This is a genomic window from Nonomuraea sp. NPDC003709 (genome assembly GCF_040610775.1).
Taxonomy (GTDB): domain Bacteria; phylum Actinomycetota; class Actinomycetes; order Streptosporangiales; family Streptosporangiaceae; genus Nonomuraea; species Nonomuraea angiospora_A.
This window is the reverse complement of sequence record NZ_JBEXMW010000004.1, coordinates 631,924-688,575: the sequence shown is the minus strand read 5'-3', so window position 1 is coordinate 688,575 and position 56,652 is coordinate 631,924. Positions and strand designations below refer to the sequence as shown.

Here is a 56,652-nt window from a genome sequence, read left to right as displayed (position 1 = left end):
GGGCCGCACACCCTTGCCACCGTCGCCTTGGTACGGTCTCCCGTCGGCATCCGACCAGCCCAGCGCGAACGCGGCCATCCGGGCGCCCCCCGGATGCAGGACCGAGACAGCCTCGCGGAGAGCCGGTTCGAGCAGACCCCGGCAGCGGGCCACAGCACCGCCGCCCAAGGGATGGCTGAGATTCAAACGGTGCTCCTACCCCGGTACGATCTTGAATCTACATGCACAAGCATGTGATACTCCACCCATCGATTGACATTTGTCAGGAAATGTCCACGGCGTGAGACGGACACGGTACGCGATGGAGGAAGCACTCGTGGCGATGGAGGCCGCCCCGCGCGACAGGCAAACCGCCACCCCCTCCCAAATAACGACAAATCGGACAATTTATTATAAATCACTTTTTCCGCGATAAATGTCCGCCTTGCAGAGATCGCATCCTAGATCCGGGAGCGCAGCCATGCCGCACGCCAAGGAACGTCTGTGACCAAGCCCGAAGTTGTTCCCTTTTACCGGGCCATCCCCCGGCTGGTGAGGAACCCCGCCATCGAACTGGCCCGGATGGGCACCGAGGCCGCCGGGCGGGTCGTCCGGCTCGACCTCGGCCCCTTCCGCCCTTACCTGATTTCGCATCCGGACCACGTCCAGCAGGTGTTCAAGACGGACTGGACCAACTTCGTGCGCGCGGGCATGTTCTGGCAGCCGCTCCAGCGTCTGATCGGTCAGAGCATCATGGGCGAGGGTGAGGCCTGGGCGTCCGCCCGGAAGATCCTCCAGCCGCTCTTCACCGCGCGCTACACGGCCACACTGGCCGAGGACATGGCCGACATCATCGCCGAGCGCATCGTCGAGCTCGACGACTACGCGCTGACGGGCCGCCCGATCGACGTCGAGCACCAGATGACCTCGATCGTCAACCAGGCCGTCATCAACCTGCTGTTCGGCGGCCGGATCACCCGTGACACCGCCGAACGGCTGGCGCCCGAGTTCGCCACGTGCGCCAGCTCGATCGGCTTCCGCATGCTCTTCCCCTCCGCGCCGTACTCGATCAGGGTCCCGGGCGACCGCGCCTTCCTGCGATCCACGAGGAAGATCCACGAGATCATCAACCCCCTCATCGAGCGGGCGCAGCGCGAGGACACCGAGGGCAAGGAGAGCAAGGAGGTCGTCTCGGCGCTGCTCGCGGCCAGGCTCGAGAAGGAGGGCAAGGCCGACCTGCGGCAGATCCGCGACGACCTGGTGAACGTCTACGGCGCCGCTTCGGAGAACACGGCGATGTCGCTGATGTGGCTGTGGGCCGTGCTGGACGACCACCCGGACGTGAACGCCCGGCTGCAGGAGGAGATCGACCGGGTGATAGGCGGCGGCCCGGTGCGGCCGTCGCACGTCGCCGAGATGCCGTATCTCCGCAAGGTCCTGCAGGAGCTCGTGCGGGTCTACCCGAGCGCCTGGGTCGTCCCACGCCAGACCGTGGCGGACACGGAGATCGGCGGCGTCCGGATCAAGGCCGGCTCGCAAGTGCTGGTCAGCCCGTACGCCACCCACCGGCTGGAGGAGTTCTGGCCCCGGCCGACGGAGTTCGACCCCGAGCGCTGGGACAACGAGAAGTCCGAACGCCGGCACCGCTACTCGTTCATCCCCTTCGGCGCGGGGCCGCACGTCTGCCTCGGCCAGCACCTGTTCTATATCGAGGCATCTCTGTTGATCGCCAACCTGTTCACCAGGTACCGGCCGGCGCTGCCCTACCCGCAGAAGCTGACGCCCCTGGTGGGGGGAGCCACCTTGCGGCCCAAGGAGAAGCTCTTCCTCCAGCTGCACCCGGTCGAACGGAATCGTGCGGCGTGAGCATCGGCGAAATGGCGGACAGCACCGCGGCAGCGGAAGAACTCGTCCAGAGCCTCATGCTCAGGCCTTGGGGGCAGGTTTCGCCCTCGGTCTACGAAACCGGCCGGCTGGTCTCGCTCGCCCCCTGGCTGACCGGCCACCTGGAACGCATCGAGTACCTGATCGACACCCAGCGGCAGGACGGCGCCTGGGGTGCACCCGACGGGTACGGCGTGGTGCCGACCTTGAGCGCCACCGAGGGGATCCTCTCCGCTTTGACGCGCGAGGGCCTGGACACGGACCGCGAGCGCCTGGCGGGTGCGGCGGACCGTGGCCTGCGGGTGCTCGCCACCTGGCTGAGCGGCCCGCTCGAGCTGCCCGACATGCCGGCGATCGAGCACATCGTCCCCTCCCTCGTCGACCGCATCAACCAGCACGTCGAGGGCTTACCGGGCCGGGCGCCGATCCCGTTGCCCGAGGCCATGAGCTACGACACGCTCCACGCCGTCAGATCCTGGGTCAAGTCCGGCATGGAGGTGCCGCAGAAGCTGCTCCACGCCCTGGAGATCGCGGCCGACGAGGCCGCCGGAGCGCCCGGCATCCGGCCCACGCCCATCGGCAGTGTCGGCGCCTCGCCCGCGGCGACCGCCGCCTGGCTGGGCGAGGGCGGGGGACCTGACGCGCACGAGCCGGCCCGCGGACATCTGGAGGCGGTGGTCCGGTTGTACGGCGGCCCGGTGCCCGTCGGGCTGCCCATCACTGTGTTCGAGCGAGGCTGGGTGCTGAGCTGGCTGCTCCGGGCGGGCGTGCCCGTCGAGGTGCCGCCGGAGATGGTGGCCGACATCAGAGCGGCCATAGGTCCGGCCGGCACGCCCGCGGGATCCGGGCTGCCCGCCGACGCCGACACGACGTCCGTGGCGCTGTACGCCCTGGCGCTGCTCGGCGCGCCGCACGAACCGGACAGCCTGTGGGGGTTCCGCTCCGGCACCCACTTCTCCACCTGGCCCGGCGAGCAGGGCGTCTCGGTCAGCGTCAATGCGCACGTGCTGGACGCCTTCGGCGAGTACGTCCGCCGCAGGCCCGCCGCCGCACCGCGCTACGACGAGACCATCGCCGAGCTGGCCGCCTGGATCCGGGATTGCCAGGGTCCGGACGGGAACTGGACGGACCGGTGGCACGCGTCGCCGTACTACGCCACCGTCAGCTGCGCGCTGGCGCTCGACGCCTTCGGCGGAGAGGTCTCGCGGGAGGCGGTGCGCGCGGCCGCCGAATGGACGCTGGAGACCCAGCGGCCGGACGGCTCCTGGGGCCGCTGGGAGGGCACGGCCGAGGAGACCGCGTACGCGATGCAGATCCTGCTGCTGACCCGAGGACGCGCGGATCCGCGGCATATCCGTGCGGCGGATCGGGGTCACGAATACCTGTCACGCTCGACCGGCGGCGACCACCCCCCGCTCTGGCACGACAAGGACCTGTACGTCCCCCGCGCCGTGACCCGCGCCGCGGTGATCGCGTCGTCGCACCTCAGCCGGCAGGCCCGGGCGCGGGCGGTCTAGCTCCGATGAGCTCCGGCTCAGACGGTCCAAAAATCACCGCCGTCGAAGTAAAAGCCCCAGGTGATCATCATCTGGCGGCGAAGATCTTCTGCCACGCCCGGACAGGACTGCGCGAGCCGGTCCAGCGCCGGGTCACATGCCTTGCGTTCTTCGGCGATCAGTTCCCGCAGAGCGTGCTCGTCGAGCCCGAGCATCTGTGCGTTCAGGTCCGCCCATTGGCGGTCGCGGTTGACGGTGCGCAGGTCGTTGACCAGGCGCATGACCCGTTGAGTCGCGTTGGCGGCGTCGATGATCGCCGGCAGGTGCTCGCGAGTGGCTTCCGGTTCGCCGGTGCTGATCAAACGGGAGACCCCGACACAGGTGGAGCCGAAGTTCGCCGCATTACCCAGATACTCCTGCACGGTGGGTGCGGCGCCGGTCTGCCGGGCCGCGGTCTTCCAATCCCATTCCCGCGCCATCGCATCGAGCATCGCGGCCAACTCGGTGCGCCACACTGCTCCCAGATGACCGAACGCGGGCGCGTGAGCCAGGTCGTCGCGGATGCGAGCGAGCGGCCGGGCCAGGGGCGTACGCGGGTCGTCGCCGGCGATGACGTCCTTGCATTCCTCGACGATGGCCCGCACCTGGGATCGCTCTGTCGCATCACGGTCGATGGCCGCGTCGAGCGGGAAAATCCAGAACGCCAGCCGGGAGGGACTCCGCAGCACGCCCGGGTCATGGCGCGGGGTGCCATAGACCATCATGTTCGCGATCTGACCCGGGGTGTCGGCGAACTCACCGGTGTCGAAGAGTTCGGGGTAGCACGCGGCGGTGCTGCGAAGGTCACGGGCACATTCCGCCGCGCGGGCGGACAGCGCATCGGACGAAAGCTCGTCAGGGAGGGACGGCGAGGGGCTCATGACGGCTCCTGTCAGGTACTCCCAGCCAAAAGGGATACCAGGGTTGGAAACTGCGCATTGTTCGGAATCGGTTAATGATCACACCGCGACTGAGATGACACAACGCGAGCGGCGCCCACGGCACACTCCGACCCGGCGAGCGGGGGGCCGAGCCCGATCTCCGCGGCGGGGAAGCGGGGTTCCGCCGCCCCGCGTCCCGAGGCACCCGATCGCGGACGACGGGAGCCAGGCCGGGGCATCCGGGCTCGGTCGGCGATGACGGCGGCGTCGCGGGCATCGGTCTTGCCCTCGCCGCGGAGGTGCAGGGGCGCGGCCCAGCCGTGGCGAGCCCGCCAGCCGGTGTGATTGGCCAAGAAGACGGCCTGCGAGGTTGTTACGAATGCCGAAATGACTGCGGGTAGGGCTGGTCACTTGCGGCGTATACCGACACTCACATCTTTGGGTGAAAAATTGACTAATAGGCTGTCAGAACCTGACATCTGTGATTAATGTTTCTTGAGAGGCGGTTTGCGAGTGCGCTAGAGTTCCTTGATCGATACTGTATGTAACCTCGCCGCACGTAAGGTGTCCGGCAGACCAGATATGACTTGCACAGGGTGGGTATGATAATGCGCTTCCGCAAGACGGGGCTGCGGACCAAGATCACGGCTCTGCTGCTCTCCCTGGCGGCCTTGTGGGTCTTCGCTGCGTGGGTCACCCTCCGCGAGGGAGTCAACCTCCTGTGGGTCTCCCAACTCGACTCCGCCATTGCGACCCCCAGCGACCCGGTGCTCTTCGGCCTGCAAAAAGAGCGCCGGCTTTCGGTCGTGAGGCTGAGCGAGAAGACCCCCCAAACCCGCAAAGAGCTCGAAACACAGCGTAAGCAGAACGACCGCGTCATCGCCGCTTTCCAGGAGTCGGTCAACGCCGGGCTGGTCAGCTTGGCGTTGGACGATCAGGGCGAGAAGCGGCTCGCCGACCTGCTCAAGCAGCTCGAATCGGTCAAGGAGATACGCAAGGCCATCGACGCGGGCAAGCTTGACCGCGTACAGGTGATGACCGAGTACAACGACGTCATCGACCCCATCGACCGTCTCTACGGGTCGATGGCGACGCTCGACGACAAGGAAGTCGCCAAGGACGTCCGTACCCTCATCACTCTGAGCCGCGCCAGCGAGCTCCTCACCCGGGAGGACGCGCTGCTTGCCGGCGCGCTCGCCGAGGGGCGGCTGACCCCCGCCGACCAGGCACAGTTCAGCCAGGCCGTGGGCGCCTGGCGGATCGTCGCCGGACAGGCCGCATCCGAACTGCCCGATTCCGAAAGGGCCGCCTACGACAGGCTGGCCAAGAGCCGGCCGTTCGTCCAGCTCCAGGCCATGGAAACGCAGGTCATGGAGCATGACCCGGCCGCTCTGAACCTGCCGTTCACCGGTGACGAGTGGAAGTCGGCGACCGAACGCTTCCTGACCGACTTCAACGGCATGGTGCTCGGCGCGGGCGACCGCATGGTGGACCGGATCGTGCCCGTCGCCGTCAACGTGATCGTCCGGCTGGTCCTGGCCGGTGGTCTCGGGCTCATCGCCGTCATCGCCTCGATCATCCTGTCCATCACCACGGCCCGCGACCTGCTCGCCCAGCTGCAGAAGCTGCGCGACGCCGCGCACGAGCTGTCCGACGACCGGCTGCCCGGCGTCGTCGAGCGCATCGGCCGCGGCGAGGACGTCGACCTGGCCAAGGAGGTGCCCGCGCTGGACTTCGGCGACGACGAGATCGGCCAGGTGGGCCAGGCGTTCAACACCGTGCAGCACACCGCCGTCAGCGTCGCCGCCGAGCAGGCCGAGCTGCGCCGCAGCATCCGCGACATCCTGCTGAGCCTGGCCCGCAGGACGCAGGGCCTGGTCCACCGGCAGCTCACCGTGCTCGACGTCATGGAGCGCCGCGAGACCGACCCCGAGGAGCTGAAGGAGCTCTTCCGGCTCGACCACCTGGCCATCCGCATGCGCCGCAACGCGGAGAACCTGATCGTCCTGTCCGGCTCGGCCCCCGCCCGTACGTGGCGCCGCTCGGTCCCCATGGTGGACGTCGTCCGCGGCGCGCTGGCCGAGGTCGAGGACTACACCCGCGTCACGCTCATGCCCATGGGCGACGTGGTGCTCGTCGGCCGCGCCGTCGGTGACGTCATCCACCTGCTCGCCGAGCTGATCGAGAACGCCGTGTCGTTCTCGCCCCCTTACACGAACGTGCAGGTCAGCGGCCAGCTCGTGGCCAACGGGTACGTGATCGAGATCGAGGACCGGGGCCTGGGCATGAAGCCCGAGGACCTGGACGCCGCGAACGAGCGCATCGCGGACCCGCCCGAGTTCCGCATCACCGGCACCGCCCGGCTGGGCCTGTACGTGGTCAGCCAGCTGGCCAAGCGCCACGAGATCCAGGTGGTGCTCAAGGCGTCGCCGTACGGCGGGACGACGGTCGTGGTCCTGCTGCCGCAGGAGCTCGTACAGCTCGATCCCACGCCCGAACCGCAGGACGGCGGGCGGCGCGAGCGGCTGCCGCGCCGGACGACGGCGGTGGCCGCGGCGGCCACCGGGGCGGCCACCGCGTCGCGGCCGGTCACCGGGGAGAACGTGCGGACGCTCAAGCCCGCACGCCCGATGCCGGTCCCGGCGCCGACGCCGGTCCCCCAGCCTGCCCGCCCGATCACCGCTGTGGAGACACAACCCGAAACGCCAGCCGAACCGGAGCAGAAGTCTGTGACCGAGTTCACGTCGAACGGGCTGCCCCTCCGGGTGCCCCAGGCCAACCTGGCGCCAGCGCTGCGGGACGACACGCCCACGCAGCCCGACTTCGAGGAGGACGATGACGAGCGCTCGCCGGAGGAGATCCGCGCGATGATGGGATCTCTGCAGTCAGGCACCCGTCTTGGCCGCACCGAAGCCGCCAAGATGCTGGATGAGCAGTCTGGAGATGAGGCATGACCCCCACCTCCGGCACCGACCTGAACTGGCTGCTCGACGACCTCGTCGGCCGTGTCAAGGAGGTCGAGCACGCCATCGTGCTGTCGTCCGACGGCTTGCTGATGGCCTCCTCCGCCGCGTTGCAGCGGACCGACGGCGAGCACCTGTCCGCCGTCGCCTCCGGTCTGCAGAGCCTGGCGAAAGGCGTCTCGGACCACATTTCCGGCGGCTCCGTGCGGCAGACGGTCGTGGAGTGGAAGAACCAGTTCCTCATCGTGACCACGGCGGGCGAGCGCGCCTGCCTGGCCGTCCTGTGCGCGCAGAACGCCGACATCGGGCTGGTCGCGTACGAGATGGCGATGATGGTGGCCCGCGTCGGCCAGTACCTCACCTCGGGCGCCCGCAACGCCGAGGCCGTCGCCAGGAGCGACCGGTGAGAGGCGCGGACGAACCGACGGATGAACACTGGGTGGATCCGGAGATCATCCGGCCCTACGTGGTCACCCGTGGCCGTACGCAGCCCGTGCACGGCCGGTTCGACCTGATCTCCATGGCCCTCGCGGTGGGCCCGCCACCGGGCCCCGACGCCGGGCTCGACCCGGAGCACCTGCGCATCATCCAGCTCTGCCGCGAACCGAAGTCGGTCGCCGAGATCGCGGCATACCTCGACCTGCCGGCCGGCACGATCCGGGTGCTGCTCGGCGACCTGTTCGACCGCGAACTCGTCTCTGCCCAGGAACCACAATCCGAGGTGGACATGCACGACATGAAGATGTACAGGGCGGTGCTCGATGGTCTTCGCTCGCTCTGAGCGTCCGCGCCTGCCGACGGCGATCAAGATCCTGATCGCGGGCGGCTTCGGCGCGGGCAAGACGACGATGGTGGGGGCTGTCTCCGAGACCCGGCCGCTGCGCACCGAGGAGGTCCTGACCGACCGCGGGATAGGCGTGGACGACATCTCCTCGGTGGAGGCCAAGCGCACGACCACCGTGGCGATGGACTTCGGCCGGATCACGCTGGGCAACGACTACGTCCTGTACCTGTTCGGCACACCCGGCCAGGAGCGTTTCTGGTTCGTGTGGGACGAGTTGGCGGAGGGGTCGCTGGGGGCCGTCATCCTGGCGGACACGCGGCGCCTGGCCGACTGCTTCCCGTCGGTCGACTATTTCGAGCGGCGCGGGACGCCGTTCGTGGTGGCCGTCAACTGCTTCGAGGGATCGACGTCGTTCGAGCTGGACGAGGTACGGCTGGCGCTCCAGCTCAACCCTTCCGTCCCCATCATCATGTGCGACGCCCGCAAGAAGGACTCGAGCCGCGAGGTCCTGATCGCCCTGGTCAAACACTCGGCCCGGCTCCGCGCCGAACCGGTCGGCAGCTAGCCCCCGGGAGGCGCCCGTTCATCAGGGGCGCCTCCCGGGGTTTTTCAGCGGAAACGGTCCGTCGCGGCGACCACCTCCGCCACCATGTCCCTCCCGCCGTGTCCCTCGCCGCAGACCACGAGCTCGCTGCCCGGCCAGCTCTTGTGGAGCTCCCAAGCGGTCTCGAGCGGCCCGCTCACGTCGAGCCTGCCGTGGATCAGCACCCCCGGGATCCCCTTCAGCAGGTGAGCCTGCTCCACCAGGTCGCCCTTCTCCGGCAGGAAGCAGTCATTGCCCCAGTAGTGGGTCACCAGCCGCGCGAACGTCATCCGGAAGACGGGATCCTGGAAGCGCGGGTTCGGCTGGTACTGCGGGTCGAGGCTCACGTGGGTGTCCTCCCAGTCGCACCAGTCGCGGGCGGCCTTCTCACAGGTGCCCGGGTCGGCCAGGAGCCTGGCGTAGGCCGCGGCCAGGTTCCCGTCACGGTCCTGTTCCGGCACTGCGTCGCGGAAGCGCTCCCACTCCTGGGGGAAGACCCGTCCCACGTCCCGGGTGATCCACTCGATCTCCTTGCGGCGGCTCGCGGTGACCGCCATCAGGATCACCTCGCTCACCCGTTCCGGGTGCCGCTGCGCGTAGGCCAGGCTCAGGGTCGAGCCCCACGAGGCCCCGACCAGCTGCCACTTCTCGATGCCCAGGTGCGCCCGCAGGAGCTCCATGTCGGCGATGAGGTGCTGAGTGGTGTTGACCGACAGGTCGGTCTCCGGCAGCCCGGCGTTCGGCGTGCTGCGCCCGCACCCCCGCTGGTGGAACAGGACGATCCGGTACACCTCGGGGTCGTGGAAGCGCCGCCAGTTGGCCGAGAACTCGCCCCCGGGACCGCCGTGCACGACCAACGCCGGCTTGCCCGCCGGGTTGCCGCTCACCTCCCAGTAGACCTGGTTGCGGTCGCCCACGTCGAGCATGCCCTGGTCGTACGCTTCGATCGGAGAATACATAGGCGCCAAGGTAACGCCCGCCGGGCTTGGGGACGGCGTCGTGACCGTCCTCAAGGCGCTTCGTAGCGCAGGTTGAGCACGCCGGTCTCGAACGTCTCGGACGTGACCAGCTTCAGCGCGTGGGTCGGGCCGTCCTCGAACAGCCGCTGCCCATGACCGACGGCGATCGGGTGGACGAGCAGGTTGAGCTCGTCGAGCAGCCCGTTGGCCAGCAGCCACCGCACGGTCGTCGCGGAGCCGGACATCTGGATGTCGCCGTCGACCTGCTCCTTGAGCTCGCGCAGCCTGGCGGCGACGTCACCGTTGACGACGGTGGTGTTCTCCCAGTCCGCCTTCTCCAGGGTGCTCGACACGACGTACTTGGGAAGGGCGTTGAAGGTCGCGGCGATCTCCTTGTCGGCCTCCGCCGAGGTCCAGTACGCGGACCACTCGTCGTACAGCTTGCGGCCCATCAGCATCGCCGCCGCGCTCTGCATGCCCGCCTCGACGACGGCGCCCATCTCGTCGTTCCAGTACGGGAAGTGCCACTGGTCGGGCGACTCGACCACGCCGTCGAGGGAGATGAAGAAGCTCGAAATGATCTTAGCCATGGTTCCGTTCCTTGCGTCTTGGAGGAGTTCGCCCCGTTCGGCGTGCTCAGAGCATAGGCAGCGAGGAACGCGCGCATCTTGTACAGAAGCGACAGCGCCTCCGCCGGATCCCCGCTGGCACCATGGATCCCGTGACCATCGAGCTTGTGGAGCACTACACGAAGGCGACCTCCGAGAGCACACGCCTCACGAGATCGCCGCACGGCATGTTGGAGTACCGGCGTACGCAAGAGCTGCTGAGGCGCACGTTGACGCGGCCGCCGGCGCGCATCCTCGACGTCGGCGGCGGCACGGGGATACACGCGCAGTGGCTGGCCGCGGACGGCTACGACGTGCACCTGGTCGATCCGGTGCCCGCTCACGTCGAAGCCGCGGCGGCCCTGCCCGGCGTCACCGCGGAGCTGGGCGACGCCCGTGAGCTCCGTGCCCCGGATCAGAGCGCGGACGTCGTCCTGCTGTTCGGCCCGCTCTACCACTTGACCGAAGCGGCCGACCGCTCCCAGGCGCTCGCCGAAGCCCGGCGGGTGCTGCGTCCGGGAGGCCTCGTGGTGGCCGCCGCCATCAGCCGCTACCTGTCGCTCCTGGAGACCGGCACGACAGGACGGCTCACCACGGAGATGGCGCCCGCGGTGAGGCAGGTCATCACCACCGGGGACTACGACGGGCACGTGGGCTTCATGCCCACCCATTTCCACACCGCGGACGAGCTGAGAGCCGAACTGGAGAGCACGGGGCTGAAGGACGTGCACGTGTACGGAGTCGAAGGGCCTGCCTGGCCTGCTCTGGACGTCGCCGGGGAACGCGAATTCGATCAGCTTGTGGACGCGGCGCTCCAGTGCGCCCGCATCGCCGAGCAGGACCCTCTGATGATCAACGTCAGTGCCCACCTTCTCGCCGTGGCCGCCGTACCGCCGCGCTGATCAGCCCAAGGGTCTCTTCCGGGCCAGCAGCACTTCGAGGCGCACCGGTTCGAGGAACCGGCCGGTCGGGTCGGCTTCGAGCAGGGCGTCGGCGATCGCCCGCTCGAAGGCGGGCCGCCGATCGCCGAGCAGCCGCCGCAGCGGCAGCGACGTCGAATACAGGTAGCCGATGATCCGCTCCGCCGTCCATGACCGCTCGAACTCATGGACCTCCCGGGCGACGTGGGGAAACGGCGAATCAGCCAGCACCGCCCCATGCGGCCTGGCCGGCGTCCCGGCACCTGTCTCGGGGAGCGGGCCCAGGAACCGGTGCTGCACCTCTTCGATGGCGTGCTGCCAGGCGGTGATCGGCCGCGCCAGGCAACCGTCATTGGCGATCACCACACCGCCGTCGTCCTCCACCATGCCGGCCAGCGCCTCCAGCACCCGCTCCCGCTCCATCCAGTGGAACGAGCGCCCCATGGTCACCAGCCGGAACCGTCCCAGCCCACCCGGCAGGTCCGCCGAGCCACCGCGTACCCAGGTCACGTTGCCGACCTCGCCCGCGAGCGCCTGGCGGGCGGCTTCGGCGAGCATGTCCGGCTCAGGGTCGACGCCGACCGCCTCCGCGACGTGCCCGGCGAGCGGGATGGTCAGCTGGCCGGTGCCGCAGCCCAGGTCGAGCAGACGTCCGGAGCCGTCGAGCCCGAAAGCGCGGATCAGATCGTCGAAGAACACCCTCGGATAACCCGGACGAAACCGTGCATAGAACCGACCCGTCCCAGCGAACAGCCCTGCGGGATCATCCGAAGTTGTTGGTCTGTTCGTTGTGGTCACCGATCTGCACGCCCTTCCCCTCCTGGATGTGCACCACGGCCCCGGAGCCGGGCGACGTCCGCGCCTCGCGCTCACCGTTCCCGGGTGCCTGCCGCTGCCTGATCCAGCCGGTGACGGCGAGCGTGAGGGCGGCCAGCTCGCAGAACGCGGCGATCACCCCGGCCGGCCCCGCCGCCTTGTCCATCCCGGCCACCGCGACGTACGCGCCCAGCCCCGCCGCGACCACCGCCCCGGCCGCCACGGCGGTCCACATCAGCACCCGCCACTTCATATCTCGCATCATTCGCCCGGACCATGATCGATGCCTATACGGGGCTGGTTGTTAAGACCTTTCCGATACGTGGTGGCCAGGGTTATCGCCTTGACGGCGGGCGGCGCGCGAGAGAAATGTGGAGCAGGCCAGGGGGGCGAGTCGGCGTGGGCGCGTACAGGGGACATTCCAGGAGACCGGCGGCACGCTCGGAGGAGCGGGGCCAGCCGGCGGCTCAGTCGCTGTCCGCGCAGGCCCGGCCGGACCCGGCGCCGCTCGGCGCGTCGGCGAACGAGCAGGCGGCACGACGCCTCGAGGAGCGGCGCAAGCAGATCGCCGCGGAGCTCGACCGGCTCACGGCGGCCGTGCGCGGGCTGGAGGAGCGCGCGCCGTCGCCGAGCCGGTCCGCTCGGGCGCGGAAGCTCCTGACCGAGATCAAGAGCCTGGAGGCGGAGCTGCGGCGGCAGCCCGCGCGGCACCCGTTGGCGGCCGTCCTCCTGCAGGAGGACACGCCTTCGGAGAAGGCGTCGCGCCTGAGAAGACGGGTGGAGACGGTCATCGCCCAGGTGCCGGGCTCGCGGCCGGAGCGTGAGGGGCAGCCGGTACGAGGCGGGACCACGCTAGCGAAGAGCGCCGAGTCACCGGCCGCGGCGGAGACCGAGCTACCGAAGGGCGCCGCGTCGCCGGCCGCGGCGGAGACCGTGCTGACCGTCGGGCGGCAGTCCGCGGACGGCGTCACCGTCAAGGAGACCTTGCTGGGCGAGCGGACCCGCAGGGTGGACATCAGCGGCTCCTGCGGCGTGGTGGTCGGTTCGGGCAACCGGCAGCACAACCACTTCCACTACCAGCTCGCCGACCGCCCGGTCTCCCTGGCGAAGGTCCTCACCGCGACGCCCGCCCACGAACGCGCCCTGGCCAACCTCGTCGAGAACCCCGCCAGCGCCCGCGCCAACCGCGCCATGCGCTCCCTCCTCGGCAAGGAGGCGGCCAGGGTCATGGCCAGCGACGACGCCGTCACCGCGAGGTCGGTGCCGAAGCGCGTCCGCCTGTCGGGAGTCCTCGGCCCCGGCGGCGAGATCGTGGTACGCGGCTCCGCGGGCGTCGTGGTCGGCCGGGGCAACGTCCAGAACAACCACTTCCACTACCGCCTCGAACGCCCCGACGCGCTGCTCGCACGAGCCCTGGCCGAGAACGAGGGCGCCATGCGGGCGATCGGCCAGATGTATCGAGACCCGGCGGGCCGGATGACCGACCGGGACCTGGGCGCGATGTTGACGCGGCTCGTCACGGCGAAGAGAACGGCGGCCGACGTCGTCCAGGGCCACGGCGGCCGGACCGAGCGCGTACCGGACGGCCGCGGCGTCATGATCGGCTCGGACAACGTCCGGATCGACGAGGTCCACTCCCCCGGCCGTTCCGGATGGCGCGTGATCCTCAGGAGCGCGGCCGATCAGAACGTCCCGGCCAAGGCCGTCACCAGGCCGTCGGTCGACAGCGAATCGGGGCAAAGCCGCCACTCGTCCTCGTCGCGCAACCTCAGCAGGGACAGGTGGTAGCCGTCGCGTAACACGCCGACCGCGAGCTGCGCCCGGCGTACGCCGAAGCTCTTGCCGCGCCGCCGCCTGCCGAGGCGGGTCACGACGGTCACCTCGGTCACCAGTACGCATCCGTGCACGTCGTCCGGCCAGGTCACCTTGGCCAGCTCCGTCCCGAGGTCGCCCGGGCCGAGCTGGGTGAGGGGGATGGCCAGGAGGGCGTCCGGCGGCACCTCCGCCAGCGGGTCCAGGGGGTAGGCGACCCCGAGGTAGGTGTCGCGGTCGGTCAGGGCGTACATGCGGTGTGCCCCGTCCCATCCCTCACCGGCGGCGTCGCGCCCGGCCGCGATCACCGCGGCCGTCAGCGCGTCGCGACCAGCCACGAAGGCATCATCCCCCTCGGGGGACGAGAGGGAAAGCGCGGCCCGTTTCGAGCACCACGCCCGCCGCCTACCGGCGCTCCTTCGGCCGCCGTGATCACCATAAGGGGCCGGTGGGCAGCCCCTGACGACGTCCGATCCGCGCGATGGAGGAGCGGGCTCGGCGGGTCAGCGCAGGGTGGCGGTGAAGGTGCGGCCGTGGGAGTGGCGGGTCGTCGCCTGGACGAGGGTGCCGCCCGGCACGCGCCGTACCGTCACCCCCTCGTCGGCCGCCTCCAGCCTGAGGGGCGCGCCGGTCAGGACGACGTTGACGCGGTCGCGTTTCATCGTGGGGTCCGAGAGGGCGACGACCGTGCGCTCGCCGGACTTGACGATGACCGAGGCGGGGCCGTCGACGATCAGGTGCCCGGCGTGGCGGGGGCCGTCGGAGAAGACGTTGGCGGCGACGATCCCGAGCGCCTTGTGCCTGACGGCCTGCACGTGCCGGTCGTTGGCCAGGACGGTCAGCGGGCCGTCCGCGTAGCGGCGCAGGCGGGCCTCGGTCGCGTTCGGGACCAGGGCGTAGGCGAGGGCGGGGACGTCGCCGGTGGCGGGGTGGGCGATCGAGGCGGTGAAGACGTTCTTGGTCACGCCGGTGTCGGGGTTGGACGTGCGCACGACTCGGCGGCTGCGGGTCACCGTCTCCAGCCCGGCCGCGACGGTCTGCCGGGTGAGGAAGGCGTACCCGATCGCGGTGGCGCGGGTGCCGTTGGCGTAGCGCAGCCAGCGCGGCGGCGTGGTGTCGCCCGGCTGCCAGGCCCGGCCGCCCCAGCTCTCGCCGGTGAGCGCGACCGCGTCGCCCGGGGCGGCGATGCGGCTGTCCACGGTGGTCACCGCGGCCCGGCCGCCCTCACCGGAGACGCCCGCGGCCAGCACCACGATCTCGTCGTCGAGCATGAACCAGGACTTGGTCGCGCGGGCGTTGCGGTAGGCGACGAAGTCGTCGGGCAGGATGCCCGCCTGTTTGGCGGTGTAGGCGGCGTCGTCGGACTGGACCATCCCGGCCGCACCGTACGCGCCGAGCGTCGCGCCGCCGGAGAAGACGTTCCCGGCCTTGGGGAAGTACACGTAGGTGTTCTGGGACTCCGAGGAGGAGGTGAAGTTCAGCGGGTGGCCCGGGTTCTCGTACCAGAGCCGGCCGTACAACTCGGGCACCGTGCGCCGCTCCTCCACCGGCGCGGTGATCCCGGCCAGCCGGTACGGCGAGACGGCCGTGTAGTAGTCGACGCCGAACACCTCGCGCTGGTCCTCCCCCGCGAGGTAGAGGTAGTACGCGCCGTCACCCTGGAACCAGGGCATGAGGTTCTCGCCGCTCATGTACTCGTATTTGCTGATCCGCTCGGAGCTGCGCGCCAGGGCGAAGGCGTAGCCGGGCCGTCGGTGGACGGTCCTGTCCATGGAGTTGAACGCCACGCAGCGCGCGGACGGATTGAGGTCGGCGGCCGGGATGGCGGAGTCGGCGCGGATGGCCGCGTACCGGGCGACGCTGACCGGGGAGACGAAGGCGGCCGTGTCGGCGGCCGGCAGGAACCTGACGTACTTCTTCAGCGCGAGGGCCTCGGCGCCCTCGACGTGGTCGGCCAGGTCGGCGACGGCCTCCACGACCACCCCGACGTCGGCGTAGCCGGTGGTGGTGCGCGAGGCCGCCCGCCCCTTGACGATCTCCATCATCCAGCCCTCGAAGATCAGCGGGGCGAAGCCGTCGGCGACCCAGCGGTACACCACGCCGGCCAGGTCCTCGGAGGTGCCGCCGCTCGTGGCGCCCTCCAGGGTCTTGAGGGTCTGGACGACGCGGGTGAGCAGGGCTTTCCCGTAGGAACCGGTGTAGGCGACCGAGTGGTGCTGGATGAAGGAGCCGTCGCGGTAGTAGCCGTCGGTGTTGCCGTGCTGGAGGTTGTAGGGGTCGATCGTGGCGAAGACGGTGGCCTGGTCGGAGATGGCCTTGCCGACGCGGGCGTCGTCGCCGGTGAGCGCGCCCTGCACGATCCGGTTGGCGGTGATGTCGGCCAGGTTCGCCCCGGTGTGGAAGCGCGAGTCGAGGTCGACGTCGCCGTTCTTGCCGTTGCGCAGGTAGGCGTCCATCGAGGCGATGTACGTCGCCGTCAGGTCGGGCCGGTCCTCCCGTACGCGGTCAGCCAGCAGGGCCAGGGTCCTGCTCACGTGGGTGGAGATGCCGATCTCCCAGTTGTGCCAGTTGCCGTAGTAGCCCGCCGACTGGTCGCCGTAGTAGCGCTCGTGCAACCACTGCAGGCCGTCGAGGACCCGCCGCTGGACGGCGGTGTCACCGTCGAGCTGCCCGGCCGGCGTGCGGGTCGCGAGCGCGATCTCGAACAGGTACTGGTACGCCAGCCGCAGGTTGGCGTCGTCGGTGCCGAGCCTCAGTCCGGAGAACAGCTCCCCGGTGCCTGCCTGGTCCATGGCGGTCAGCCGCTGCCGGGCGGTCGCGGTGATCGACGCGAGCTTGCCGGCGACCTCGGGCCGGGCGTTGACCTCCGGGGTACCCGCGAAGATCGCCACGGTGTTGGCGAGCAGCCGCGCGTGGTCGATCCCCGCGGCGGCGCGTACGGGGCCGGCCGCGGCGAGCAGACCGGCGGCGGGGAGCAGGGAGAGAACCTGGCGGCGGGACATGTGCGGCACGGCGAGCTCCAGGCCGTTGGGGGGATATGCCGGGCTCACCATACATGATCCCTTTCGCCGGGCCAGGGAGGCGAAATCCATGCTCCCAGCCCGGCGGCACGTCAGGGCTGAGCGACACCGAGGTTGACCGGCAGCGACAGCGGGCCGATCGTGAAGAACGACGGGGAGTACGGGATGTCGTCGGGGTCGATCGCGAGGCTGAGCCCCGGCAGCCGCCGGTACAGCGTGGCGAGCGCCAGCCGGCTCTCCAGCCGGGCCAGGGGCGCCCCGATGCAGTAGCGCGGGCCGTGGCCGAAGCCGAGGTTCCCGGTCTGCTCGCGGGTGATGTCGAACGCGTTCGCGCTCTCCCCGTACTCCACCGGATCGACGCCGCTCGCCTGGTAGACCACGCCCACGGCCTGGCCCTTGGGGATGTGCACCCCGGCGACGGTCACGTCCTCCGCCGTGAAACGGAAGCTGGTCATCATCACCGAGTGGCGGTAGCGCACGGTCTCCTCGACCACGTCGGCCCACCGCTCCTCCGCCTTGGCCAGCGCGAGCTGATCGGGATTCCGGGCCAGCGCCACGACGGCGTACCCGAGCAGGTGGACGGTGGTCTCGTGGCCGGCGACGAGCATGATCCACAGTACGCCGACCAGTTCGTCGGTGGTGAGCTTGTCACCCTCGTCGCGCGCCTGGACCAGGCCGGAGGTGAGGTCGTCGCCCGGTTCCCGCTGCTTGCGCTCCACCAGTTCGTGCAGGAAGGCCTGGAGGTCGTTCTGCGTCGCGAACGCCACCTCCGGCGGGGTGGTGTGGGCGAGCAGCGTGGAGGTCCAGTTCCGCAGGCGGAGCCGGTCCTCGGCGGGGATGCCGAACAACTCGCAGATCACCCACATCGGCAGCGCCTCGGTGAAGGCGGGCACCAGGTCGACGCCGTCGCCGGCGGCCACCACCTCGTCGAGCAGCTCATCGATGATCTGCTGGATCCGCGGCTCCAGGGCCTGCACCCGGGACGGCGTGAACGCGCTGCTGATCAGACCGCGCAGGCGCCTGTGGTCGCCGCCGTCCATGGTGGACAGGTGACCGCCCTGGATGATGGCGCGCAGCGGCCAGTCCTCGGGGATCGATCCGTCGTGCAGGGCGGGCCAGTGCCGGGGATCCCTGAGGAAGGTCCTGTTGTCGCCGGCGAGGATCTCCCGTACGGCCTTGTGGGTCAGGGCCAGGTAGGCGGGCACACCCCCTGGGAACTCCACCTCGACCACGGGAGCGATCTCCCGGAACCGGATGCAGGTGTCGAGCGGGTTCTCGTCCACGGCGGGGAACGAGGGGAGGTTCGTTGTCATTTGCCGCCCTTGGGGAGTAAGTCGGTAAGTGACCAGCCGTCCCATCAAATATCCGCAGTGATCAAGAAACAACAGGGGCCGGTGTTCAGTGACGTGATGGTTACCTTGCGTTCGACCGTGCTGGTCGGGGGTTCAGACCGACGGGTTCTCGGCCGCCCAGCGGGCGCGGGTGGCGCGGGTGAGGGGCTGGCGAGGTCCCGGGAGGTGGCCAGGGTCTCGGGAGGGCCGTTGCGGCGACTGCGGAGCGCGAGGCGCGCGGCGTGGCCACGTCACGGGCGCCGGCGGAGTCGCCCAGGTGGCCCATCATCGCCGCCCTCCCGGCGGTATGGCCGACGCAAGGGCACAGGCATTAACGGCAGACGAGAACTGTCAATAGTCCTTGACCGGCTCCGGCCATAAGCCTAGCGTCCCCAACAGTCGAACGGGGAAAAGACTCGACCAGGGGAGGCCGCGGCGTGTCCAGACGAAAAAAATCCAGAATTCCCGGATCAGCGGCGGCCCTCACCCTCGGAATGATCCTTTTTTCCGCATGCCCGGCCGAGGCCATGGCGGCTCCTTCTCCGGAGCCCGGTCTGCAGGAAACGCAGTCGACCCAGAAACGGCTCACCCCCAGAAATTCGGCCCGGCAGCCGGAAGGCTGCTGGGTCAGGTCGGAGAACCCGGAACGCGTCACCGGCAGAACCCAGATCGCGGCAGAGGGATACAATCAATGCCTCTCGGCGGAGCCGAAACTGTACGTCAACGCGAGACTGATCCGCCATAGATTCTGGGGCTGGCAGCGACTGAAGGACGACCCGACGGAGGTCAGGGGGCGGGCGTCGGCCTTCTCCAGCTCCGTCTGGAACTGCGCGAGTTCGGGCACGTACAACTACCAGACGGAGACGGAGCACAAGATCTGGTGGCGGGACGGCACGACGGGCAGTGACCGGACCAGCAGCAATGTGATCAGGATAACGTGTTGAAAGCGGCTCCCCGCCTGAGGGGTCCGCGTCCTCCATCTCTGGTGGCGCTGGTCGCCATATCGACATTGGCGGTGGTGCTGTGCGGCGGCTCGAGCGCCCGGATCGACTCCGGACGAAAAATGAATGAGCGAATTCGTACGATCGGCGTGCAGTTCAGTCTGGACGAGTTCAGCAATGACCCGGACGGCGCAATTCACCGGCAGCGGTCCCGGATATTGATGGACATCGAGGCGGCCGGAGCGGCGGTCATCGAATTTGCCGCCGCCCAGATCGACGAGAACGGCCGGCTCATCAGCTGGTCCAGATGGCGGGCCGGGCAGCAGCAAATGCTCCGCTGGGACGCGTCGTCGAGGCGGATCAACAGATTGCCGCTGCCCGCCTCGCCGAACGTCACGGCCGTTCTGGCGGACGCCTTCGGCCCGACGGGCGATCCCGTGGAGCACGGTTATCGAAAGGTCGATGACCACTCCTACGAAATCGAAGAAGGGCTCGGCGTCTTTCGTCTCAGTTTTCCCGACGACCTCGACCGGCGTACTTTCGAGGCCGTCGACCCGGTCGACGGGCAGGTGAAGAGCCGCATCGGCGCGATCCGGCTCGGGGACGGCCCGGTGATCACGCCGGAGGTCCTGGAGATGATGGCCGCGGTCCCCACCGACGCCCGTACCAAATTTCTCCGCCCCGGAGGCGGCTGAGGTCAGGCAGCTGAGGTCAGGCGGGTGAGGTCAGGCGGGTGAGGTCAGGCCGAGGGACGTGATCAGGTCGATCATCTCGTCGCGGTAGATCGCGGCCGGATCGCGCGTGAGCGTGCGCAGGTGGCCGTAGATCTCCAGCGCGACCAGGCCGTGCATGCGACCCCACACCCGTAGCGTGAGCGCCACCGCGTCCGGCGGCAGGTCCGGGAACGTGGCCCGGATGTCCGCCGCCAGGCCGGGGTCGAAGTCGGACCAGGTGTAGGAGCCCGGGCCCGGCCCGGTCCAGGCCGCCGCGACCAGGCCCGTGAGCCCCCGGCATGCCCGGTGCTCGGCCTCGTTCGCCGGGCTGTCCTCCGGGGGCTGGTAGCCGGGGACCGGGTCGCCGTAGATGAGACGGAAGCCCTGCGGGTTGGCCAGGGCCCACTCGCGTACGGTCTGCGCCCAGGCCAGGACGCGGCCGCCCGGGTCGGCGGCGGGAACGGCGTCGCGGGCGGCCTCCGCCCTGTCCACCAGGGCCGTGTAGAGGTCGGCGATGAGCGTGGTGACCAGGTCGTCGCGGGTGGCGAAATAGCTGTAGATCGCGCCGGCCGTCATGCCCATGTCGCGGGCGATGGCGCGCAGCGAGATGGCGTCGGGGCCGCCGGCCGCCATGAGCTTGAGCGCGATCTCCTTGATCTCCGCCGTGGTCTCCGCGCGCAGCCGCTCGCGCCTGGTCATCGTCGTCTGATCACCCACGCTTGACAGTCTACAGCGTTGGGCTACTGTTCCCCGTGTACGAATTGAACGGCGTGTAGAAAGTTCGCGCCGTGTAAAAAGAGGGGATTCCCGAGTGACGTTTGCCACCTCTCGTGCGCCGACCGACGTGGGCCGTTCCGGGCCCAGGCTGGCGCTCCTGGCGTTCACCCAGCTCATCGTGGCTCTCGACTACAACATCGTTTACGTGGCGCTGCCCGACATCGGGACGGCGCTGGGCTTCAGCGCGCGATCCGTGCAGTGGGTGGTGAGCGCGTACGCCATCGGGCTCGGCGGGCTGCTGCTGCTCGGCGGCCGGGCCGTGGACAAGCTCGGCGCCCGGCGCACGTTCATGCTCGGACTGGCGCTGTACGGCGTGGCCTCCCTGGCCGGCGGGCTGGCCCCCGGCTCCGGCGTGCTGATCGCCGCCCGCGCCGTCCAGGGCGTCGGCGGGGCGCTGCTCACCCCGGCCACGCTCGCGCTGATCTACCGGGGGTTCGAGGAGGGGCCCGCGCGCAACCGGGCGCTGGGCGCCTGGGGCATGGCCGGCAGCGCCGGACTGGCCGCCGGGTCGCTGCTGGGCGGCGTGCTCACCAGTGCCCTGGGCTGGGAGTGGGTGTTCTTCGTGAACGTCCCCCTGGCCGTCGGCGCCGTCCTCGCCGCGCCCCGGCTGCTCCCCTCCGACGGCCGTCCCGCGTCCGGAGTGCGCGGGTTCGACGTGCCGGGCGCGCTGCTGGCGACGGCGGGGTCGACGCTGGTGGTGTTCGGCCTGGCGAGCGGGCCGGAGGCCGGATGGGGGTCGGTGCGCGGCGCCGGGTCGCTGGTCGCGGGCCTGGCGCTGCTGGGGCTGCTGGTCCTGGTCGAGGCGCGTGGCCGGGATCCGCTGATCCCGCTGCGGCTGGTCCGGCGGCGCGGCCCGGCCACCACGATGGTGGTGATCGCCGTGTTCCAGGGCACGCTGGGCGGCGCCTACTACGTGCTCACCACGTACCTGCAGCCGGTCCTCGGCTACAGCGCCCTGGAGGCGGGGCTGACGTTCCTGCCGCTCACCCTCGTCTGCATGGCCGCCGCGCTGAAGGCCGCCCCGGTGATGCTCGGCAGGTGGGGGATCCGTACGACGCTCAGCGTCGGCATGCTCGGCGCCGCAGCCGGGATCGCCCTGCTGACCGCGGGCATGCCCGCGGGCGGCGGCTTCTGGACGCTGATGCCGGGCAGCCTCGTCTGGGGATTCTTCGGCGGCGTGGCCTTCGTCGCCCTGTTCGCGGCGGCCGGCGCCGGGGTGGCGCCGGAGGCGCAGGGCGTCGCGTCGGGCCTGGCCAGCACCGCCAAGGAGGTCGGCGGCGCGATGGGGCTGGCCGTCTTCGTCGCCGTCGCCACCGCCTCCTCCTCCGATCTGCTGGGCGGGCTGCACGCGGCCGGCTGGGCCGCCGCGGCCGCCACCGCCCTGGGCGGCCTCGCCGCCCAGGCACTCGAACCGAACCGAACCACGGAAGGAATCACGTCATGATCGACGACCTCATCGGCAGGTACCTGGACGTCTGGAACGAGCGCGACGCCGCTGCCCGGGACCTCCTGATCAAGACCGTGCTCACCGACGACTCCGTCTACTCCGACCCCGACTACGCCGGGCTGCGCGGGCACGCGGAGCTGTCCGAGGCGATCGGCCGGGCCCAGGAGAACTTCGGCGACCTGGTGTTCACCCTCGGCACGCTGGTCGGCGCCCATCACGACACGGCGCTGTTCACCTGGCGGCTCGGCGCGCCGGGCTCGGAGACGCCGGTGGCCACCGGCTACGACGTCGTGGAGTTCGCGGGCGACCGCATCAGCCGCGTGGTCGGTTTCTTCGAATGAGCCTCCTTGTCAGGCTGGATTGACAGCGACTCGCCTGTCAGTCTAGCTTGACAAGCATGCGAACTCTCACACCTCCGGGCCCCGCCCCCATCGCGGGGCCCGGCGACCCGACGCCCAGCCGGCTGCTGCTGTGCGGGGTGGTCGCCGGGCCGCTGTTCGTCATCGCGTTCCTCGTCGAGGGCGCCCTCCGCGCCCACTACGACCCGCTGCGCCACCCGGTCAGCTCGCTCGCGCTCGGGCCGGGCGGCTGGGTGCAGGCCGTCAACTTCGTCGTGGCCGGCCTCTTGATGCTCGCCTTCGCCGCCGGGCTGCGGCGGGCGCTCCACAAGGTCTGGGGCCCGGCCCTGGTGGGGGTCTGGGGCGCCGGCCTGATCGGCGCCGGGGTGTTCACCACCGACCCGGTGAGCGGCTACCCGCAGGGCACCCCCGACCTGCTGACCGAGCACGGCAGCACGCACGCGGCGCTGCACGACTACCTCTCGCTGGCGGGATTCGCAGCGCTGATCGCGGCCTGCCTGGTCTTCGCGGTCGGGTTCGCGCGGGACCGGAAGCTCGGGTGGGCGGCGTACTCGGCCGCCAGCGGGGCCGGGTTCACGGTCGCGATGGCGCTGGCCACGATCGCCTTCAGCCAGAACCCGGCACTGGTCGCCCACGGCGGGCTCTTCCAGCGCGTCGCGGTGACCATCGGCTGGGCCTGGCTGACCCTGCTGGCGCTCTGGCTGCTCAGGCGGCGACCCGCCGGGCCGCGAACACCAGCAGGACGACCGCGGCGACCGTCATGATCGCATTGCTGGTCAGGTCGGCCGCCGGGCTCGCGGGCACGATCACCTTCCACGGGAACGAGTGCCACGCGTACGTGAGCATGGCCCCCGCCGCGAGCGCCAGCCGGTGCGCGTCCGACCAGCCGGAGCCGTGCGACCAGCGTCTCACCAGGACGCCGACCCCGGCGAACAACGCCAGATAGAGCAGCACGCTCAGCCACGCCGGGACCGGCAGCCCGGCCAGCCAGGGCGACAGGCCGGTGGGGTCGCACGCGTAGAGGAGCACGAAGAACGCGCCGGCCGCCAGGGCGAACACGAACACCACCCACGGGCCCGGCGCCCGCCCCGCGACGGAGGGGGCGGTGCGGCGCAGGCGCAGGCCGAGCACGATGGGCGCGACGACCAGCACACCGGCCCCGGCGTACTGGATCGGGGTGGCGAACCAGCCGCCGAGCGCGCCCGTGACGAAGGCTCCGAGGCCGAAGTAGATCGCGAAGAACACCGCCACGGCCCAGAAGCCGCGCTTCTGCAGCCACGGCTCGGTGCGGCGCGGACCGGCCAGCGTCTCCATGACCGCGATCGGGACGCTGATGCTCCAGACGGTGTGCACCCCCACCATGAACATCAACCAGGGCACCCCGGTCCCCAGCGCGGGAACGTAGCCGTAGTCGAGGATGCGCACCCCGTACCAGGCCTGGTTCCACAACGTCTGGGTGAGGAACGCCTCCTCGAACATCCCGTACGCCAGCCCGAACGCCAGCATGGCCGGCCAGCCGCGCCCGGTCCGCCGGACCGCCTCGCGGATGAGCAGGGCGCCGGTCCCGTAGAGGGGAACGGTGCCGACCAGCACCCCGACATTGGTGATCGCCATGTTCCCCATCAGGAACTCGGCGGTCAGCGGCGCCAGGAAGAACAGCCCGATCGCGGGCGCCACGCGAGCGAGTAAGGGCATCTGGTGAGTCGTTGTCACGACCTCCAGATAACACCACTTCGAGTAAAGTTACAACTGATGTAAAGATATTCGTGATGTAATCACCTGCCGGGCGCACGTGCTTGACGACGGCCGTGGCCCGGCGGATCTTTGCAGGTAGGAGGTCGCCCATGACCGAGAACGAGCTGCTGTCCGAGCGGGTGGCCGGCGGGATCCTGCCGCGGGTGCTGACCACCTTCGACATGGTGGCGATCTTCGTATCGATCGTCCTGTTCATCACGAACGCCGCCGTCATCCAGTCCGCGGGCCCGGCCGCGTTCGGGTGGTGGATCATCGCGTTCGCGCTGTTCCTCGTCCCGTGCGCGATCGTCACGGGCCAGCTCGGCGCCATGTTCCCCGGCGAGGGCTCCATCTACCTCTGGACGACCAAGGCGTTCGGGCCGTTCTGGGGATTCTTCGCCGGGTTCTGCGCCTGGTGGCCGGGCGTGCTGGTGATGGTGGCGACCGGGACGCTGACGATCTCGTTCCTCGGCTACGTCTTCCCCGCGCTCGGGGAGCTGTCCGTGGCGGCACAGGGCGGGCTGATCGTGGCGATCCTGCTGCTCGCGGCCGTGCTGGCGGTCCTGCGCTTCCGGTTGACGCAGAACGTGGTGAACGTCGTCTTCCTGGCGTACGGGCTGGCGATCCTGCTGATGTTCGCGGCCGGGATCGCGCACCTGGCCCAGGGGCACCCGGCGGCCACGAACCCGTGGGACTTCGCGGCCTGGAGCCCGTCGGCCGAGCACGGACTCAACTTCGCGAGCTGGAGCTTCTTCGGCCTGGCCGTGCTGGCGCTGCTGGGCGTCGAGGTGCCGCTGAACATGGGGGTGGAGATCAGGCAGGAGCGGGCCGTGACCCGGTACCTGCTGTGGGGGTCGCTGGCCGTCATGGTCGCCTACCTGGTCGCCACCTGGGGCGTGATGGTGTCGGTGCCCGCCGGGGAGGCGGCGGACATCACCGCCGTGGCCGAGGCCGTGGGGATCGGGCTGGGCGACTGGGCGGGCAAGCTGGTCGCGCTCGTGCTGGCGGCCATGTTCTTCATCATCACCGTCGTCTACAACTACTCCTTCGCCCGGCTGATCTTCGTGTCCGGGCTGGACCGGCGGCTGCCGAAGGCGGTCAGCCACGTCAACGCGCAGAAGGTGCCGGACGTGGCGGTCTGGATCCAGACCGTGCTGGCCGGGGTCTTCACGGTGGCGGCGTTCGTGGTGGTGCCCTTCGCCTCGGCGAACACTGCCACTGGGCCCGCCGACGCGCAGACCGAGGTCTACAACGTCCTGCAGGCCGCGGTCACCGTGATCTGGTGCCTGTCGATCGTGGTGCTGTTCGTGGACGTGCTGATCATCCTGCGGCGCTACCGCGAGCAGTTCGAGGCGCGGCGGCTGGCCTCGCCCGCGGTGTTCTGGGTGGCCTCCGTCGTGGGGGCGCTGGCCTCGCTCGTGGGCGTGGTGGCCACGCTCTCCGGGTCGTGGACGCCGCTGATCTCCAACGACGCCGGCAAGGTCACGCTGTTCGGCGCCGAGATCGCGTACGGGATGTGGTTCTGGCTGGTCGGCGGGATCGCGCTGGCGTCGCTGCTGGTGGGCGCCCTGCTGTACCTGGTCGGGCGCCGGGTGCCCGCCTGAGGCCGGGCGGCACGGCGAAGGGCCCGGCCTCCTGGGAGGCCGGGCCCTCGGGTGCAGGCGCCTTCGGAGGGGAGGGTGAGGCGCCTTCAGGGGGAACGTCAGTGCTCGGTCGCCTTCTCCGCGCCGACGCCGGTGAGGGAGCGGACCTCCATCTCGGCGTACTTCGCCGCGTTGTACTCCTTGCTGAGGATCGTGCCGAGCCACCCGCACAGGAAGCCGATCGGGATCGACAGGATGCCGGGGTTGCTCAGCGGGAACCAGTGGAAGTCCACGCCGACGATCAGCGCGGTCGGCTTGACGCCGGCCGGGGGCGCCGGCGCCGAGACCACCGGCGAGAAGATGACCAGGATCAGGGCCGAGACCAGGCCGCCGTAGATGGCCGAGACCGCGCCCGTCGTGTTGAACCGCTTCCAGAACAGGCTGTAGAGGATCGCGGGCAGGTTGGCCGAGGCCGCGACGGCGAAGGCCAGGGCGACCAGGAAGGCCACGTTCTGGCCCTGGGCCAGGATGCCCAGGCCGATCGCGATGGCACCGATGACCAGGGCGGAGATGCGCGCCACCACGACCTCCTGGCGCTCGCTGGCCTGGCCGCGCTTGAAGACGTGCGCGTACAGGTCGTGCGAGAAGCTGGAGGAGGAGGCCAGCGTGAGGCCCGCCACGACGGCGAGGATCGTGGCGAAGGCGACGGCGCCGATGAGCGCCAGCAGGATCGTGCCGCCGACCGAGCCGAAGATCTCCTGGCCGATGCGTTCGGCCAGCATCGGCGCGGCCGTGTTGCCCGCCGCGTCACCGGCGACGATCGCGGTCTTGCCGACCAGGGCCGCGGCGCCGAAGCCGAGGACGAGGGTCAGCAGGTAGAACACGCCGATGATGCCGATGCCCCACAGGACCGACTTGCGGGCGTCCTTGGCGGTGGGGACGGTGTAGAAGCGGATGAGGATGTGCGGCAGGCCCGCGGTGCCGAGCACCAGCGCCAGGCCAAGGCTGATGAGGTCGATCTTGCCGGCCAGCCCCTGGGCCTCGGTGCCGTACTTCAGCCCGGGGATCAGGAAGTTGCCCGGGTTCGCCTTGGGGCCGCTGGTGGTGGCGGCCTGGCCGAGCAGGGCCGACAGGTTGAAGCCGAACTTGCCCAGCACCAGCACCGTCACCAGCGCCGCGCCGCTCATCAGCAGCACGGCCTTGACGATCTGCACCCAGGTGGTGCCCTTCATGCCGCCGAAGACCACGTAGACGATCATCAGCGCGCCCACGCCGACGATGGTCCACGCCTTGCCCGCCGGGGAGGTGATGCCGAGCAGCAGGCCGACCAGCGCGCCCGCGCCGACCATCTGGGCCAGCAGGTAGAAGATGCTGACCACGATGGTGGACACGCCCGCCGCCGTGCGCACGGGACGCGGGCTCATCCGGAAGGCCAGCACGTCGGCCATGGTGAACTTGCCCGAGTTCCGCATCAGCTCGGCGACCAGCAGCAGCGCGACCAGCCACGCCACCAGGAACCCGATCGAGTAGAGGAACCCGTCGTAGCCGGACAGCGCGATGATGCCGGCGATGCCGAGGAAGGAGGCGGCCGACATGTAGTCGCCGCCGATGGCCAGCCCGTTCTGCACGCCGGTGAACGACCGCCCGCCGGCGTAGTAGTCGGCGGCCGTCTTGGTCTGCCGGCTCGCCCAGAACGTGATCCCCAGCGTGGCGGCGACGAAGGTGAGGAAGAGGATCATCCCCAGGGTGTGGGAGCTCACTTGGTCTTCTCCTCAACCTCGTGGCGGAGCTTGTCGGCGATCGGGTCGAGCTTCTTCTCGGCGTGCCTGGCGTACGCCCACGCGATGAGGAACGTGGAGACGAACTGGAGCAAACCGAAGACGAGGCCGACGTTGATCTCACCGAGCAGCTTGATCCCCATGAAGCCGCGCGCCCAGCCGGACAGCACCACGTAGAGCAGGTACCACGCGAGGAACGCCACGGTCATCGGGAACGTCCAGGCGCGGAATCGCCGTTTCAGATCCTGGAACTCACTGCTCTCCTGAACTTCCTCATAGACCGACGCGTCATGTTCTTTAGTAGTCACGAGACCTCCACTGTGATGCGGATCACGCCCAACGTAAGAGCGCAACCTACCCGTCGTGGAGGCCCCTGGTGACGTTGTTCGACGAGTCGCTGGGGTCCGGCGATTAGTTGGGGATGGCTTGCGGTGAAAGGTCTGTTACGCGCGACGAGCGGTTGACCGCTCGTTTCATCGGGGCGCTTCCACGGAGAGCGCGAACAGGTGGAGCTGGGGCCGGGTGAGCGCGGGCAGGGTGAGCGAGCGCAGCTCCCTGGCCGGGTCGAGCGCCGCCTGCACCTCGAACAACCCGACCCGCAGCGAGTTGGCGCCCGTGCGGCCGTGGCGGTGGGTGCAGCGGAGCACCTCGGAGGCCCCCGCCCCGGGCTGGCCACCCCAGTCGGGCAGGACGAACGGCACCTGGGCGGTGGTCCCGTCGGCGTACGCGGCGGTCAGCGTGGAGGTGACGGCCCCGGAACTGGCCGCGCCCAGCAGCCGGACCTTGGCGTACTTCCCGGACGGCACGGTGATCGTCTGTCCCTGGCCGGCGACGTTGTTCCCGGCCCCGGCCCCGTACCCGGGGAAGACGAAGCTCAGGCCCTCGTGAACGAGCGGCCCGGCGGGCGGCAGCTCCTCGGCCGGATAGGTGTAGCCGGACCCGTCGAAGTCGCCGTCCGCCATCGCCTCGTGCGTGGAGACGCCGTCGTTGTCGAAGTACGGCGACAGGTCCACCGGCGTGGCGGGCCCGGGAGGCGGGATCGGCGGCAGCCCCCAGGCGTCCCCCGGCTTGCTCACCGGCACAGGTCCGATGACCGGGTCGGGCCGCGCGCCCGTGTGGACGAGCACCTCGCTCCCCTTGCCCAGGGCGATCTCCACGACGCCCTCCCCCAGGTCCTTCACCCGAGCGGGACGGCCGTCGGACAGCACGGCGGTGACCGGCCCGTCGAGCCCGTGCCTGAGCCTGAGCGGCGCCCCCGCCACGCTCCTGATGCGGATGAACGAGGTGCGGCCGCCCTTGCGCACGGCCGAGACCAGGAACGCGCCCTGCGTCCGGAAGTCGTGGATCGTGACGTCCGCCCACGAGGCGGGCACGGCCGGGAAGACGCGGACGATCCCGCCCCAGCTCTGGCAGAGCATGTCGTGGAGGGACTGGGCGGCCGACAGCGGCGTCTCGATGACCGGCCCGGCCTCGGCGTAGTGGGTGTTGGCCGTGCACGGGTAGCGGGCGGCCGGGTCGAAGAACCGGTCCAGATAGGACAGCGCGGTGTCGCCCCGGCCCATCATGGCGTAGAGCGAGGCCGCGCCGGTGTAGCTGTAGCCGCGGTGCGCGCCCGTCAGCGACTGCCAGTGGGCGACCGACTTCTCGATCAGCTCGCGCTGCTCCGGCTGGTCCCAGTTGACCAGGTAGAGGGGGTAGATCATGAGGAGGTGGGAGTAGTGGCGGTGCGACTGCGCGTACGGCGTGCTCGCGCCGATCATGAAGCCGTCGGCGTCGGCCGGGTAGTCCACGAGCGTGTCCAGCACCTCCCGCCACTTCGCCGCGAGCGGGTCGTCGATCCCGAGCCGCTCGGCCGACTCGATCAGGGTCCGGCAGCCCCACCGGATCAGCGCCAGGTCGTAGTTGGTGTCCTGGGGCGGGGTGACCGGGTATTCCGGTGAGAGCGTGCTGGGCAGGTGCAACCTGCCGTCCGCGCCGGCGGCCAGGAAGTGCAGGTAGTAGTTGATCGCCCGCCGCAGCAGCGGGAAGACCGTGTCACTCAGCAGCTTGTCGTCCATGGTGTGCCGGTAGGTCAGCCAGACGTTGTGCAGCGCCCACGTGAGGTCGCCCACCTCGGCGCCCGTGCCGGGCGTGCCGACGCTCCGGTTGCAGAACATGTCGGAGCTGCGTCCCAGCCCGGCCGAGTCGGCGCGGTAGGCGGCCGGCACGTTGGCGACGAGCTGGTCGCGGTTGCGGTCGAGCGTGCTGGTGAGCGAGTCGAGCTCCAGGTGGTTGGAGCCGTGGATGAGCCAGTACTCGAGCTGCACGTTGAGGTTCCACCACACCGCCGGCCACGGGGTGGACTCCAGCCAGGGGCCGGTGGTGGCCATGACCGGGCCGCCCGTCCGGCTGGCGGCGGCGACCTTGTAGAGCTGGATCCAGTAGAAGCTCTGCAGCCGCTGGTCGGGCAGGGAGACGAAGCTCTTGCCGTAGAAGTCGTGCCACCAATTACGGTGCCGCTTCCGCGTGATCCCGTACGGCGGCGCGTTCCGGATCCTGGCGAGCGCGCTCTCCTGGGCCTCGGTCGCGGACGGGAAGCTGTGGCCCACGGTGACCAGGAGCGTCCCGTCCTTGACGCGGTAGGCGGTGGCGGTCTGGCCGCCCCCGGTGAGCGGCTGGAGCACCTGCTCGACGTCGCCCGCGGTCGCGGTGGTCCAGGGCGGGTTGGGCGTGTAGCCGCTGGGCGGGGCCTCGGAGACGGATCGGGGGCTGACGGCGTCCTCGGGGTGGAAGGTCCAGCGGACCTGCTCCTCGCCGCCGGCCTCCGCCTTGGCGACGAGGACTTCGTCGTGGATGAACGCGGAGAAGGACAGCTTGCCCTTGTCCGTGGTGACGGTGCCGGTGACCTCGGCGTCCCACAGGCTGAGCCGCAGGTCGACGGCAGTGATCGTGCCGACCGGGTCGAGGGTGACGTGGCCGACGGGCAGGCGGCAGGTGCCCCAGCCGCTGCCGAACTGGGGCCGGTGGTCCTGGACGCGGCCGTGCTGGACGGTGAAGCGGATCTTGTTCTGGCCGGGCTCCTGGTAGACCATGCTGCCCAGCAGGCCGTCGCCGAGGAACGGGCCCTCGGACCAGGTCCTGGGCATCCTGCCCCAGAGCAGGTCCTGGCCCTTCATGAACTCGGCCCAGGGCACGCGCTGCCGGAGCTGCCAGCCCCGGGCCGCCCCGGTGGGCTCGGTGGGCGCGGCGGGCGCGGTGGGCTCGGCGGGCTCGGTTTCCGCGAGCGCCGGGGCGGCGGGGACGAGGGCGAAACCTAAGCCGCCGAGCACGGCACGGCGGGTCGGGTCGTGAGATGGGGGTGTCATGCGGGACCTCACAGACGAGACATCGGGTCTTTCGCCTGTATGACACGCAAGATGACCTTAGTCAAGGGTAGTCAACCGAAATTCATCGGATGCATCACCCCTTAACGGCGCCCGCGGTGAGCCCTTCGACGATGTAGCGGCGGATGGCGGCGAACAGGACGAGGGTCGGCAGCACCGAGATCACGGTGGCCGCGGCCATGGAACCCCAGTCGATGTCGTACTGGGTGATGAAGGAGTTCATGGCGACCGGGATGGTCTTGGCGTCCTCGCTGTCGATGAACGTGATCGCCAGGAACAGCTCGTTCCAGCACTGCACGAACGCGAAGATGAACGTGGCCGCGATGCCCGGCAGCATGACCGGGATGACCACCCGCACCATGGCCACCAGCCGCGAGGCGCCGTCCACCTGCGCGGCCTCCTCCAGCGCGACCGGCACCCGCTCGTAGAAGCCGCGCATGATGATCGTGGCGAACGGCACCAGCATGGCCACGTACACCAGCATCAGCCCGGCGAGCCGGTTGAGCAGGTCGAGGTCGGACATCAGCAGGTAGAGCGGGCCCAGCGCGATGAACAGCGGGATCATCTGCGTCACCAGGAACGCCAGCATCAGCGCGCCCCGGCCGGGGAAGGCGAAGCGGGCGAGGGTGTAGCCGCCCAGCACGCCGATCGCGGTCACCACACCGGCCGCGACGAGCGAGACGAGCAGGCTGTTCAGCAGGTACGCGCCGAAGTCCGCGAACGAGAACAGCTCCTCGTAGTGCTCGAACGTCAGGTTGCCCGGCCAGTACCTGAGCGGCATCGAGAAGATCTCGGACTTGGGCTTGAGCGAGGTGACGACGATCCAGTAGAGGGGGAAGAGGGTGATCAGCAGCCAGGCGCCCAGCACGACGACCTTCGCCGCGGTCTTCAACACGGTCGCGACACGTCTCATCTGGATTTCTCGAATCTCGTCGCGTTCAGGTAGAAGACGCTGAAGGACAGCAGCAGGCCCAGGATGAGCAGGCCCACCGCGCCCGCCCGGCCGTAGTCGCCGCCGATGACCTGCTGGATGAGGAAGGTCGTGATGATGTCGGTGCCGCCGGCCGGGCCGCCGCCGGTCATCGAGTAGATGAGGTCGGGGAAGTTGAGGATCCAGATGATCCGCAGCAGCACGATGAGAGCGAGCGTGGGCCGGATGTGCGGCAGCGTCACGTGCCAGAACTGCCGCAGCCGCGACGCGCCGTCCACGGCCGCCGCCTCGTACAGCTCCTTCGGCACCGACTGCAGGGCGGCCATGATCATGATGGCGAAGAACGTGACGCCGTACCAGATGTTCGCCACGATCACCGACGTCATCGCCCACCCGGGGGTGGCCAGGAAGCCGATGCGCTGGTCGATGAGGCCGGTCTTGAGCAGCAGGTCGTTGATCACGCCGAACTGCCCGTTGAACATCCACCGCCACAGCAGCCCGATCAGGAACCCCGACATGGCCCACGGGAAGAACACCCACGCCTGGTAGAGGCCCCGGCCGCGGAAGTGCCGGCGCAGCAGCAGCGCCAGCCCGAAGCCGAGGAAGAACTGGAAGAACAGCGAGACGACCACCCACGTGCCGGTGTTCCGCAGCGCCGTCCAGAACCGGTCCTCGGCCAGGACGGCCCGGAAGTTCTCCAGGCCGACAAAGGGCGTCGAGGTGATGTCGAACAGGTTGTAGCGCTGGAAGGCGATGACCGTGCCGCGGATCATCGGGTAGTACGTGAACAGGGTCACGAAGACCACGCCGGGCAGCAGGCACAGAGCGATGAACCTGGCCCGGCGGGCGGTGAAGAGCCTCATGAGACCTTCTTGGCCTGGTCCGTCCAGAAGGCGTCCCACGACTTGAGCACCTCGGCCGTGGTCTTATTGCCGGTGATCAGGGCCTGGACGTCACGGTCGGAGTCGACGAGGAACTGGCTCCAGCCCGGGTAGTCGACGGGCCTGATCGTGATCACCTGCTTGGGGTCCTGCTGGGCCTGCAGGTACGCCTTCCACGCGCCCTGCGAGAACTGCGGGTCGCTCTGGGCCTGCTTGGAGATCGGGATGAGCGAGTTGCCCTTGGCGAAGGCGATGCTCTGCTTGGCCTCCGAGAGGAACTGGACCAGCTTGACCGCCTCCTTCGGGTGCGTGGTGAAGGAGGTGGCGCCCCATCCGGCGTAGCCGACGGGCTGGAAGGCGTATCCGGACGGGCCCTTGGGGATGGGGGCCGTCGACCAGGCCGACATGCCGCTCTCCTGGACGGTCTTGATCACTTCGGGGTCCTGGATGAGCATGCCGGTGACGCCCGAGGTGAACCCCTGGACCATCTCCGGGTAGCCCCAGGAGACGGAGTCGGGCGGCGACGCCTCCTTGAAGATCTTCACGTAGAGATCCATGGCCTGGGCGGCCTCGGGGGTGGAGAAGATCGTCCGCTTGTCCTTGAGATAGAACGATTTTTCGGGATTCAGGGCTTCGCCGTTGTACGCGCTGACCATCATGACCGCGTAGTCGGCCCCGCCCTTGCCGCCCCGGAACGAGTAGCCGAACCGATCGCCCGAGGTCATCTTCTTGCCGGCCTCGTAGAGCTCCTGCCAGGTGGCCGGCGGCTGCGTCATGCCCCGGTCCGTACGGTAGAAGATCGTGCGCTCGTAGAAGCCGTACGGGATCAGGTACGCCTTGCCGCCGACCTCGACGGCCTTCTTCTGGGCCAGCTCGGTCAGGTCCGACCAGCCGGGCCACTCCGTGGTGGGCAGCTCGGCCAGCCAGCCGTTGTTGGAGAAGGACTTGGCCGTGTGATCGCGTACTTCCAGCACGTCCAGGTCCTTCTTCGTCTGCAGGATCTGGGTGATCTTCTGGTCGGCGCTGTCGAGCGGCGGCGAGATCAGCTCCACCTTGATGCCCGGGTTGGCCTTCTCGAAGTCCTTCAGCAGCGTTTTGATGAGCTTCGTGCGTTCGGGACTGGTCAGGCTCTCGATCATGCGGAGCCGTACCTCGCCGGGGGACGACGAGCCGGAGCCGCAGCCCGCGAGCAAGAGCGTGGCGGCGACCGCGGCCGCCAGGAGGGGGGTTCTCATGCTGAGCCTCCAGCTTCAGACAGCGCTGTCAGTCACGCGCTGTCAGTCACGCTAGGCGACCGACCCCCTCCAGCGCTAGACCGAGGTCCTTGATCAACGTGTCCGCGGGCTCCAGGCCGACCGAGAGCCGCACGAGGCCGACGGGGATGCCCATGGTGGCCCGCACGCTCTCCTCGGTGGACAGGGCGGGGGCGTTCACCAGGCTCTCAAAACCACCCCAAGACACACCAATCCTGAAATGTCGCAACTTGTCGAGGAAGAGTCCGACCTCCTGGCGCGATTCCGTGTCCAGCACGAGGCTGAACAGGCTGGAGAACCCCGACATCTGCCGCTTCGCGAGGTCGTACCCCGGATGGGACGGCAGCCCGGGGTGGTTCACCGCCCGCACGGCCGGATGCCCCGTCAGGAACTCGGCCACGGCCAGCCCCCGCTCCTGGTGCGCGGCCATCCGCACGGGCAGCGTGCGCAGCCCCTTGATCACCTTGGCCGCGTCGTGCGGCGACATGGCGGCCCCGTACAGCTGGTACTCGGTCAGCGCCAGCGGCCTGATCAGCCGGGACGGGCCCACCACGACGCCGCCCACGAGGTCGCTGTGCCCGCCGATGTACTTCGACAGCGAGTGCACGACGAGATCGACGCCCATGGTCAGCGGCTTCTGGAAGATCGGCGTGGACCAGGTGTTGTCCATCACGCTCACCAGCCCGCGCTCCCGCGCCCACGCGGTGACTTCGGCGATGTCGACCACGGCGTAGGCCATGTAGGAGGGGGACTCGAAGTAGAGTAGACGGGTGCTCGCCCTGATAGCGCTGTCACACCCCGCGAGGTCGTTCACGTGCGTATGCGTGACCCCGAACTTCTCCAGGTAGCGCAGGAACTGGGTGGTCGGCCCGTACACTGCGCCCAGCACCAGCACGTGATCCCCGGCCTTGACGAGCGAGGAGATGGTCGCCGAGATGGCCCCCATTCCCGACCCGAAACACTTGGCACGCTCTCCCCGCTCGAGCGCGGCGAGCTTACGCTGAGCGAGATCGACCGTCGGGTTGGTCCCCCGCCAGTAGACGTACCTCTCGTCCTCGTTCCTGATCGCCTCGCCGAGCTCCTGCGCGCTCCCGAACGTGAACAGCGAGTTCTCGAACACCGGTGGGTTGACCGCGCCCAACGCCCAGGGCTCGTCCTCGCCCAACCGGCCACAGATCCATTCGTCATCCATGGGGGCAGACTATGACAGCCAGGGATCTGGGTGACCGGGCGGCCTCCCGGGGTGAAACCACTCGCAAGCCGACCATGGCCGACGTGGCCCGCCACGCGGGCGTGAGCCTCAAGACCGTCTCCCGCGTGGTCAACCAGGAGCCGCACGTCCGGGCCTCGCTGCAGGAGCGCGTGCAGGCGGCCATCAGCGCGCTCGGCTACCGCCGCAACGAGGCCGCCGCCCGCCTGGCCAGGGGCGCGACCATGCTGACGCTCGGGCTGGTGATGGAGAACATCTCCAACGAGTTCTACTCCCGCCTGGCCGCCGCCGTGGAGTCCGCAGCGGCCCAATACGAGGCGCTGGTGGTGTTCGGCTCGTACGAGGAGAGCGCCGACAAGGAGCGCATGCTCATCGAGTCCATGTACGCCCGGGGCGTGGACGCCCTGATCGTCGTCCCCTCGGCGGCCGATCACTCGTGGCTGGCCGAGCACGCCTCGCTCACCACGGTGTTCGTGGACCGCGTGCCCCCGGGCCTGGAGTCGGCGGACGTGGTGCTGCTGGACGACGTGCGGGGCGGCCGGGCCGCGACCGAGCACCTGCTGGCCCGCGGCCACCGCCGGATCGCGCTGGTCTCGGACGACGAGGGCATCAGCTCGGTGCACGACCGCGCGACCGGCTACCGCGCGGCCCTGCGCGCGGCCGGGCTGACGGCCGACGACGCGCTGACGGTCCGCGGGCTCTTCGACCCGTGGCGGGTCTCCCACGAGGTGAGCCGCCTCCTGGACCTGCCCGACCCGCCGACGGCCTTCTTCGCCACCAACAACCGCGCCGCGATCGGCATCCTGCAGGCGCTGCGGGAACGTCCGGAGCGGCCCGCGTACGTGAGCTTCGACGACTTCGCCCTGGCCGACGTGTTCAACCCCGGGGTGACGGTGGTCCGCTACGACACGGCCCGCCTGGCCCGCAGCGCGGTGGACCTCCTGCTGAACCCGTCGCCGTCGCCCCGCCGCGTCAAGGTCCCGGTCGAGCTGGTCGCCAGAGGCTCGGGAGAGCTGCCGCCCTCCTGAACACCATGCGTGAGCGGCGTTCGTCTCGCTAGGGTCGAGTTGTGCCTCTTCCCGCCGCCGACCTCGCCCGGCTTCTTCGCAACCGGCCGGAGCTGGCCGCCGTCCCCTCCGCCGAGGCGCTCGAACGCCTGCTCGCGGCGCCGGAGCTGGCCGTGCCCGCCCTGCTCGCGCTCGACGCCGACTGCCACCTCGTCAGCCAGGCGCTGCAGATCCTGGGCGGCGAGGCCGGCCGGGCGGCGCTGGCCGAGCTGCTCCACGACCCCGGCGACCGGCTCGGCGAGACGATCGAGACCCTGGCCGCGTGGGGCCTCGTGACCCTCGACGGGGGCGGCGACGGGGGCACGGTGCGGTCCCCGCACCCGCAGGGGCTGTGGGCGAACCCGTTCGGGCTGGGCCGGCCGTTGCGCGAGCTGACCGCCGAGGATCTGAAGTCCCTGGTCAAGGGGCTGGGCGGCAGGCCCAAGGGCCGCAAGTCGGAGGTGCTCGCCCAGGCGGCGGAGATCGTGCGCGACGGCCGGGCCGTCCGCTCCCGCGCCGCCGCGTTGCCGCGCGAGGCGGTGGCGCTGCTGGAGTCGATGGCGGACGGGCAGCCGGTCTTCCAGCACGCCGTCTGGTACGGCACCGTCGATGCGGACCATCCGGTCACGCGCCTGGCCGAGGCCGGGTTCGTGGTGCGGGACGGCTGGGAGTACGAGATGCCCATGGAGGTCGCGCTCGCGCTGCGCGGCGACGGCTGGAAGCCGGAGCTCACGGGCCAGCCGGACGTGCCGTCGGTGGAGCTCACCGGGCCCGCGGACGGGCTCGCCGCCGCGCTGGCCGCCGTTGACCAGGTGGAGGCGCTGATCGAGCTGACGGGAACGCAGCCCATCGCCGAGCTGAAGGCGGGCGGGGTGGGCGCGCGGGAGCTGAAGCGGGTGGCCAAGGCGCTGGACGTTCCCGAGCAGGCGGTCGTGCTCTGGCTCGACCTCGCCTTCGGCACCGACCTGATCGCCTCCGAGGCCGGCGAGAGACTGGCCGGCACCACGCTGGCCGACGAGTGGCTGGGCCTGGATCCGGCCTCGCGGTGGCAGGCCCTGGTGGAGTCCTGGCTGGCGATGCCGCAGGCGGCCACGTTCAGGGTGACGGGCTGCTGCGAGGAGCACATGACGCCGCAGGCGCCGCCGTACCAGTTCGAGAGCGGGGCCGGCGAGATCCGGCGGGCCGCGCTGCGCGTGCTCCGGACGCTGTCTCCCGGGCGGGGGTCGAGCCCTGAGGGGTTGCTCCCGGCCGTGGGCTGGCGGACACGGGCGGTCAAGGAGTTCGCGCCGGCCGCCGCCGAGTTCGTGACCGCCGCCCTGCGCGAGGGCGAGCTGCTCGGGATGGTCCAGGAGGGTGCGCTGACCGAGCTCGGCCGCGCCCACCTCGACGGCGCCGGCGTGGCCGGCCGCTTCCCCACGCCGACCCACACCGTGACCCTGCAGAACGACCTGACCGCGATCGTGTCAGGGGTGCCCGCGCCGCAGCTGACCGCGTTCCTGAACGGCTGCGCCGACCTGGAGTCACGCGACCGGGCCAGCGTGTGGCGCTTCTCGCACAAGAGCGTGCGCCGGGCGCTGGACGCGGGGACGACGGCCGACGGCCTGCTCGACGAGCTGGCCCGCGTCGCCGCCAAGGCCGTCCCCCAGCCGCTGCGTTACCTCGTCACCGACGTCGCCCGCCGGCACGGCGCCGTCCGCGTCACCTCCGCCGCCTCCGTGGTGACCGCGGAGGACCCGGCGCTCATCACCGAGCTGTGCGGGACCAGGGCTCTGCGCAAGCTGGCGCTGCGCGCCATCGCCCCCACGGTCGCCCTCAGCGCCCTGCCTCCCGACGAGACCCTCCAGCTGCTGCGGCAGGGCGGCCACGCCCCGGTCGCCGTGGCCCCGGACGGCACCATCAAGGCGGAGCCGCCCCAGCGCCGCCGCCTGCCCGTGGAGCCCGACCCGGCCTGGGACGCCACCGCGATCCTCCAGGGCGGCGAGCCCGGCACGCCCGCCGAGGCCCTGTCCGTGGCCTCCGTCACCGGCGAGCCGATCGTCATCGTCTGGCAGCGGCGTGAGCACTACATGGAGGACATCGAGCTGACCCGCGGCACGGTGTCCGGCTACTGCCACGACTGCGGCGCCGAACACACCTTCCAGCGGGCCCGGATCAAGGAGGCTCATCTGCCCTGATCACCGGCGGGATCACCGGTGGGGTCACGACGAGCGGGGGCGCCAGTCGCCGCGGTCGAGGTCGAGGTCCTCCGGGGTGTGCAGCCTGACCATGGTCCTGGCGACCCCGGGCGGCACGCGGTGCGGGGTCAGGAAGGACACCGACACCATCACCGCGAACGCGATCGGCACCGTCCACGCCGCCGGCTGGCCCAGCAGGGCGCCGGCGGGCCCGTCGTACGGACCGGCGACGATCGTGACGAGCACGGCCGCGCACGCGAGCCCGCCGCCCACGAACAGCCCGGCCAGCGCCCCCGTGGTCGACAGGCGGCGCCACCAGATGCCCAGCACGAGCAGCGGGCAGAACGACGAGGCCGCCACCGCGAACGCCAGCCCCACCACGTCCGCCACCGGCAGCGCCCGCGCCCACAGCGCCAGGGCCAGCGGCACCGCGACCGCCATCAGCGTGGCGATCCTGAACGAGCGCACGCTGCCCTTGAGCAGGTCCTGCGCGATCACCCCCGCCACGGACACGGTCAGCCCCGACGACGTGGACAGGAACGCGGCGAACGCCCCCGCCGTCACCAGCGCCGTCAGCAGTTCGCCCAGCGTGCCGCCGACCATCCGCGCGGGCAGCGTCAGCACGACCGTGTCGGTGCGGACCAGGTCGGGCGCGTAGAGGCGGCCGAGCCAGCCGTACACGGCGGGCATCAGGTAGAAGGCCCCGAGCAGCGACAGCACCACCAGCGTCGTGCGGCGGGCGGCCCGGCCGTCCGGGTTGGTGTAGAAGCGCACGAGCACGTGCGGCAGCCCCATGGTGCCCAGGAACGTGGCCAGGATCAGCGAGTACGTCGAGTACAGCCCGTACTCCTTGCCCCCGGCCAGCGGCACCTGCCAGGTGGCCGCGTCCTGCGGGCCGACCGCGGGCGCGCCGTCGGCCTTCCACGCCATCAGCAGGAACACCAGCGGCAGGGCCAGCGCCGTCAGCTTGAGCCAGTACTGGAACGCCTGCACGAACGTGATCGACCGCATGCCGCCGGACAGCACGTTCACCGCCACGACGACCGCGACCAGCAGGCCGCCCACCCACACGGGCGCGCCGGTGATCTCCCGCAGCACCAGGCCCGCGCTCTGGAACTGCGGCATCAGGTAGAACCAGCCGATCAGCACGACGAGCACGCTCGCGGTGCGGCGCACGGCCATCGACTCCAGCCTGGCCTCGGCGAAGTCCGGCAGCGTGTACGCCCCCGAGCGCCGCAGCGGCGCCGACACCAGCACGAGCAGCACCAGGTAGCCGCCGGTCCAGCCGACGGGCAGCCAGAGCATGTCCACGCCGAACGACAGGATGAGCCCGGCGATGCCCAGGAACGAGGCCGCCGACAGGTACTCGCCGCCGATGGCCGAGGCGTTCCAGAGCGGGCTGACGGTGCGGGAGGCGACGTAGAAGTCGGAGGTGGTGCGGGAGACCCTGATCCCGAACGCCCCGATCAGCACGGCCGCCACCACCACGATCAGCACCGCGGTGAGGCTCATCGGCGTTTGACCAGTTCGGCGAAGTGGCGCTCGTTGCGCTCGGCCTGGCGCACGTACAGCCAGGCGCCGATGACGAAGGCGGGGTAGATGAGCCCGGCGAGCACCGCCCACGGGAGCGGGACGCCGAGCAGGTGGACCGAGCGCAGCTCGGGGATGAGCAGGAACAGCAGCGGCAGCCCGCCGACCACGCACGCCAGCACCGTGCAGACGAACAGCGCCAGCCGGACCTGGGTGCGCAGGAACGAGCGCATGTAGACCTCGCCGAGCCTGGTCTGCTCGTCGATCTCCCGGGTGGCCGGGTAGCGGGGCCGGCGCGCGGCGGCCGTACGCGGGCTCATCACGGCCACCCGCCGCAGGGTCTCGCGCCGGGACGCCTCGGCGCGGGGCAGCGGGGCCCGGCGCCCGGGACGCGGTTCAGGGCTCATCACGACCTCGCCTTTCTGGCTCTGCGCACCAGCAGGTCGCGCAGCTCGCGCGTGTGGCGGCGGCTGACCGGCAGTTCGGTGTCCCCCACCCGCACCGTGCACTTGCCCGAGTCGATGTGCAACTCCTCGATGTGCTTGACGGCCACCAGATGGCTCCGGTGCACGCGGACGAACCCGGCCGAGGCCCACCGCTCCTCCAGGGTGGCCAGTGGGATGCGCACCAGATGGCTGCCCGTCGCCGTGTGCAGCCGCGCGTAGTCCCCGTGCGCCTCGACGTAGATCACGTCGGCGCTGGACACGAACCGCGTCACCCCGCCCAGTTCGACCGGGATCGTGTCGGTCTCCCCCGCCTCCGCGGGCACGTCGGCCGAGACCGCCACCCGCCGGATCGCCTCCGCCAGCCGCTCCGGGCGTACCGGTTTGAGCAGGTAGTCCTCGGCCTTGATCTCGAACGCGTCCACGGCGTGCTCCTCGTACGCCGTCACGAACACCACCCGGGGCGGGTTCGCGAACTGCGACAGCAGCCGCCCCAGCACCACGCCGTCGAGCCCGCGCATCCGGATGTCGAGGAAGACCGCGTCGATCGGCCGGCCGTCGGCGATGGCGCGGTCGAGCAGCCGCAGCGCCGCCGCGCCGTCCCTGGCGGTGGCCACCTCGCCGATGCGGGGGTCGGCACGCAGCAGGTACGACAGGTCTTCGAGGGCAGGCAGCTCGTCATCGACCGCGAGGACCCGTAGTTGTGCCATAGACAGTGATAAAACCGACAAGAAAGATCGAGGTCAACGGGCAGAGACACCTGGGTGATATTTCGGCAACCTGATGTTGACCTTGGTGCCCGCTCCCTGGGCGGTCTCGACCACGAGGCCGTACTCGTCGCCGTAGACCTGGCGCAGCCGTTCGTCCACGTTCGCCAGCCCGACGCCGCCCGTGGGGGCGATGTCACCTGCGAGGATGCGGCGCAGCCGGTCGGGGTCCATGCCGAGCCCGTCGTCCTCGACGCTGATGCGGCACTCCGCCCCGGCGTCCTCGGCGATGATCGTGATGCGGCCGACGCCGTTGCGGCTCTCCAGGCCGTGCCTGACGGCGTTCTCGACGAGCGGCTGCAGGCACAGGAACGGCACCGCTACCGGCAGCACCTCGGGCGCGATCCGGAGCGTCACCTGGAGCTGGTCGCCGAACCTGGCCCGCTCCAGGATCAGGTAGCGGTCGATCGAGCGCAGCTCCTCGGCGAGCGTGGTGAACTCGCCGTGCCGGCGGAAGGAGTAGCGGGTGAAGTCGGCGAACTCCAGCAGCAGCTCCCTGGCCCGCTCCGGGTCGGTGCGGACGAAGGAGGCGATCGTGGTGAGCGAGTTGTAGATGAAGTGCGGGGAGATCTGCGCCCGCAGCGCGCGTACCTCGGCCTCCATGAGCAGCGTGCGCGAGCGGTCCAGCTCGGCCAGCTCGAGCTGCGAGTCCACCCACCCGGCCACCTCCTGCGCGGCCCTGACCAGGCCGGCGGAGGCGTCCTGCCCGTAGGCGGCCAGGGCGCCCACGACCCGGTCGTCGGTGGTGAGCGGCACCACCACGGCCTGGCGGATCGGGCATTCGAGCAGCTCGCAGTCGATGGTCAGCACCTGGGTGCGGCCGTCCTTCAAGGTGGCCGCCGCGTGCTCGAACGCCTGGTCGGCGTGGTGCTCGCCGGCGCCGTCGTAGACGAGCAGCCGCTCACCGTCGGTGATGGCCAGCGCGGCCGAGCCGAGCAGTGCGCGCAGGTGCCGCGAGGCCCGCTCGGCGCCGTCGGCGGTCAGCCCGGCCCGCAGCGGCGGCCCGGCCAGCGAGGCGGTGTGCAGGGTCTCGAACGTGGCCCGCTCCGCCGGGCTGGTGCCCAGCTCGCGACGGCCCCGCATGACCCGCCAGAGCACGATCGCGGGCACGCTCACGAGCACCGCGACCACGGCGACGCCCACCACGTACTCCACGCCGCCAGAGCCTAGCTTCGCTCACAGAGCCTTCGCTATCAGGTCCGCGTACGACTCCGCCTCCTCGGTGGAGTCGTACGTGGTGCGCGGCCAGAAGAAGCCGCGCAGCCCGTCCTTCCTGTTGCGCGGCACGATGTGCACGTGCAGGTGGGGCACGCTCTGGCTGACGCGGTTATTCATGGCCACGAACGTGCCGGCGACCTGCAGCCCCTCCTCCACCGCCCGGGCCACGGCCTGCACCCGCTCGAAGAACGGCCCCACGTCGGTCAGGTCGGCGAGCGTCTCCACGTGGATCCTCGGCACCACCAGCACGTGCCCCTTGAAGACCGGCCGGACGTCCAGGAACGAGACCGCGACCTCGTCGGAGTGGACCATGGTCGCCGGTCGCTCACCCGCGATGATCTCGCAGAACAGGTCAGTGCTCACCGCCCGACCCTATCCGCCTCATCCGCGGGCCCGCCCCGCCCGCTCGGCGAAGGCCGTCCAGCTCGTCACGTTGGGCGCCGACCACTCGGCGGGGGCGTGCAGGAAGTGCTCGCCCACCCGCTCGCGCAGCCGCTGCGGCACCTCGGCCACCTTGGCGCCCCGGCAGTGGTAGACCAGCCCGCCCGCGCGCTGCCCCATCGCCATCCACGGCAGCCACGGCGAGACCCGGCACCACGAGAACACGCACGGCACGTCCGGCACGCCCGAGTCCAGGTCCTTGGCCGAGGCGAAGAACTGGAACAGCTCCATCGCCCGGTAGGTGTCGTTCGCCGAGTTGTCGGGGTAGTCGGCGACCTTCAGGGGCGAGGGGTAGGCCAGGCGGATGTCGATGTTGTAGACCACCTGGTCGCCCAGGCGGGTCGTCGGCACCGGGTAGGCGCCGAGCCGCTGGTTGACCGGGTCGTTGAAGACGTGCTGCACCTCGACCGTCCGCTCCGTGAGCGGGTTGTCCCAGGTGTCGAGCACCTCCCTCGTCTTCGGGTCGAGGTAGAGGGCGGCCTCCCTGGTCAGCAGCTGCCAGCCGCCGTCGGCCTCGACCGCCCTGGCCACGTTCAGCCCCTCGAACCCGAACAGGTGGTGCGGCCCGCCGTCGTCCTGCCAGCCGTACACGTCGCCGGTCCAATAGGAGATGGTCTCCGCGCCGTCGGAGGAGGCGCGCACCCGGATGAAATCCATGATCCCCACAGTAACCGGGCCGCGCTCTACTTGACCGATACGGTGAAGACGGCCTCGCCCGACTGCTGCCTGCTCTGCTCGTCCGGTGGCGTCGTGGCCTGGCCGCACCGCCAGCAGTCGTACAGTTTGATCTCCGTCGTGCCCGGGCGCTTGCTGTTGAAGACGAAGTAGGTCGTGCCCCCGGCGCCGACCCCGCCGCCCTCGGTCTTGTGCTCCTCGCTGATGAACGAGGCGACCTTCGGGTCCGGCACGGCGACCAGCTTCCAGTCGTCGCCCACCGACGGGTTGTCGGCGACGGCCAGCGAGAAGCGCTGGCCGGGGCGCAGCTCGACGGGCACGGTGGTGCCCTTGGCGCCCTTGACCACCGTGCCGAAGTCGCTCACCGCTGAGCCTCCGCCGCACCCGGCCGCCAGCAGGGCGAGCGTGGCGGCGGCGATCGTTCGACGCATCACCACGGCAGGGTATCTGCCGGTGCGGGCGCCGGCCGTACCCGTCCCCTTCTACCGGTGCGTGTGGCGGTTGCGCCGCTGCATCATGCGGCGGACGACGAAGGCGATCACGGCGCCGGCCGCGGCGACGAGCAGCATGGGCCGCTTGCGCGCCTGCCCGGCGGCGTCCTTCACCTGGTGCGGCGTGCCCTCGCGAACCTTGCCCGCCACCTCGGACGCCTTCTCCTTGACGGATCCGGCCATGCCCGCGGCCCTGTCCTTGGCGGTCTCGGCCACATGGGCGGCCCTGGCCTTGACGTCGGCCTTGGCCGCCAGCGCCCCGACGGTCTCGCCCAGCTCCCTGCGGGTTTCCTCGATCTCTTTGCGCACGTTGCCCTCCTCGTGGTGACCTGTCCCGCGTGCCATCTCACGCGTGTGGTGCGTCCTGCTGTGGTGGTGATGACGCGGCGACTCCGCCTCGGCCCACTCCCGTTCCAGGGCCTGGGCACGCTCATCGTCGTAAGGGGGTTCGGGGGCGAATGTCTCGTGTGCCGTCCGCTCCTCCTCCACCCGCCGGGCGTTCTCGGCCGCGCCCGGCCTGGTCGGCGGTACGTTGATGGACTCCCGTTCGGTCGGCGTGCCCACGGTCTGCCTCCGGGCGCCGACGTTTCCGGCATATTGCTCGCTGTATCCGGGGTCGATCTCGCTCATCGCCGCGCCCTCTCCTTGACCATGTCGATGTCGGCCCTGACGCTCGCGAGGGTCTCCGACGGGACCGGCGACCCGGCGCGTCGCACCTGTCCCTTACCGACCAGGCCGAGCAGCGCGGCGATGACGAAGAGCAGGCCCGCCACGATGGCGGCGGCCGCCCACGCCGGCAGGACCAGGGCCAGCAGCAGAATGACGGTGGTCACGAGTGCGGCGCCGCCGAAGAACGCGGCCATTCCCGCCGCGCCGAACAGCCCCGCGCCGAAGCCCGCGCGCTTGCCTTTTTCCGCCAGCTCCATCTTCGCCAGGCGGAATTCGTCCCTCACGAGCCTGGAGAACTGCTCGGAGAGGTCGTTGACCAGCTTGTGGGTGTCGTTCACAACGCTCGCCTCCTCCGCTGAGGAAGGCGACTACCCAAACAAACGGCCTTCTATCATGCGCTTTTACCGCTTGGCGACCTTGAGCAGAAATCCGAGGGCCGACAGCACCGGGTCTTTCTGCACTTCGCACCAATTGTCCGGCTGCTTGGGCTTGCTCCACGGAGAGGGGAGCTCGCACGAGGGAGCCTGCGGCTTGGGCCGCTCACACCACGATCCGGGAGGGTTCATACCAATATGCTACAACTTCAGGTGGGGCTTATATAAGCCTTTCCTCACCTCTTGCGCAGATGAGGTGGATGAGCGCCGCCACCCTCCGGTAGGGGTCGGTCCGGCCCGCGCGTTCCTCCACCGCCAGAATTTCGTCAATTTCCTCGGGGACGGGCGCTCCGTCCGGCGCGGCGTCGCAGAACACCCGCACGCCGTACCACTGCGGCACCTCCAGCCCCTGTACGGCCAGCCGCCGCGTGAGCTCGTCGAGCCGGTCGGCCCTGGCGGGGACGCCGAGCCGGTTGACGTAACCGGTGCCCTCGAACGCCTGCAGCGCCCCCGCCCAGTCGCCCATGAGCCCGTTGCGCATGGCGAGGGCGTCGCCGTTGCGCACGAGGAGCGAGAGCCGGCCGCCTGGCGCGAGGAGGCGGGCGAGGTCGGCGAGCAGCGGGTCGGGGTCGTCGAAGTACATCAGCACGCCGTGGCACAGGACGATGTCGAAACTCCCCGGCCCGAACAGCTCCCGCAGCCGCCCGGCCTCGGCCTGGACCGTCCGGATGCTCATGCCCGGCTGGATCCCGGCCTCCAGGAGGCGGAGGAGGTCGCGGGAGGCGTCGAGGGCGGTGACGTGGTGGCCCCTGGCGGCCATCCTGAGCGCCTGCGTACCCTGGCCGGAGCCCACGTCGAGGATGCGGCAGGGGGTCTTGGGGAGGTGCGCGGCGAGCTGGCGGGTGACGAGGTCCTGCCGGACGACGTCCCGCAGCGCCCCCAGCCGGGACGCCCACCTGCCCTCTGCCCCTGAGAACCTCATGTGCAGGATCCTAGGCGGACCCGATCTTCCCCTCCGCGCGGGCCCCCGGCCGCAGGCGCGGCGGCGGGGAGGCGCCGACGCGGTAGCCTGCCGGGGTGCTGGTACACGGGGTCTGGGCGGCCGGCGGGCTCGCCTTCTGGGCGGAGATCGCCGAGGCCGGCGACGCGTCCTCCGGGGCCGCCCCGCGCCGGCCGCAGCGCCGTCCGACGGGGCCCGCGCCCCACCCGTTCGCCTCCCCCGCGTCCGGCCTCGCCGCCGCGCTCGGCCTCGACGACCCGCCGTCACGGACGCTGGAGCTGCTCCTGCCGGGCTCGGCCAAGGAGCCGCTGCCCTCGCCGGAGACCGGCCGGCTCGCGGAGACGGCCCGGCCGCGGCTGCGCCTCTGGCAGGTGCCCGCCGTGGTGCCGCCCGTCTCGGAGGCCCTGCACGTGCTGGACGGGCACACCGGCACCGCGACCATGCGCCACTGGGCCGCCGTGGCGGCCTTCGCCCGCGACCTCGTACGCCGGGGCCGCGTCATCCCGCAGCTCGTCCCCTCCCCTGCGGCCGGCGGCCCTGAGCCCGAGGGCTTCCCCGAGGACTCGATGGCCATGTGGGCCGTGCCGGAGGCCGACGCGCGGGCCGTGTGGCGGCCGGTGGTGACCGGGGCCGACGCCGGCTACTTCCGGGAGCTGGCGCTGGCCATGCCGCCCGCGTGCCGTACCTCCCAGGTCGAGCGGCCGTCCGCCGGCGTCCTGCTCGACGCCCTTGAGACGTTCGCCGACGCCCTCGTCCGCCAGACCCTCACCGAGCCTCTGGTCGCCCGGCCCAGGACCCTTCACGAACGCTGGCTGGCCGCCCTGACCGGCGCCGCGCCGCAGTGCCCCGACGTGCCCGGGCTGCGCGAGGAGCTGGAGCGGTGGCACGAGAGCGTCGCGTCGGCCGAGGGCGCGACCCGGGTGTGCTTCCGGCTGCTGGAGCCCGCCGACACCGAGGACTGGCGGGTCGAGCTGGCGCTGCAGGCCGCCGACGACCCCAGCCTGTACGTCCCCGCGGCCCACGTCTGGACCGGCGAGACGGTGACGGGGCTGCCCGGCAGGCCCGAACGCGACCTGCTGGCCGGGCTGGGCCGGGCCGTCCGGCTCTACCCGGAGCTCGACCGCGCCCTGCGCGGGCCCACGCCGAGCGAGCTGGCGCTGGACACGGCCGGCGCGTTCGGGTTCCTGCGGCAGGCCGCGCCCCTGCTGCAGGCGGCCGGGTTCGGGGTGCAGCTGCCCCGCTGGGCCGGGCGTACGAGGCTGGGGCTGAAGCTGACCACCAGGGCCAAGGCGCAGACGGCGGCCACCGGGCAGGGGTTCGGCATGCGGGAGCTGGTCGACTTCCGCATCGACCTGGCGGTGGGCGACGAGACGATCAGCGAGGCGGAGCTGGCCGAGCTGGCCCGGCTGAAGGTGCCGCTGGTCCGGGTGCGCGGCCAGTGGGTGGAGCTGGACGACCGGCAGCTCAAGGCCGCGCTCAGGGCCGTGGAGGGCGCCCGTACGGGGGAGGCGAGCGCCGCCGACCTCCTGCGTCACGTGGTGCAGGAGGACGACGCCGAGCTGCCGCTGCTGGAGATCGACGCCGACGGCGTGCTCGGCGACCTGCTGTCCGGCCAGGCCGAGCGGCGGCTGACGCCCATCGCGACCCCCGCGGGGCTGGACGCCACGCTCAGGCCCTACCAGGAGCGCGGCCTGGCATGGCTCAGCTTCCTGTCGGAGCTGGGCCTCGGCGGCGTCCTGGCCGACGACATGGGGCTGGGCAAGACGATCACCACGCTGGCCCTGCTCGTCCACGAGCGGGCCGGCGCGCCCACGCTGCTCGTCTGCCCGATGTCCCTGGTCGGCAACTGGCAGCGGGAGGCCGCCAGGTTCGCGCCCGGCCTGCGCGTCTACGTGCACCACGGCAGCGGGCGCGACGCGGCGCTGATCCCCGGCGCCGATCTGGTGATCACCACGTACGGCACCGCCCAGCGCGACCTCGAGACGCTCAAGCGGCACGAGTGGCGCAGGGTCGTGTGCGACGAGGCGCAGGCGATCAAGAACAGCGGCACGCTCCAGGCCCAGGCCGTGCGCTCGATCCCCGCCGGCGGCCGGCTCGCCCTCACGGGCACCCCGGTCGAGAACCACCTGGCCGAGCTCTGGTCGATCATGGAGTTCGCCAACCCGGGGCTGCTGGGGCCGCGCTCGCGGTTCAGGACCCGCTTCCAGGAGCCCATCGAGGCCCAGCAGGACGAGCAGGCCGCGCGGGCGCTGAAGCGGGCGACGGGGCCGTTCATCCTGCGCCGCGTCAAGACCGACAAGTCGATCATCTCGGACCTGCCGGAGAAGCTGGAGGTCAAGGAGTGGTGCCCGCTCACCACGGAGCAGGCCACGCTCTACCGGGCGGTCGTGGACGACATGCTGGCCAAGATCGACGACAGCGAGGGCATCGAGCGGCGCGGCCTGGTCCTGGCCACCATGGCCAAGCTGAAGCAGGTCTGCAACCACCCGGCCCACCTGCTCAAGGACGGCTCCCGCCTGGCAGGCCGGTCCGGCAAGCTCACCCGGCTGGAGCAGCTGTCCGAAGAAATCCTGGCCGAAGGCGAAAAGGCCCTGCTTTTCACGCAATATGCCGAGTTCGGCACCATGCTGCAGCCGTACCTCGCCCAGCGGCTCGACACCACGGTCCTGTGGCTGCACGGCGGCCTGCCGAAGAAGACGCGCGACCGCCTGGTCGACCGGTTCCAGAACGACGAGGAGCCGATGCTGTTCGTGCTGTCGCTCAAGGCGGCCGGGGTCGGGCTCAACCTGACCGCCGCCAACCACGTCGTCCACGTGGACCGCTGGTGGAACCCGGCCGTCGAGGACCAGGCCACCGACCGGGCGTTCCGCATCGGGCAGCGCAAGAACGTGCAGGTGCGCAAGCTCATCTGCGCGGGCACCCTCGAAGAGCGCGTCGACCAGATGATCGAGCGCAAGAAGGCCCTGGCCGAGCGGGTGGTCGGCACGGGGGAGGACTGGCTGACGGACCTGTCGACGGAGGAGCTGCGCGAGGTGTTCAGGCTCACGGCGGAGGGGGTGGGCGGATAGTGCCGGACTGGTTCCAGGCCACCAGGCCGATCAAGGTCGAGGGCGGCATCAGGGCCCGCACCCAGCGCGGGACCATCGGCTCCACGTGGTGGTCCAGGCGTTTCATCGACATCCTGGATCGCGTCTGCGACAGGGGCCGGCTCTCGCGGGGCCGCGCCTACGCGCGCCAGGGCCAGGTCCTGTCGATCGACCTGTCCCCCGGCGAGGTCAGGGCCGCCGTCCAGGGCTCGCGGCGGGAGCCGTACGCGATCGTGGTCAGGATCGAGGCGTACGACGAGCGGCGCTGGGCCGTCATCGAGGAGGCGATCGCCGAGCAGGCCGTCCACCGGGCCAAGCTGCTGGCGGGAGAGATGCCGCCGGAGATCGAGGAGCTGTTCGCGGCGCTCGGGATCGACCTGTTCCCGCGCGATCTCGACATGGACTGCTCGTGCCCCGACTGGGGGTTCCCGTGCAAGCACCTGTCGGCGGTGCTCTACCTGCTGGCCGAGTCGTTCGACGACGACCCGTTCCTGGTGCTGGCCTGGCGCGGCCGGACCCGGGAGCAGCTGCTCGGCTCGCTGGCGGAGGACGCGCCCAGGCTGGGGGTGCGGGACGTGCCGTTCGCCGACCGGCTGGCCGACTTCTACGCGCCCGGCGCCACGGCGCACCGGCCGGAGCGCCGCCCCGCGGCCGCCGCTCCGGATCTGCTCCTGCGCGTCTTCCCGCCGCCCGCCGACCTGGCCCGCGCGCTCACCCCGGCGTACCGGCGGCTCGCCGGCTCCTGAGGCTCCGGGTGGTCAGCGGTCCTCGAAGGAGGAGGGCACCATCACGCGCACGCCGTTGGGGACCACGCGCAGCCGGATCGGGGTGCGCAGCCGTACCTCGCCGTCCACGTCGGCCGCCATCGGCGGGTCGGTCTCCAGCAGCATCTCCCGCCCCACCACGAACGGCCCGCCGGCCATGCTGCGCCACCGTCCGGTGGTCGCCCTGATCAGCGTCTCGCCGAGCAGGCGCAGCTTCTTGCCCGAGCCGAGCTGGTAGGCCACCAGCATGCCGTTGTCGATGCTGATGTCCTTGGCCACCTGCCAGCCGCCGTGGAAGCGGCCGTTGGCGATGTTGAGCTGGTGGGTGAGCAGCTCGTGGCGCTGCCCCTCGACCGTGATGTACGCGCGGAACGGCGTGTGCCCCGGCAGGATCGTCAGAGCGGTCAGCGGGTAGGCCGGGCGCCCCACGATGCGCTTGAGCCACGGCTTGACCTTGCCCGCCACCTCGACGGACACCCCGAAGCTGGCCAGGTTGGCGAACGGCCGGTCGTCGGCCATCCCCAGGTCGATGTCGGCCACCTTGCCCTCGGCGAACACCCTGATCGCCCCCGCCAGGTCGAGCGGCAGGCCGAGGCTGCGGGCGAAGTTGTTGGTGGTGCCCAGCGGGAGCACCCCGAGCGCCACGTCGCGGTGGGCCACATGGCGCACGGCCGAGGAGAGCGTGCCGTCGCCGCCGCCCACGACGAGCAGGTCGGGCTCGGTGGCCAGGGCCGCGTCGAGCAGCTCGCGCAGCCGCTTGGGGTTGTAGACCGACAGCTCCACCAGCGGCTCGAAGCCGAGGTTGTGGATCTGCTCGATCACCTCGAAATAGTGGCGGCGGCCGCGGCGCGAGCGAGTGTTCACCACCACTGCCACCTTGCGATCTCTCCGGATCGCCTCGGTGTGCTCGTCTTTGGTGCGCAATTCGCTCATGGTCACCAATGGTAGGCGCAGACCGCGCTGCCTATGTTCGGCCGCCGGCACGCGGAAGGCCGCCGGGACACCCCGGCGGCCTTCTTGATCGTTACTTCTTCGGCGGGACGACCTGGACGATGGCGCCCAGGTTGCCCGGAAGCGGGCTCACCAGCTTGAACTGCACGCCGAGCGCCTTGCCCTCGTCACCGGGGTTGCCGGTGCCGAGCACCGAGCCGGCGGCCACCTGGCCGTACAGCTCCGTGGCGGGGGTGCCGTCCGGGTGCACCACGCGACTGCTGTACGTCTGGTCACCCTTCGACGGCACAACCGCCGAGGCGTCGAAGTCACGGTAGTAGAGACCACTGCCGATCAGCTCGAGGCCCGGGTACCAGGTCTTCGCGTCGGTGAAGGCCGGGACGCCCTTCTGCGCGGGCAGGTCCGTGCAGTACGCGCTGAACGGCTCGCCCTCCGCCTCCAGGCACTCCTTGAACGGGTACGTCTTGCCGAACCCGAACGCGGCGTTGGACGACTGGACGCGTCCCTGGAGGTTCTTCTGCAGCGTCGGGTCCTTCTCGGCCGCGGTCCCGGTGCGGCGCAGCGGGTCGAAGTGCGAGTCCACGACCAGCAGGCTGCCCTTGGGACCGAGGCTCGGCGGGAGCCGCAGGGTGTCGCCGACGTTGTTGTTGATGAACGTCGAGTCGCGGTACCACACCAGCAGGCCCGGCGCGTTGTACTTCAGCTTCTGCACCTTCCACGCCCCGTCGCGGGAGTAGTCGGTGTCGTAGGCGTACTGCAGGCCCTTGTCGAAGCCGTCGAAGTTGCGCCACTCGGCCAGGTAGAACCGGGAGATCTCGCGACTGCCGTTGTTGCGGGTCCAGCCGGTGCCGCTGGTGTTGGTGAACGTGCCGCCGACGGCCTTCCACCCGTTGTCGCCGTTCTCGACGTCGTCGCTCCACACGGCCGTGCCGCCGTTGGTGAGCTGGAAGTCGTCGGCGTGCCAGCCGCGCTCCTGGAAGGCGGCGTCGGTGTTGTACGTCATCCGCAGCTTGATCGTCTTGCCGGCGAACGGCGTCAGGTTGACGTAGTCGTGCCGCCAGCCGCCGCTGTCACCGGTGAGGCCGTACTTCTTCTCGCCGAAGGCGTGCAGGTTGTTGTTCGGGTCCGGATAGTCGTCGGGCGTGCTGACCTCGGCGCCGGCCTCGTCGAAGACCTTCTGCTGGGCCCAGGTCTGGCCGCCGTCGGTCGAGACCTCGACGAAGCCGAAGTCCCAGTCCTGCTCGATCACGTAGTTGTTCCACATCCACAACTTGAGATCGGTGCCGGCGGGGACGGGCAGGTCGCGGGTCACCGTGAGGTTGGCCCAGTCCTGGTCGAGGCCGCTCCACCAGGCGTTCGAGCCGCTGTGGGGGTCGATCATCTTGAGCGGCGTGGAGGCCAGGTTGACCCGGACGCCGTCCTCGGTGAGCTTGGGCGTGCGCGAGGACTGTCCGACCGTGACGATCTTGGAGGCGTCGCCCGGGTTGAACGTCTTCGGGTTCGCCCAGCCGAGCACCCACTTGTCCCACAGACCCATGTGGGACGGCATCGACTGGAAGATCGGGCCGGAGTGGGAGCCGCTGGACATCAGGTCCCAGAAGTCCACGGCCGAGCTGGCCTGGCCCGAGGTGTCGTACAGGTCGGGCAGGCCCAGGTCGTGGCCGTACTCGTGGGCGAAGACGCCGACGCCGGAGTCCTCGGGCTGCACGATGTAGTTGGAGATCTTCTTGTCGGTGCCGGGGATCTTGTAGCCGCCGGCGACCGCGCTGGAGTGGGCCCAGATCGCGTACGTGCCCTCGGCGCCGCCGTCGGACGACTTGTCCTTGCCGGCGTGCACCAGCACCAGGTGGTCGATCACGCCGTCGGGCTCGTTGAAGTTGCCGTCACCGTCGGCGTCGGCGACGTCCTCGACGTCGTAGTCCGCCCACGGGAAGCTCGGCTGGGCCTTGACCAGGCTCTCCACCACGTCGATCGGCAGCTGCTGGGCGCCGCGCGGGTTGTCGGGGTGGCCGGACATGTCCTGCGGAGGAGCGCCGCAGGCCGCGGCGCCGTACCAGGCCTCGGAGTGCGGGACCTTGATCCAGCCGGCCGCCGAGCCGGTGACGGAGTAGGCGCCCTTGGACATCTCCTCGTACATCTTCTTCATCGTGTAGCCGGAGATGTCGATGCCGGGCTTGCCGTCGCGCGGGTCCTTCAGGTCGGGGCGGACGCGCTCGGTGATGCCCTTGTCGGTGTAGAGCATCTTGTTGAAGTGCTCGGGGCTGAAGTCCTTGACCCAGAAGGAGTTGTTGTCCTTGTGCGGCAGCGTGGCCGGGTTGGGGATCTTGTTGTGGAGGGGCCCGCTCTTGAGCGTGCCGGGCGGCTCCACCACGCAGTCGTTCGCGTCGCTGTCGGTCGTGCGCGGCCGGTTGAAGCCCGAGAAGTCGTCGTTGGCCTGCTCGTTGAACTCGACGAGGATCGTCAGGAGCTTGGCCGTGCGGGTCTGCTTGGAGTTCTTGAAAATCCATTCAGCGGGATTACGGCCGGTCCTGATGGCCTCGTTCTCGCGGGCGGCGAGAATGCGGCCGGCGGCCGGATTTCCACTGGTGAACTTGCGGTCGAACTTCTGTGCCGGACTGAGCGAGCGCTGGTTCTTGTCGTTGACCGACGGCTCCTGCGGGTCCTTCTCGACCGCCGGAGGAGCGTAGTTGATGTAGTAGTCCGCGGCGGTGGGCTCGTAGTTCGCGACGGACGCCGCCTGAGCCGTGGGCGCGGACAGGGCGGCGCCGAGAAGGGCGACCGCCGGCAATGCTGCTAATAAGCGCTTCGTGCTGGGCACCAGGAACCCTCTCTGCCCGGGGTCGCCGGGCGCATGGCCATAGGGGTGTGCAATGCCGGACGTTAGAGGGTGCTTCAACGAATAGTAAAGTACGTCGTTGAAATGTGATCAAAGGGGGACATTTAGCGCACCGTTGGCATAAGGAATCAGAACAATATGAGCCAGGCCACGATCCCGCCCGCGACGGCGCCGCCATAACAGATCACCGCGATGACCAGGTCGAACCTGGCGATGCCGAGCACCTCCTCACTGGTGAACCTGATCCGGTGCGCGGCGTGGAAGAGGCACAGCACGGCGACCCCGAGCAGCGCGAGCCGTACCGGCACGGGGTCGAGCAGCGCGCGCAGCTGCTCGGGGGCGGGCCAGTCGACCACGCCGAGCGGCATGAGCACCCCGAAGAGCAGCACGAGCACCGGCAGCACGAGCGCCGCCACCACTCCCCCGCCGCTGAAGAGCAGCCACAGGTACGGCTCCAGGGTGCGTCTCATGGCGACCTCAGGATGAAGTAGGCGATCAGGAGGGAGATCGCCACCCACGCCGAGTGGTTGCCGCCCTGGATCATCCAGGCGGGCACCCGCCAGCCATCCAGGCGGACGACCGTGGCCTTGGGGGCGAGGTTGAGGAACGTGATCGTGTGGAAGACGGTCGCGGCCAGCGCTAGCACGTTGATCGCGATCATCCACGGCCGGGCGGCCAGCTCGGCGAACTCCTGGAGGGCGCCGCCGCGCACCGCGTCGGCGAACATCAGCACGAAGACGATCGACCAGGCCACGAAGACGCTGGTCAGCTCGCGCAGCACGAACACCGCGCAGTGGCGGGTGCGGACGAACCAGAGGTTGTCGCGCGGCGGGCGGTAGGCGGTCGTCATCGCCTGCTCCACGGCAGGACCGAACGCAGGGCGGCGGTCAGCTTGTAGCGCTGGATGGCCTCGGCCGGGTCCACGTGCTTGGGGCAGACCCGCGTGCACTCGCCGACGAACGTGCACCCCCAGACGGCGTCCTCCTGGTTGAGCACGTCGAACCGGTCGCCCATGTCGCGCGAGTCCAGGTTGTAGCGCTGGGCGAGCGCGATGGCGGCCGGGCCGAGGAAGTCGGGGTCGAGCACGTAGACGGGGCAGGCCGAGTAGCAGAGCAGGCAGTTGATGCACATGCTGTACTGCTTGTACGCCTCCAGCTGCTCGGGCGTCTGGGCGTACTCGGCGGTCAGCGGCAGCTCTTCGCCCTCCCTGATCAGCCAGGGCCGCACGGACGACAGCTTGGCCAGGAACCCGTCGATGTCCACGACCAGGTCCCTGATGACCGGGAAGCCCTTCAGCGGCTCGATCCTGATCGGGCCCGCGCCGAACTCGGTGAGGAAGGTGCCGCAGGTCAGCCTGGGCTCGCCGTTGACGGTCATGCCGCACGAGCCGCACACGCCCATCCGGCACGACCAGCGGTACGACAGGCTGCCGTCGAGCTGGTCCTTGATGTGGTTGAGGCCGTCGAGGACCGCCCAGTCGGCCATGAGCGGCACGTCGTACCCCTGGAACACCGGCTCCTCGTCCTCGCCGGGCCGGTACCGGGCCACCTCGACCCTGATCGTCGCCGTCCCATCAGTCACGTCCGTACACCCTTTCTCCCGGAGGCCAGCGGGTGATCGTCACGGGGAGCAGCCCGACGGACGGGGTGCCGTCGGGTGCGCGGTGCACCAGGGAGTGCGCGAGGTAGGCGGCGTCGTCCCTGGCCGGGAAGTCGGTGCGCTGGTGCGCGCCGCGCGACTCCTGCCGGTTCAGCGCGCAGGCCACGATGGTCTGCGCGACCTCCAGCATGGTGTGCAGCTCCTGAAGGTTGATCAGCTCGGTGTTGAACGCGGTGCTCGTGTCGTCGATGCGGACCTCCTCGGCGCGCTCGCGCAGCTCCGCGAGCGTGTCGACGGCCTTGGTGAGCACGTCGCCCGTGCGGTAGATGCCGGCGGCCCCTTCCAGGGTGTGCTGCATCTCCTCGCGCAGGTCGGCGATCCGCTCACCGGTGCTGCTGCCCTCGCGGACGCGTTCCAACCGGCGCCGCTCGTCGGCCCCCTGGCTCCGCACGGCGGCCGGCTCGCCGTCCCGGTGCGACCTGGCGAACTCGGCGGCGGCGATCCCGGCCCGGCGGCCGAAGACCAGGCACTCGGGCAGCGAGTTGGAGCCGAGCCGGTTGGCGCCGTTGATGCTCACGCAGGCGGTCTCCCCGGCCGCGAACAGCCCGGCGACGGGGGTGGCGCCGTCGATGTCGGTGTGGACGCCGCCCATCATGTAGTGCACGACCGGGCGCACCGGGATGAGGTCGGTGGCCGGGTCGAGGTTCTGGTAGCTGCGGCACAGCTCGCGCACGAACGGGATGCGGGCGTCGATCTTGCCCTCGCCCAGGTGGCGCAGGTCCAGGTAGACGACCGGGCCGTACGGGGTGTCCACCGTGCGGCCCTTCTGCTGCTCGTGCACGAACGCCTGGGAGAGGCGGTCGCGCGGGCCCAGCTCCATGCTGCGCAGCTTCGGCGTGGGCGTGGGCTTGCCGAGGTCGTAGTCCTGCAGGTAGCGGTAGCCGTCCTTGTTGATCAGCCAGCCGCCCTCGGCCCTGGCCGCCTCGGTGATGAGGATGCCGGTGAACGGCAGGCCCGTGGGGTGGTACTGGACGAACTCCATGTCCTTCAGCGGCGCTCCCGCCCGGTAGGCCAGGGCCATGCCGTCGCCGGTCTTGATGGCGGCGTTCGTGGTGAAGGGGAAGACGCGGCCGCAGCCGCCGGTGGCCAGGATGACGGTCCTGGCGGCGATGGTCTCGATGCGGCCGGTCCTGATCTCGACGGCCACGACGCCGTGGACGCGGCCGTCGTCGACGACGAGCTTGGTGACGTACCACTCGTCGTACCGCAACACGTCCTGATATTTCAGGGTTGTTTGGAACAAGGTGTGCAAGAGGTGGAAGCCCGTTTTGTCGGCCGCGTACCAGGTGCGCATCTTCTTCATGCCGCCGAACGGGCGGACCGCCACGCGCCCGTCGCTCTCCCGGCTCCAGGGGCAGCCCCAGTGCTCGAGCTGGATCAGCTCCTCGGGCGCCTCGGCCACGAACGCCTCGACGGCGTCCTGGTCGCACAGCCAGTCACCGCCGGAGATCGTGTCGTAGCAGTGCTCGTCGAGCGTGTCGCCG

At 70.4% G+C, this 56,652-nt stretch carries 53 protein-coding genes (2 of these 53 cut by a window edge); 18 read left to right on the top strand and 35 right to left on the bottom strand.

Features of this window, described 5'->3' with window-relative positions; translation table 11 throughout:
* On the bottom strand, positions 1-186 hold the beginning of the coding sequence (locus ABZX61_RS15910; RefSeq protein ID WP_355195017.1) for a polyprenyl synthetase family protein. It extends 825 nt beyond the left edge of the window; only the first 186 of its 1,011 coding nucleotides appear in the window; the start codon lies at positions 184-186; the stop codon falls past the left edge of the window.
* Positions 187-483: 297 nt separating this feature from the next.
* On the opposite strand from ABZX61_RS15910, the gene ABZX61_RS15905 reads away from it, so the two are divergent.
* Together ABZX61_RS15905 and ABZX61_RS15900 are read left to right on the top strand one after the other, a co-directional pair.
* Positions 484-1,845: a cytochrome P450 gene (locus ABZX61_RS15905; protein WP_355195015.1), complete on the top strand. Its 1,362-nt coding sequence runs from the start codon at positions 484-486 to the stop codon at positions 1,843-1,845.
* A gap of 11 nt (positions 1,846-1,856) precedes the next feature.
* On the top strand, positions 1,857-3,380 hold the full coding sequence (locus ABZX61_RS15900) for a prenyltransferase/squalene oxidase repeat-containing protein (protein ID WP_355195013.1): 1,524 nt from the start codon (positions 1,857-1,859) through the stop codon (positions 3,378-3,380).
* 17 nt (positions 3,381-3,397) lie between these two features.
* Here ABZX61_RS15900 and ABZX61_RS15895 read toward each other — a convergent pair whose 3' ends face one another.
* Entirely contained in the window at positions 3,398-4,279 is an 882-nt protein-coding gene (locus ABZX61_RS15895; protein ID WP_355195011.1) for a terpene synthase family protein, read from the bottom strand.
* Positions 4,280-4,887: 608 nt separating this feature from the next.
* Here ABZX61_RS15895 and ABZX61_RS15890 point away from each other — a divergent pair.
* The 4 genes from ABZX61_RS15890 to ABZX61_RS15875 are packed head-to-tail and all read left to right on the top strand — an operon-like array spanning position 4,888 to position 8,591.
* On the top strand, positions 4,888-7,233 hold the full coding sequence (locus ABZX61_RS15890; RefSeq protein WP_355195009.1) for a nitrate- and nitrite sensing domain-containing protein: 2,346 nt from the start codon (positions 4,888-4,890) through the stop codon (positions 7,231-7,233).
* Entirely contained in the window at positions 7,230-7,649 is a 420-nt protein-coding gene (locus tag ABZX61_RS15885; protein WP_185077532.1) for a roadblock/LC7 domain-containing protein, read from the top strand. Before ABZX61_RS15890 ends, ABZX61_RS15885 begins: the two co-directional genes overlap by 4 nt.
* Positions 7,646-8,023, top strand: coding sequence for a DUF742 domain-containing protein (locus tag ABZX61_RS15880; protein WP_185077533.1), 378 nt, complete (start codon positions 7,646-7,648; stop codon positions 8,021-8,023). Before ABZX61_RS15885 ends, ABZX61_RS15880 begins: the two co-directional genes overlap by 4 nt.
* On the top strand, positions 8,004-8,591 hold the full coding sequence (locus ABZX61_RS15875) for an ATP/GTP-binding protein (RefSeq protein WP_355195007.1): 588 nt from the start codon (positions 8,004-8,006) through the stop codon (positions 8,589-8,591). Before ABZX61_RS15880 ends, ABZX61_RS15875 begins: the two co-directional genes overlap by 20 nt.
* Before the next feature lie 44 nt (positions 8,592-8,635).
* Here the strand turns inward: ABZX61_RS15875 and pip are convergent, their stop codons facing one another.
* Positions 8,636-9,568 carry a prolyl aminopeptidase gene (pip, locus tag ABZX61_RS15870; RefSeq protein ID WP_355195005.1) on the bottom strand — a complete coding sequence of 311 codons (933 nt, stop codon included), beginning with the start codon at positions 9,566-9,568 and terminating at the stop codon, positions 8,636-8,638.
* A 50-nt stretch (positions 9,569-9,618) separates the two neighbouring features.
* Positions 9,619-10,158 (bottom strand): dihydrofolate reductase family protein, encoded by a 540-nt coding sequence (locus ABZX61_RS15865; protein WP_355195003.1) that lies wholly within the window; start codon positions 10,156-10,158, stop codon positions 9,619-9,621.
* Between the two features lie 131 nt (positions 10,159-10,289).
* Between ABZX61_RS15865 and ABZX61_RS15860 the strand changes: the two genes are divergently transcribed.
* Positions 10,290-11,078: a class I SAM-dependent methyltransferase gene (locus tag ABZX61_RS15860; protein WP_355195001.1), complete on the top strand. Its 789-nt coding sequence runs from the start codon at positions 10,290-10,292 to the stop codon at positions 11,076-11,078.
* Here ABZX61_RS15860 and ABZX61_RS15855 read toward each other — a convergent pair whose 3' ends face one another.
* Both ABZX61_RS15855 and ABZX61_RS15850 read right to left on the bottom strand, forming a co-directional pair.
* The gene (locus tag ABZX61_RS15855; RefSeq protein ID WP_355194999.1) at positions 11,079-11,795 is read right to left on the bottom strand and encodes a class I SAM-dependent methyltransferase; all 717 of its coding nucleotides are present in this window, start codon (positions 11,793-11,795) and stop codon (positions 11,079-11,081) included. It abuts the gene before it with no gap.
* Positions 11,796-11,859: 64 nt separating this feature from the next.
* Positions 11,860-12,165, bottom strand: a complete 306-nt coding sequence (locus ABZX61_RS15850; protein ID WP_355194997.1) for a hypothetical protein — start codon at positions 12,163-12,165, stop codon at positions 11,860-11,862.
* Positions 12,166-12,311: 146 nt separating this feature from the next.
* On the opposite strand from ABZX61_RS15850, the gene ABZX61_RS15845 reads away from it, so the two are divergent.
* Positions 12,312-13,700, top strand: a complete 1,389-nt coding sequence (locus ABZX61_RS15845; protein ID WP_355194995.1) for a hypothetical protein — start codon at positions 12,312-12,314, stop codon at positions 13,698-13,700.
* On the opposite strand, the gene ABZX61_RS15840 is transcribed toward ABZX61_RS15845, so the two are convergent.
* From ABZX61_RS15840 to ABZX61_RS15830, 3 genes are all read right to left on the bottom strand, one after another.
* Entirely contained in the window at positions 13,595-14,062 is a 468-nt protein-coding gene (locus ABZX61_RS15840; protein ID WP_355194993.1) for a hypothetical protein, read from the bottom strand. The genes ABZX61_RS15845 and ABZX61_RS15840 overlap by 106 nt on opposite strands.
* 165 nt (positions 14,063-14,227) lie before the next feature.
* Positions 14,228-16,777, bottom strand: a complete 2,550-nt coding sequence (locus tag ABZX61_RS15835) for a polysaccharide lyase family 8 super-sandwich domain-containing protein (protein WP_355194991.1) — start codon at positions 16,775-16,777, stop codon at positions 14,228-14,230.
* Between the two features lie 59 nt (positions 16,778-16,836).
* Positions 16,837-18,057 carry a cytochrome P450 gene (locus ABZX61_RS15830; RefSeq protein ID WP_355194989.1) on the bottom strand — a complete coding sequence of 407 codons (1,221 nt, stop codon included), beginning with the start codon at positions 18,055-18,057 and terminating at the stop codon, positions 16,837-16,839.
* A 455-nt stretch (positions 18,058-18,512) separates the two neighbouring features.
* Between ABZX61_RS15830 and ABZX61_RS15825 the strand changes: the two genes are divergently transcribed.
* On the top strand, positions 18,513-19,019 hold the full coding sequence (locus ABZX61_RS15825) for a hypothetical protein (protein ID WP_355194987.1): 507 nt from the start codon (positions 18,513-18,515) through the stop codon (positions 19,017-19,019).
* 41 nt (positions 19,020-19,060) lie between these two features.
* Positions 19,061-19,711, top strand: coding sequence for a hypothetical protein (locus ABZX61_RS15820; RefSeq protein WP_355194985.1), 651 nt, complete (start codon positions 19,061-19,063; stop codon positions 19,709-19,711).
* Positions 19,712-19,741: 30 nt separating this feature from the next.
* Here ABZX61_RS15820 and ABZX61_RS15815 read toward each other — a convergent pair whose 3' ends face one another.
* Positions 19,742-20,446, bottom strand: coding sequence for a TetR/AcrR family transcriptional regulator (locus ABZX61_RS15815; protein ID WP_355194983.1), 705 nt, complete (start codon positions 20,444-20,446; stop codon positions 19,742-19,744).
* 94 nt (positions 20,447-20,540) lie between these two features.
* Between ABZX61_RS15815 and ABZX61_RS15810 the strand changes: the two genes are divergently transcribed.
* The 3 genes from ABZX61_RS15810 to ABZX61_RS15800 are packed head-to-tail and all read left to right on the top strand — an operon-like array spanning position 20,541 to position 23,076.
* The gene (locus tag ABZX61_RS15810) at positions 20,541-21,950 is read left to right on the top strand and encodes an MFS transporter (protein ID WP_355194981.1); all 1,410 of its coding nucleotides are present in this window, start codon (positions 20,541-20,543) and stop codon (positions 21,948-21,950) included.
* Positions 21,947-22,294 (top strand): nuclear transport factor 2 family protein, encoded by a 348-nt coding sequence (locus ABZX61_RS15805; protein ID WP_350722180.1) that lies wholly within the window; start codon positions 21,947-21,949, stop codon positions 22,292-22,294. The genes ABZX61_RS15810 and ABZX61_RS15805 overlap by 4 nt, the downstream gene beginning before the upstream one ends.
* A gap of 56 nt (positions 22,295-22,350) precedes the next feature.
* Positions 22,351-23,076 (top strand): DUF998 domain-containing protein, encoded by a 726-nt coding sequence (locus ABZX61_RS15800; RefSeq protein WP_355194979.1) that lies wholly within the window; start codon positions 22,351-22,353, stop codon positions 23,074-23,076.
* Here ABZX61_RS15800 and ABZX61_RS15795 read toward each other — a convergent pair.
* Positions 23,018-24,007: a hypothetical protein gene (locus ABZX61_RS15795; protein ID WP_355194977.1), complete on the bottom strand. Its 990-nt coding sequence runs from the start codon at positions 24,005-24,007 to the stop codon at positions 23,018-23,020. The two genes, ABZX61_RS15800 and ABZX61_RS15795, sit on opposite strands and share 59 nt — an antisense overlap.
* 149 nt (positions 24,008-24,156) lie before the next feature.
* Here ABZX61_RS15795 and ABZX61_RS15790 point away from each other — a divergent pair, with 149 nt between their 5' ends.
* Positions 24,157-25,650 (top strand): APC family permease, encoded by a 1,494-nt coding sequence (locus ABZX61_RS15790; protein WP_355194975.1) that lies wholly within the window; start codon positions 24,157-24,159, stop codon positions 25,648-25,650.
* A 98-nt stretch (positions 25,651-25,748) separates the two neighbouring features.
* Here the strand turns inward: ABZX61_RS15790 and ABZX61_RS15785 are convergent, their stop codons facing one another.
* The 7 genes from ABZX61_RS15785 to ABZX61_RS15755 form a co-directional block, all read right to left on the bottom strand.
* Positions 25,749-27,389, bottom strand: coding sequence for a cation acetate symporter (locus ABZX61_RS15785; RefSeq protein WP_355194973.1), 1,641 nt, complete (start codon positions 27,387-27,389; stop codon positions 25,749-25,751).
* Positions 27,386-27,715, bottom strand: a complete 330-nt coding sequence (locus ABZX61_RS15780) for a DUF485 domain-containing protein (RefSeq protein WP_350722185.1) — start codon at positions 27,713-27,715, stop codon at positions 27,386-27,388. The genes ABZX61_RS15785 and ABZX61_RS15780 overlap by 4 nt, the downstream gene beginning before the upstream one ends.
* A gap of 165 nt (positions 27,716-27,880) precedes the next feature.
* Positions 27,881-30,751 (bottom strand): Tat pathway signal sequence domain protein, encoded by a 2,871-nt coding sequence (locus tag ABZX61_RS15775; protein WP_355194971.1) that lies wholly within the window; start codon positions 30,749-30,751, stop codon positions 27,881-27,883.
* A gap of 94 nt (positions 30,752-30,845) precedes the next feature.
* Entirely contained in the window at positions 30,846-31,682 is an 837-nt protein-coding gene (locus ABZX61_RS15770; protein WP_355194969.1) for a carbohydrate ABC transporter permease, read from the bottom strand.
* Complete coding sequence (locus tag ABZX61_RS15765) at positions 31,679-32,563, bottom strand: sugar ABC transporter permease (RefSeq protein WP_350722188.1); 885 nt, start codon at positions 32,561-32,563, stop codon at positions 31,679-31,681. The genes ABZX61_RS15770 and ABZX61_RS15765 overlap by 4 nt, the downstream gene beginning before the upstream one ends.
* The gene (locus ABZX61_RS15760; RefSeq protein ID WP_355194967.1) at positions 32,560-33,816 is read right to left on the bottom strand and encodes a sugar ABC transporter substrate-binding protein; all 1,257 of its coding nucleotides are present in this window, start codon (positions 33,814-33,816) and stop codon (positions 32,560-32,562) included. Before ABZX61_RS15760 ends, ABZX61_RS15765 begins: the two co-directional genes overlap by 4 nt.
* Before the next feature lie 46 nt (positions 33,817-33,862).
* On the bottom strand, positions 33,863-35,026 hold the full coding sequence (locus ABZX61_RS15755; RefSeq protein WP_355194965.1) for a PLP-dependent aspartate aminotransferase family protein: 1,164 nt from the start codon (positions 35,024-35,026) through the stop codon (positions 33,863-33,865).
* A gap of 11 nt (positions 35,027-35,037) precedes the next feature.
* Between ABZX61_RS15755 and ABZX61_RS15750 the strand changes: the two genes are divergently transcribed.
* Both ABZX61_RS15750 and ABZX61_RS15745 read left to right on the top strand, forming a co-directional pair.
* Positions 35,038-36,072, top strand: a complete 1,035-nt coding sequence (locus ABZX61_RS15750; RefSeq protein ID WP_355194963.1) for a LacI family DNA-binding transcriptional regulator — start codon at positions 35,038-35,040, stop codon at positions 36,070-36,072.
* A 41-nt stretch (positions 36,073-36,113) separates the two neighbouring features.
* The gene (locus tag ABZX61_RS15745; RefSeq protein WP_355194961.1) at positions 36,114-38,264 is read left to right on the top strand and encodes a helicase-associated domain-containing protein; all 2,151 of its coding nucleotides are present in this window, start codon (positions 36,114-36,116) and stop codon (positions 38,262-38,264) included.
* A gap of 24 nt (positions 38,265-38,288) precedes the next feature.
* On the opposite strand, the gene ABZX61_RS15740 is transcribed toward ABZX61_RS15745, so the two are convergent.
* From ABZX61_RS15740 to ABZX61_RS15690, 11 genes are all read right to left on the bottom strand, one after another.
* Complete coding sequence (locus tag ABZX61_RS15740) at positions 38,289-39,776, bottom strand: cation acetate symporter (protein ID WP_350722197.1); 1,488 nt, start codon at positions 39,774-39,776, stop codon at positions 38,289-38,291.
* A complete protein-coding gene (locus ABZX61_RS15735; protein WP_350722198.1) occupies positions 39,773-40,201 on the bottom strand; it encodes a hypothetical protein in 429 nt (142 codons plus the stop codon). Before ABZX61_RS15735 ends, ABZX61_RS15740 begins: the two co-directional genes overlap by 4 nt.
* Positions 40,201-40,947, bottom strand: coding sequence for a LytTR family DNA-binding domain-containing protein (locus tag ABZX61_RS15730; RefSeq protein ID WP_350722200.1), 747 nt, complete (start codon positions 40,945-40,947; stop codon positions 40,201-40,203). The genes ABZX61_RS15735 and ABZX61_RS15730 overlap by 1 nt, the downstream gene beginning before the upstream one ends.
* A 33-nt stretch (positions 40,948-40,980) precedes the next feature.
* A complete protein-coding gene (locus tag ABZX61_RS15725; protein ID WP_192786257.1) occupies positions 40,981-42,159 on the bottom strand; it encodes a histidine kinase in 1,179 nt (392 codons plus the stop codon).
* A 21-nt stretch (positions 42,160-42,180) separates the two neighbouring features.
* Positions 42,181-42,585 carry an HIT family protein gene (locus ABZX61_RS15720; RefSeq protein ID WP_355194958.1) on the bottom strand — a complete coding sequence of 135 codons (405 nt, stop codon included), beginning with the start codon at positions 42,583-42,585 and terminating at the stop codon, positions 42,181-42,183.
* A gap of 18 nt (positions 42,586-42,603) precedes the next feature.
* A complete protein-coding gene (locus tag ABZX61_RS15715; RefSeq protein WP_355194956.1) occupies positions 42,604-43,320 on the bottom strand; it encodes a DUF1838 family protein in 717 nt (238 codons plus the stop codon).
* A 26-nt stretch (positions 43,321-43,346) separates the two neighbouring features.
* Entirely contained in the window at positions 43,347-43,769 is a 423-nt protein-coding gene (locus ABZX61_RS15710) for a protease inhibitor I42 family protein (RefSeq protein WP_355195192.1), read from the bottom strand.
* A 51-nt stretch (positions 43,770-43,820) separates the two neighbouring features.
* Positions 43,821-44,459 carry a DUF3618 domain-containing protein gene (locus ABZX61_RS15705; protein WP_350722206.1) on the bottom strand — a complete coding sequence of 213 codons (639 nt, stop codon included), beginning with the start codon at positions 44,457-44,459 and terminating at the stop codon, positions 43,821-43,823.
* Positions 44,456-44,836 (bottom strand): phage holin family protein, encoded by a 381-nt coding sequence (locus ABZX61_RS15700; protein ID WP_355194954.1) that lies wholly within the window; start codon positions 44,834-44,836, stop codon positions 44,456-44,458. The genes ABZX61_RS15705 and ABZX61_RS15700 overlap by 4 nt, the downstream gene beginning before the upstream one ends.
* A gap of 63 nt (positions 44,837-44,899) precedes the next feature.
* Entirely contained in the window at positions 44,900-45,064 is a 165-nt protein-coding gene (locus ABZX61_RS15695) for a hypothetical protein (RefSeq protein WP_355194952.1), read from the bottom strand.
* A 28-nt stretch (positions 45,065-45,092) separates the two neighbouring features.
* A complete protein-coding gene (locus ABZX61_RS15690; RefSeq protein WP_355194950.1) occupies positions 45,093-45,854 on the bottom strand; it encodes a methyltransferase domain-containing protein in 762 nt (253 codons plus the stop codon).
* A 95-nt stretch (positions 45,855-45,949) separates the two neighbouring features.
* On the opposite strand from ABZX61_RS15690, the gene ABZX61_RS15685 reads away from it, so the two are divergent.
* Together ABZX61_RS15685 and ABZX61_RS15680 are read left to right on the top strand one after the other, a co-directional pair.
* Positions 45,950-48,940 (top strand): DEAD/DEAH box helicase, encoded by a 2,991-nt coding sequence (locus ABZX61_RS15685; protein WP_355194948.1) that lies wholly within the window; start codon positions 45,950-45,952, stop codon positions 48,938-48,940.
* Complete coding sequence (locus ABZX61_RS15680) at positions 48,940-49,704, top strand: SWIM zinc finger family protein (protein WP_355194946.1); 765 nt, start codon at positions 48,940-48,942, stop codon at positions 49,702-49,704. Before ABZX61_RS15685 ends, ABZX61_RS15680 begins: the two co-directional genes overlap by 1 nt.
* Positions 49,705-49,716: 12 nt before the next feature.
* Here the strand turns inward: ABZX61_RS15680 and ABZX61_RS15675 are convergent, their stop codons facing one another.
* The 6 genes from ABZX61_RS15675 to frdA all read right to left on the bottom strand — a co-directional run.
* Positions 49,717-50,655 (bottom strand): diacylglycerol kinase family protein, encoded by a 939-nt coding sequence (locus ABZX61_RS15675; protein ID WP_350722214.1) that lies wholly within the window; start codon positions 50,653-50,655, stop codon positions 49,717-49,719.
* Positions 50,656-50,746: 91 nt separating this feature from the next.
* The gene (locus ABZX61_RS15670) at positions 50,747-53,491 is read right to left on the bottom strand and encodes an immune inhibitor A domain-containing protein (protein WP_355194944.1); all 2,745 of its coding nucleotides are present in this window, start codon (positions 53,489-53,491) and stop codon (positions 50,747-50,749) included.
* 146 nt (positions 53,492-53,637) lie between these two features.
* Positions 53,638-53,979, bottom strand: a complete 342-nt coding sequence (gene frdD / locus ABZX61_RS15665; protein ID WP_355194942.1) for a fumarate reductase subunit FrdD — start codon at positions 53,977-53,979, stop codon at positions 53,638-53,640.
* Positions 53,976-54,359 (bottom strand): hypothetical protein, encoded by a 384-nt coding sequence (locus ABZX61_RS15660; protein ID WP_355194940.1) that lies wholly within the window; start codon positions 54,357-54,359, stop codon positions 53,976-53,978. Before ABZX61_RS15660 ends, frdD begins: the two co-directional genes overlap by 4 nt.
* A complete protein-coding gene (sdhB, locus tag ABZX61_RS15655) occupies positions 54,356-55,090 on the bottom strand; it encodes a succinate dehydrogenase iron-sulfur subunit (protein WP_350722219.1) in 735 nt (244 codons plus the stop codon). The genes ABZX61_RS15660 and sdhB overlap by 4 nt, the downstream gene beginning before the upstream one ends.
* Positions 55,083-56,652: the 3' portion of a fumarate reductase (quinol) flavoprotein subunit gene (frdA, locus tag ABZX61_RS15650; protein ID WP_355194938.1), read on the bottom strand. The gene runs 164 nt beyond the window's last position; the window shows 1,570 of its 1,734 coding nt (coding positions 165-1,734); the start codon falls outside the window, past its right edge — the gene reads right to left on this strand; it ends in the stop codon at positions 55,083-55,085. Before frdA ends, sdhB begins: the two co-directional genes overlap by 8 nt.

Bases quoted from the DNA above. Each gene is read 5' to 3' on its own strand.
- ABZX61_RS15900 (WP_355195013.1), top strand. From the start codon at position 1,857: ATGGCGGACAGCACCGCGGCAGCGGAAGAACTCGTCCAGAGCCTCATG.
- ABZX61_RS15895 (WP_355195011.1), bottom strand. From the start codon at position 4,279: ATGAGCCCCTCGCCGTCCCTCCCTGACGAGCTTTCGTCCGATGCGCTG.
- ABZX61_RS15890 (WP_355195009.1), top strand. From the start codon at position 4,888: ATGCGCTTCCGCAAGACGGGGCTGCGGACCAAGATCACGGCTCTGCTG.
- ABZX61_RS15885 (WP_185077532.1), top strand. From the start codon at position 7,230: ATGACCCCCACCTCCGGCACCGACCTGAACTGGCTGCTCGACGACCTC.
- ABZX61_RS15875 (WP_355195007.1), top strand. From the start codon at position 8,004: ATGGTCTTCGCTCGCTCTGAGCGTCCGCGCCTGCCGACGGCGATCAAG.
- pip (WP_355195005.1), bottom strand. From the start codon at position 9,568: ATGTATTCTCCGATCGAAGCGTACGACCAGGGCATGCTCGACGTGGGC.
- ABZX61_RS15865 (WP_355195003.1), bottom strand. From the start codon at position 10,158: ATGGCTAAGATCATTTCGAGCTTCTTCATCTCCCTCGACGGCGTGGTC.
- ABZX61_RS15850 (WP_355194997.1), bottom strand. From the start codon at position 12,165: ATGAAGTGGCGGGTGCTGATGTGGACCGCCGTGGCGGCCGGGGCGGTG.
- ABZX61_RS15835 (WP_355194991.1), bottom strand. From the start codon at position 16,777: ATGGTGAGCCCGGCATATCCCCCCAACGGCCTGGAGCTCGCCGTGCCG.
- ABZX61_RS15830 (WP_355194989.1), bottom strand. From the start codon at position 18,057: ATGACAACGAACCTCCCCTCGTTCCCCGCCGTGGACGAGAACCCGCTC.
- ABZX61_RS15805 (WP_350722180.1), top strand. From the start codon at position 21,947: ATGATCGACGACCTCATCGGCAGGTACCTGGACGTCTGGAACGAGCGC.
- ABZX61_RS15800 (WP_355194979.1), top strand. From the start codon at position 22,351: ATGCGAACTCTCACACCTCCGGGCCCCGCCCCCATCGCGGGGCCCGGC.
- ABZX61_RS15795 (WP_355194977.1), bottom strand. From the start codon at position 24,007: ATGCCCTTACTCGCTCGCGTGGCGCCCGCGATCGGGCTGTTCTTCCTG.
- ABZX61_RS15790 (WP_355194975.1), top strand. From the start codon at position 24,157: ATGACCGAGAACGAGCTGCTGTCCGAGCGGGTGGCCGGCGGGATCCTG.
- ABZX61_RS15775 (WP_355194971.1), bottom strand. From the start codon at position 30,751: ATGACACCCCCATCTCACGACCCGACCCGCCGTGCCGTGCTCGGCGGC.
- ABZX61_RS15770 (WP_355194969.1), bottom strand. From the start codon at position 31,682: ATGAGACGTGTCGCGACCGTGTTGAAGACCGCGGCGAAGGTCGTCGTG.
- ABZX61_RS15765 (WP_350722188.1), bottom strand. From the start codon at position 32,563: ATGAGGCTCTTCACCGCCCGCCGGGCCAGGTTCATCGCTCTGTGCCTG.
- ABZX61_RS15760 (WP_355194967.1), bottom strand. From the start codon at position 33,816: ATGAGAACCCCCCTCCTGGCGGCCGCGGTCGCCGCCACGCTCTTGCTC.
- ABZX61_RS15755 (WP_355194965.1), bottom strand. From the start codon at position 35,026: ATGGATGACGAATGGATCTGTGGCCGGTTGGGCGAGGACGAGCCCTGG.
- ABZX61_RS15750 (WP_355194963.1), top strand. From the start codon at position 35,038: ATGACAGCCAGGGATCTGGGTGACCGGGCGGCCTCCCGGGGTGAAACC.
- ABZX61_RS15740 (WP_350722197.1), bottom strand. From the start codon at position 39,776: ATGAGCCTCACCGCGGTGCTGATCGTGGTGGTGGCGGCCGTGCTGATC.
- ABZX61_RS15735 (WP_350722198.1), bottom strand. From the start codon at position 40,201: ATGAGCCCTGAACCGCGTCCCGGGCGCCGGGCCCCGCTGCCCCGCGCC.
- ABZX61_RS15730 (WP_350722200.1), bottom strand. From the start codon at position 40,947: ATGGCACAACTACGGGTCCTCGCGGTCGATGACGAGCTGCCTGCCCTC.
- ABZX61_RS15715 (WP_355194956.1), bottom strand. From the start codon at position 43,320: ATGGATTTCATCCGGGTGCGCGCCTCCTCCGACGGCGCGGAGACCATC.
- ABZX61_RS15710 (WP_355195192.1), bottom strand. From the start codon at position 43,769: ATGCGTCGAACGATCGCCGCCGCCACGCTCGCCCTGCTGGCGGCCGGG.
- ABZX61_RS15705 (WP_350722206.1), bottom strand. From the start codon at position 44,459: ATGAGCGAGATCGACCCCGGATACAGCGAGCAATATGCCGGAAACGTC.
- ABZX61_RS15695 (WP_355194952.1), bottom strand. From the start codon at position 45,064: ATGAACCCTCCCGGATCGTGGTGTGAGCGGCCCAAGCCGCAGGCTCCC.
- ABZX61_RS15690 (WP_355194950.1), bottom strand. From the start codon at position 45,854: ATGAGGTTCTCAGGGGCAGAGGGCAGGTGGGCGTCCCGGCTGGGGGCG.
- ABZX61_RS15675 (WP_350722214.1), bottom strand. From the start codon at position 50,655: ATGAGCGAATTGCGCACCAAAGACGAGCACACCGAGGCGATCCGGAGA.
- frdD (WP_355194942.1), bottom strand. From the start codon at position 53,979: ATGAGACGCACCCTGGAGCCGTACCTGTGGCTGCTCTTCAGCGGCGGG.
- ABZX61_RS15660 (WP_355194940.1), bottom strand. From the start codon at position 54,359: ATGACGACCGCCTACCGCCCGCCGCGCGACAACCTCTGGTTCGTCCGC.